This is a genomic window from Streptomyces sp. NPDC058092, assembly GCF_042884935.1.
Lineage (GTDB): Bacteria > Actinomycetota > Actinomycetes > Streptomycetales > Streptomycetaceae > Streptomyces.
In genome coordinates this window covers 1-57,671 of record NZ_JBHVSY010000035.1, presented here as the reverse complement: position 1 = coordinate 57,671, position 57,671 = coordinate 1, and the positions used below count along the sequence as shown (strand labels likewise).

Sequence of the window (57,671 nt, the reverse complement as noted above, 5' to 3'; positions counted from 1 at the left end):
CGCCTCAGACCACCGCGCACGGGCGGTCCTGCTCGGCGGCACGCCGTTCGGGGAAGAGATCGTCATGTGGTGGAACTTCATCGGCCGCAGCCACCAGGACATCGTCGAGGCGCGGGAGGAATGGGAGCGGGCCTCCGACCGTTTCGGCAGCGTCGACGGCTACCCCGGCGACCGGCTGCCCGCCCCCGCCCTGCCGAACGCCGTCATCACACCCCGCAAGAACGCCTCCCACCAATGACCCCCACCGAAAGGACCGTCATGAGCGAGCAGACCACTACCCCCCTCGTCCGTCGCGTCGACGCCCGCCACCGCTACGAGATCCTCGTCGACGACAAGCGCGCCGGCCTGACCGCCTACCGCGACCGCGACGACCGGAGGGTCTTCTTCCACACCGAGATCGACGACGCCTACGCCGGCCAGGGACTCGCCGCGATCCTCGTCGAGCAGGCCCTGACCGACGTCCGCGCATCCGGGATGCGGATCGTCCCCGTCTGCCCGTACGTGGCCAAGTTCCTCAAGAAGCACCAGGAGTTCACGGACATCACCGACCCCGTGACCCCCGAGGTCCTCACGTGGCTCGACGCCCAGCTGGGACACTGACGCCATCGAACAAACAGCTTAAGCTGACCGGGCAAGGCGCAAAGTGTGGACGGGGGCGGTGTGATCACGAGGAGTATGTGCGACCGCGGTCAGCCTTGAGCACACCAACATGCCCGCCGACACCGGCGAGGTGACCCTTGTGATGGCCCGCCGGGTGGAGCCCGGTTACGAAGCCGCCTTCGAGCCGTGGGCGAAGGGCATCCTCGACAACGTGGCCACCTCCGCCGGCCGCCTGGGATACGGACTCTTCCGCTCCTTCGGCGACGACACCCCTGGTTCCTCGTCCACCGTTTCCGGGATGCGGAGGCCTGCCGGGCCTGGCAGCTCGTTCCACAGCGACAGCGCCGGACGGATGGGCTATCACATCGTGAACGCCTGGGGTCCGTACCCCATGACCTCCTTCCAGACGGCGCAGTTCCTCCAACAGGGCACCGCACGCGACGACTACATGCTGGCCCTTCCCGGCCTCAAGTACTCGGCGGCCGTCTTCTCCCGCACCGCCGACGCGATGCAGATGGGCAAATCGCTGCGCGGCTACCGGCCCGGAACCTCGGTCAAGGCGGACTGGTTCGCGCCCGTGCAGCATCCGTCGGTCGTTCCTCTCTCCGCCTGCCCGTTCTGCCGCTCCGACGTGGGCGTGACGTTCCAGCCGGCGCTCGGCGGTGACAGCGACCCGACGCACTCGCTGGCGTTCGGTCTGCGCCGGACCTGGGCGTTCTACCGCAACGGTGAACAGATCACCGACAACACCAAGGTGTTCGTGCCGGAGAGGGCCGACTACACCCTGGTCTCCACAGACACCCGGGCCGCCGATCACGGGGGCGTGAAGCTCGGCGGAAAGGTCGTCACCGAGTACGGCTTCACCTCCGCGGCACCGAAGTCGATGGAGGCGCCCGGCTGCACGTCGGCGATCCCCAAGGCGACCGTCTGCGAGGCGCTGCCCGTCATCCAGCCCCACTACCGGATGAACGCCTCCCTGCTCAACGAGGTGGCCGCGGGCACCCGTTCCACGGTCACCGTGGACGCCTCCCGTGCCCATGGCTTCACCGGCGGCAGCCGGATGGCCGGCGCGAAGTTCTCCGTCAGCTACGACGACGGCGCCACCTGGAAGATCGCCGACGTCGACCGGGTCGACGAGAACTCCTTCTCGGCGCGGTTCACCAACGCGGAGCTGTCCGGCTCCAACGGGTTCGTCAGCATCAAGGCCGAGGCCTGGGACGAGCCGGGCAACCGCACGGTGCAGACCGTCACCCGGGCGTATGTGCTGAAGTAGCGCGGAACATCCCCAGTGGGGCGCCGCACGGGAACTCCCGTGCGGCGCCCCTTCTTTTCCTGCCGACGGACGCTAGCGCACCGCGTACGCCCTGATCAGGGTCTGCTCCACCGCGTTGCCCCGGTCGTCCTGGGCCTTGACACGCAGCGAGACATGACCTGAGTCCGGGTTGCGCACGGCGACCTGTTGACTTCCGCCACCAAACCGCTCGTGGCCTGGGACTGACAAGTGGGACCCAGGTGGCGCGGACCCTCTTCCCCTTCCCCGCCGCCCGCGTCCCACCGATCCATGTCCCCGAGGCGACATTGACAGGGACCGCACCGTTCCTCTCCACCCGCGTCGTTCGCCGTCGCCCCCGGCGGTGCCCAGACCAATGACGTGGGCGCGTGGACCCCCGCCGTCGAGCCGGACAGCGAGATCCGCGACGGCGCCTGGGTCGCCGAACTCGACGGCGACTGCCTCAAAGCTGACCCAAGGGGATGCGGCTGATCGTCCACAAGGAACGGCCCCACCCCGGCGCCCAGTTGCGTTTCACCGACGCGGACGGGATGCGGATCACCCGCTTCGCCACCAACACCGAGAACGCCCAGATCGCACAGCTGGAGCTGCGACACCGCCAGCGCTCGAGAGCTGAGGACCGCATCCAGGCTGCCCGTGACACCGGCCTGCGCAATCTCCCTCTTCACGCCGCCGCGCGGAACCAGCTCTGGCTGGAGATCGTCCAGATCGCACTCGACCTGCTGGCCTGGGTACCCATGCTCGCGCTGACCGGCCAGGCTCGGCGGTGGGAGCCCAAACGCTGCGGCATTTCTCCGCCGCCGCCCAGCTGGTCACCACCGGCCGCCGCTGCTGCCTACGGCTCGCCCGTCACTGGCCCTGGCCGACATGACCCACCAGCGCGTTCGAGCGACTGCGAGCCCTGCCGAACCCTGGATGATCAGCGGAGAGGCCGGCAGGGTTCGACGTGCGCCGCCCCGCTTGATGGGCGAGCCTTGACCCAAGGAGCCTTTCCCGCCACGCCCGTGCCCGGGTAAGGAGGCACATGGTGTCCGACACTCTCGCCCGGCTCCCCGCGTCCGGGGTGTCGATCTGGTTGGACGACCTGAGCCGACAGCGACTGGTAGACGGCAGGCTCGTCGCGCACCGGAGCGTCGTCGGCGTTACCACCCACCCGACGATCTTCGCAAGGGTCATCGAAACCAGCGACTGCTACGGCGACCAGATCGCCGACCTTCCGTTGCGCCAGGTCGGGGTGGAGAAGTTGCTGCGCGCGCTGACCACGTTCGATGTGCGCTGGGCCTGTGATGTGCTGCGACCGGTGTACGAGGCCAACGGGGGCGTGGACGGGCGGGTCTCGATCGGCGTCGACCCGCGGCTGGCACATGACACCGCGCGCACCAACGCCGAGGCCCGGGCGCTGTGGTGGCTGGTGGACCGGCCCAATCTGTTCGTCAAGATCCCCGCGGTCAAGCAGGGCCTGGAAGCGATATGCGGATGTCTGGCCGAAGGCCTCAGCATCAACGTCACGCTGCTGTTCTCCCTGGACCGCTACGACGCGGTGGCGGAGGCGTTCCTGACCGGGATCAAACGCGCACGGGACGCCGGGCGCGACCTGTCCAGGACCGCGTCGGTGGCGTCGTTCTTCGTCTCGCGGGTGGATACCGAGATCGACCGGCGGCTTGACCGGTTGGGCCGCGTCCGGCCCGCCGCGCTGCACGGGCGCGCGGCCATCGCCAACGCCCGTATCGCGTACGAGCACTACGAACGCATGCTCGCCACCGAGCGGTGGAAGCGGCTGGAGCGGGCCGGCGCCAGGCCGCAGCGGCTGTTGTGGGCGTCCACGGGTGAAGGACCCGGCATACGACGCCACGCGGTACGTCGTGGACCTGGTCGCCCCGGGCGTGGTCAGCACCATGCCGGAGGCGACACTGAACGCTGCCGCCGAGCACCGCGCGGTTCCGGTTGGCAGTATCCGCGACACCTATGGCGAAGCGCACAAAAGCTGGAGGAACTCGCCACCCTCGGCGTCGATTACGCCGACGTCGTGCAGGTACTGGAGGACGAAGACGTGGAGAAGTTCGACGCCGGCTGGAATGAGTTGGTCGAGAAACTCGCGGTCAGCCCGCACGAATCCGACAGCGGCCAGCCCCACGGCACGGACCGCAGCAGGGAGAAGGTGTGATGGCGCAATCCACGTTCGTGATCGTCGGAGCAAGTCTGGCCGGAGCCAAGGCCGCTGAAGCGCTACGCGGGAACGGCTTCGACGGCCGGATCCTGCTCATCGGGGACGAGCCGGACCCACCGTATGAGCGTCCGCCGCTGTCCAAGGGCTACCTCATGGGCAAGCAGGACCGCGAAACGATCTTCGTCCACCCGTCGCAGTGGTATGCCGATCAGGGCATCGATCTGCGGCTGAACACCATTGTCACCGGCATCGAACGCGATCGGAAGGCGGTCACCGTCTCCGGTGGCAAGACGATCGGCTACGACAAGCTGCTGCTGGTCACCGGCGCCGCCCCGCACCGCCTGGCCGTACCGGGTGCGGACCTCGACAGCGTGCTTTACCTGCGCCGCGTCGGCGACTGCGAGCGCATCCAGCGCACCTTCCGCTCCGCGTCCCGCATCGTCCTCGTCGGCGGGGGCTGGATCGGCCTGGAGGTGGCCGCCGCCGCACGGGAGGCAGGCGTCGAGGCCACCGTACTGGTGGCAGGCGAACTGCCACTGCTGCGCGTCCTGGGCCCGCAGATCGCGCCCGTCTTCGCCGACCTCCACCGTGAGCACGGCGTGGACCTGCGGCTCGATGCGCGGGTCACCGAGATCGTCGGCGAGAGCGAGAAGGCCGCGGGCGTTCGGTTGGCCGACGGCACCCGCATTGACGCGGACGCGGTCGTGGTCGGCATCGGCGCCACTCCCAACACCCAACTGGCCGCCGAATCCGGTCTGCAGGTCAACAACGGCGTCGTGGTCGACGCCTCCCTGCGGACCTCCGACCCGGACATCTACGCGGCCGGCGATGTGGCCAACGCCCTTCACCCGATGCTGGGCAAGCACATCCGCGTGGAGCACTGGGCCAATGCCCTTCACCAGCCTGGGACGGCCGCGCGGTCGATGCTGGGCGAGCCCGCGTTCTACGACCGCGTCCCGTACTTCTTCACCGACCAGTACGACCTGGGCATGGAGTACGCGGGCTACGCCGAGCCCGGTAGTTACGAGGACGTGGTGGTGCGCGGTGATCTCGCAAGCCGGGAGTTCATCGCCTTCTGGCTGGCCGACGGTCGCGTCCTGGCCGGCATGAACGTCAACATCTGGGACGTCAACGACGCGATCCAGCACCTGGTCCGCTCCGGCGAGAAGATCAACCGGGACCGGCTCGCCGACCCTGATTTGCCGCTGGAACAGTTGACTGCCGGGTGACGTACGGCCGCGGGCCGCTTCACGGGCGCGTCGGGCGCCCGCAGGGATGGGCAAGCCGGCGATGCCCCAGCGAGGCCGAGTCCCCTGTTTCATGCCCGCTCCCTCCGGCCGGTCGCGGCGCTTCAGCCAGCTCCGCATCGGTCAGGTCCAACGGATACCGGCGTTGCCGATACGGACGGTTGCCCGCGTTCCCATACACATGCGCGAGGCAATCACGCGATCGGGCAGCCGAGTTGAACTCCACCCGCACCGGCACGGAGGACTGCGACACCAGGGCCTCCTGGAACCTCGAACGGCTTCGACAACCTCGAGCTGCCAAGAGGCCCTTCCTCTATGCGCCGGTCGTCCCACGACCACCCGATCAGGACCGCCGTTCGATCCGCAGCCTCCTCGATCGACACAACCACGGCTTCCTACCGCATCCATGCCTAAATCGACCAAAAGGCGTGAGCATGCCGAACCGCGTGGCACCCTCCACCCGTGAAAGTAGACGAGCGTTGGTATCCACGAGATCTCCTCCACCCCTCCCCACTCCTCCCCTCCCCACCCGCAAGGACCGAGCTGACATGACCCAGCTACTCCCGACAGACGGCCGCGGCGTCCGCGACGCTCGTCTCCTCGCCACATGCCGAAGCGCCCGGCGGACCACGGTCATCAGCCTCCGGCGACAACGTCGCAGCCGCGACCCGCACTCTTCGCCGCTCCCCTCGCCCTGCGTTCCGCCCCCAGGTTCGCCCTGCCGCCTCCGCGCCTCCAAAGAAGAGCAGAAGCCCATGTCTGCGACCACCTCAACCATCACGAGTCCGCTGCCCCCGCGAGGCTGCCGCCGCGAGGCACTGCTCACCCTGCCGGCGCAGGAAGCACATGTCTCCGCCGCCCGTCACTTCACGGCGGACCTGTTGGAGAACTGGAGCGTCCCCCAGAACGAGCGGGACTCCGCCGTCCTCATCGTCGACGAACTCGCCGCCGATGCCGCCCGGTACGGCCACGAGTACATGACGGTGCAGCTGGCCGTCGACCACCACACGCTGCACATCGTGGTCGTCGACTCCGGAACTGCCACAGAACGCCCCCACCATGACGTCGCCCCGGACGAACACGGCCGCGGCAACGGCATCGTCGAGTGCCTCGCACAATCGACCGTGGTTCATCAAGCTCAGGACGGCCGCGAAGTCCACGCCTGCCTTCAGTGCTCGGCATGACCGAACCCAGTGAGGCTTCGGTTACAGGCGCTCCGGGTGCCGTTGCTGGAGCTGGCGACGGCGGGCGGCACCGCGCTGCTGGTGTGGATCGGCGGATCGGGGGTGCTGAATCACTGGTGGAGCGTCGGCCAGCTGGTGGTGGCGGTCAGCTACCTCAACAGCATGGTCTCGCCAATCAAGTCGCTCTCCCGTCTCTCCGTCACCTTCGCCCAGGGCCAGGCCTCCGGCGAGCGCATCCTGGGCATCCTCGACGAGCCGCGCAGCCCGGCGCGGAGCGAGGCCGGGCTGCCCGTTCGAGCGGCCGGCCGGATCGACTTCCGGTGCGTCTCGATGGCCTACGGGTCCCGGCCCGCGCTCGGCGGCCTGGACCTGACCGTCCTGCCCGGCGAACGGGTCGCGCTGACCGGCCCCAACGGCGCCGGCAAGTCCACCTCACTCGCTCTGATCGCGGGCCTGTATCCGCCCACCCTCGGTTCGGCGGCGATCGACGGCCGTGCGACCACCGAGCTCCCGGAGCCCTGGCTGCACCGGCAGGTCTCGGTCGTACTCCAGGACACCTACCTGTTCCCCGGCACCCTGGCCGAGAACGTCCGCTACGCGCGACCGGACGCCGACGACGCCGATGTGGCCGTGGCGGCCCGGGCCGCGCTCGTCACCGACTTCGCGCAGCACCTTCCGGACGGTCTCGCCACCCGGGTCGGTGACCGCGGGACCGGCCTGTCGGGTGGCCAGCGCCAGCGGGTGGGCATCGCCCGCGCGCTGCTCGCCGACGCGCCCATCGTCCTGCTGGACGAACCGACGTCCGGCCTGGACGCCGACGCCGAACTGCTGGTGATCGGCGCTCTGCGGCGGCTGGTCGCAAGCCGGACGGTGGTCATGACCACGCACCGCCCAGCACTGCTGGCCATGGCGACCCGCACGGTCCGGCTCACTGCGACGCCGCCCGCGTCAGGAGGCCGGACCGAGGTCCCGTGCCGGACGGCCGTCCGCGTCGTCGGCCAGGGTCGCGGCATCGGCGGCACCGCCTCCACCAGTCGCTCCACCAACGACCTCCCCAAGCCGCGGAGACCGGCCGGGGAGCCCCCGTAGCCCCGCTCGGCAGCCGCGTCCTGCACACCCAACAGCCGGGAGGGTGGCACTCCGCGGCTTCCTCGGCGTCGCGGTCGATCGACGCGGTGGATTCGAGTTCGATCGCGTAGCTACGCGCTACTGGTTCGATCAGCAGCACCACCCGGTCCCCTACCCGATGTGAGCCACCGGGTCCCTGGATCACATGACCGGGGGTGCGTCGGACCGACAGGCGATCGCGGCTCCGGCGCGCATGACGCCACCGGTGCGGGCGTCGGTTGACGGTGCAGCAGGTCTTCGGTCGGGTCGAAGTGCAGTGTTTGTCCGCCTTCGCCTGCGGTCCATTACGGACACCGCAGAAACTCTCCTGGCTCCAGGCGTACTGCTACCCGCCGTCACAGTGAAACAACGAAGACTTCGCCGTGGAATTCGTTTAGCTGAATGGAATTACTGTCCGCCCACCTAAAGTAACCCACCGGGTTACACCCCTTCAAATACCCCCCCGGGGGGGCTTAACCCGGTCGCCTGTCTGCCTGAAACTGGCCGATCCCGGATTGGTCCTGGATCACACCCGCCCGTGCGGCGGGGAATGCGTAGAAGGAACGATGATCATGAATGCGAACTCCTCTGTGCTGGTCCGGCGGGCGCGCACGGGCGTGGCCGCTGTCGCCGTTGCCGGAGCACTGGGACTCCTCAGTGCGTGCGGCGGATCGTCACACCCCAAACCATCGGGCGCACTGAGTCCCGGCACTGGCCAGACCCTGCCTGGAACGCCCGGTGTCTCCGGAACGGGCGGTACGGTCACCCCACCACCAAGCACGCCCTCGACCTCACCTACCGCCGGCCAATTGTCCGCTCCGGCGGCCGCCAACGCGGTGACGATCAAGAACTTTGCGTTCTCCCCGGCCAAACTGACGGTCAAGACGGGCACGAAGGTGACCTGGACCAACACCGACCCCGACACTCACACCGTCACCAGCAAACAAGGATCGGGCGGGCCGCTGAAGTCGGCAGGCCTGGCCACCAACGCCACCTACAGCTACACCTTCACCAAACCCGGCACCTACGCCTACTACTGCTCCATCCACCCGTTCATGACCGCCACCGTGGAGGTGACCCCATGACCGAACCGACACACGACTCGAACGGCGACGGCGAGCACGGCATGACTCGCCGTCAGCTCATGCGGCACTCCGCCTGGTTCGGTGGCGCCGTGGTCCTGACAGTCACCGGGGGAGGAGTGATCAGCCATATCGCCGGTTCGCCGGACCCCACCCCGGCAGGCAGCGCAGACCTGCGATTCGTGCAGGTCTCCGACAGCCACATCGGCTTCCATGGCCCGCCCAACATGAATGTCACCGGAACGTTCACAGCAGCGCTCAACCAGGTCAACTCACTCGGATTCCGCCCCGACTTCGTCATGCACAGCGGCGACCTGACACACCTTTCCACCCCCGCCCAGTTCGACCAGGTCAAGCAGATGCTGTCGCAGCTGCGCACGGACCGGATCTTCACCGTGCCGGGCGAGCACGACTCGATCGGAGACAACGGACGCGCATACCGACAGACTTTCGCCAAAAACACCCTCGGCGACGGCTGGTACAGCTTCGACACCCATGGTGTGCACTTCATCGCGCTGGTCAACACTCTGCACCTTGAGCAACTCGGCCACCTGGGCAGCGATCAGATCGACTTCGTCCGCAAGGACATCGCCGGCCTGTCATCGGACACCCCGATCGTCGTCTTCAGTCACATCCCGTTGTTCGCGATGTACCCGAAGTGGGGCTGGGGCACCGACGATGCGGTACAGGTGCTGTCGATGCTGCGCCGTTTCTCCTCAGTCACGTGCCTCAACGGGCACGTCCACCAGCTGTTCACCAAGACCGAGGGCAACATCACCTTCCACTCGGCCGCCCCCACCTGCTACCCGTTTCCCAAACCCGGCCACGGCCCCGGCCCCATTCCGCAGGTGCTGCCCGCCGGACGCCTCAAGGACGCACTTGGTATCCGCACCGTCAACTACCGGCAGGGCAGCCACGCACTGGCGGTCAAGGACGAGAAACTCACATGAACACCCGGAGCCTGCCCGCCCTCGCACTGCGCTTGGTGCTCGCCGCCACACTCGCGGCAAGCGGATACATCCACGCCCAGCTCTACATCGACGGATACCGCTTCATCCACGTCATCGGCCCGTTGTTCCTGCTGCAGGCCGGCGCCGCCTTCGCAGTTGCCGCACTTCTCCTGTTGGCGGCACCCCTGCTACTCCGAATCGCCGCCGCTGCAATCGCCATTGGCGCGCTCGCCGGGTTCGCCACATCCCGCACCATCGGATTGTTCGGGTTCACCGAACGCGGCCTGCAGCCTGCCCCGCAGGCGCTGCTCAGCCTCATCGCCGAGACGCTCACCCTGCTCACTGTCGTGGCCTGGCAGGCATTCGAGGTCCGGCGACACCGTCGCACCCGGCCGCACCACGACAAGACCAGCCGAGTGCGGCCCGACCTCCGCACCACGGCACCGGACTGATGAATCAGACACCGACGCGCCTCCCACGCAGCGGACACCACCCGGCGCGGCGGCCCACCCGCCGGCCGACAAGTGGCAGGCTGGCTATCGAAGAGGGATGATGAACAGGAATCGTGCGCTTTATGCGCTGGCCGCGTGTCCGCGTGAACGGTAAAATTTTTTAGGAAAGCGCACCTGACTGAATTACTGGGCTCGAATTTCTTGCACGGGCCACGGGATGCGCGCAGTCTTGGGCTGACGTGATTTTGTTACCGCGAGACGCGCCCCGACGGTTCGCGACGTCGGCACAATAGGTGGTCACGAGCAGGACCGATGGGCAACGCGACCGTGCGTGTCGTTCTAAAACCAGAGCGGTTATCGAGTGTTTTGTTTTCGAGCGACGGGCTGACACGTCGGTCCCGGGGCACCCCTCGAGGGTTGAGTGCCGTCTGCCGCACTTCGCCACTCCACCTGTAGGGATATCCCGAACCTTCGATCAGAAACGGGGCCTGCGCATGGGATGGCTCACCTTCGGTTACTTCATATCGTATGTTCCGTACGCCATGCTGGTGAAGGCACTGGCCAGCGGAGTGACTCCGCTGTCGGGGAAGCCGGTCAACGGCTTTGAGTTGCTGCCCGCAGCCGTCCTCGGACAGCTCGTGGTGATGCCTGTGTTCGTAGCCCTGTCGGGTTGGTGGCGGCATATGCGGCGGGGTGGGATCGGGGGGCGTCGGATTCCAGTGGCGGGTCGGGAAACGTTGGCATCCGGCCTCTTCGCTTCACTTATAATCGGCACCACCACGATGAACTACACCTTTTCCGGCGTCTCGATCCTCTTCATGCTGTTGTTGATGCGCGGGGGAGTTCTGGTTGTTTCCCCGTTGGTCGACAAGGCGCGCAAACGGCGGGTGACGACATCTTCCTGGGTGGGGTTGTGCCTCAGCCTGATCGCGGTTTCAGTGGCACTCGGTGATGTGAACAGCTACCACCTCACGCTGGCTGCCGTGCTGAGCGTCCTGATCTATCTCGTCGGCTACATGGGCCGGTTCGAAATCATGAGCCGGGTGGCCAAGTCCGGGGTCCTCGCAACAGACCGCCGCTTCTTCGTGGAGGAGCATGTCGCCGCACCGGTTTGGCTGGCTCTGCTGCTGGCGGCAGGGGCACTGGCCGGGCAAGGGCAGTTGCGTGCGGGCTTCACCACATTCCTCGGTACCCCTGTCGCGTTGGCGGCGGCGGGCATAGGCGTGGCGTACGAGGTGCTGTTCGTCTTCGCTTCGCTGATCTACCTCGACCGGCGCGTGTACACCTGGGGCGTGCCGGCCTGGGCGTTCGCCAGCCTGATGTCCGGTCTGGCCGCCTCCTTCTCGCTGGCGTGGGCGGCCGGGCTCCAAGCTCCGGGGAACGCTCAGCTCCTCGCGCTCGTCTTCGGCGTCGGCGCGGCGGCGGCGCTGTCCTACCCGTCGGCCGTCACCTGGTGGCGGGTACGCGCCACCAGGGCGGTGTGCCGCGTGCTCTTCGTCTGCGGCGGGAACACCTCCCGTTCGCCCATGGCCGAGGTCATCGCGTGGGCCCAGGCCGCGGAGGCGGGAGTCGCGTACGCCTTCCGGTTCTCCAGCGCGGGTGTTGCGACGACGCGGCCCGGGGCCCCGATGGCTCCCGACGCCAGGTCCGCGCTCGCTGAGCTCGGACTGGACCGAGTGCCGGGCCGGGGGAATCCCCGGCTTCACCGAGCACGCCCGGTCACCCCTGAGCTCTGCCGGGACAGCTCCGTCATCTACTGCATGACCCGGGCCCATCGCCATGGGGTGATCGCCATGGCACCCGAGGCCGAGGGCCGCACCCTGTGCCTGGATCCGCGCTGTGACATTCCCAATCCGGAGGGGCAGTCCCCGGAGGTGTACGGCCGGTGCGCCCGGCACATCCAGCGGTCCGTCCGCGTCCGCCTGGGCGAACTCCTTCGCTCCGACCTCCTTGCGGCGCACCGTCGAGCCGCAACACCCGGATGTGGCAGGTGATCGCGGTGATCGGCAGCATCTCGGAGGCGTTGGTGGACGTCCTGTGCGAGGCGTTCGACCGCGGTGATCGGCCCACGCCTGATCACGCCAACCGGCCGCCGTCGCTGGACGACGTCGTCGAACACCGTGCCCGCGCCGCCAGGTCGGGAGCGCTGCCGGCCAAGGGGGACGCCGCCGCGGACGCCGCCGCACGGGCCCACTTCCGCGACAACCTGCGCTTCTACGGGCCGCCGACCGCCGGCTACACGGATGTCCTGCGCCTGCGGCTGGGCATCGGCTCTGACCGTTCCATCGTGTGCATCCCGGCTGTCAATCGGTTCGTCCTGCCGCGGGCCCCTCTGGAGGAGTACGTCCAATGGAGCGGTTGACGAATGGCTGCGACGCCGCCGTCACGCGGCGGGCTCACATAGTCGCAGTGGTCGCCCAACCTGAGGATCTCACCGCCCCTCGCCTGCACGGCCTCGCAGGGGTGGCCGACGCGCTGGAGGTGCGTGCCGACCTGGTCGGCGACCCCGATCCGCACCGGCTGCGCCGACACTTCACCGGGCCAGTGACCTACAGCCTGCGCTCCCCGCGCCACGGCGGTCGCTCGGCTGCCGGCCCGGTCGAACGCCGCACCCGGCTCCTCCGCGCGGCGGACCACTATGACGTGGTCGATCTGGAGGCCGTGGACGACCTGGTCCCAGAACTGCTGGCGGGCATCCCCGCCCGGCAGCGGCGCGTCTCCTGGCACCAGCCCGAACCCGCACGCCCCGAGCGGAGCGCCGACCGCGGGACCGGCGTGCTGGAGGCATCCGCGGAGCTGCGGGAGCGGTTCGCCGCGATGGCCACCACACCTGCGCTGCTGTACCTCCTCGTGCCGCAGTCGGGAACCCAGTACGGTTCGGCCTCGCCGCTGCTGCTCACCGGGCTCGGGCGCTCCGACGTGACGGCGTTCGCGTCCGGTCCGGCCGGCACCTGGACCCGGGTGCTGGCGCCGTGGCTGGGCGCGCCCCTCGCCTTCGGCCGGGCCGGTGCCCCGGGGGCGGACGGAATGCCGAGCGTGGGCCAACTCCTGACTGACTACGGACTGCCCGCTCTGCCACCGCTCAGCGCCCTGCTCGGCATTGCCGGCCATGCCGCGGGACGCTCACTGTCACCCCGGCTGCACAATGCGGCATTGCGGAAGCTGCAGCTGCCCGCGCTCTACCTGCCCTTCCAGGTGGACACGTTCCCCCGCTTCTGGCACTGGGCCAACGGCTTCGGGGCGCTGGTCGGGCTGCCGCTACGCGGGCTGACCGTGACCGCTCCCCACAAGCAGAGCGCGGTCGAAGTAGCCGACATCGTCGGCCCGCAGGCGCTGCGGTGCGGCGCGGCCAACGTTCTGTGGCTCGACGCCGGGCGCTGGCGGGCGGCCACCACCGACACCGCCGCTGCCCTGCACATCCTTGCCCGGGCCGGGGTCGATCCCAGCGGCCGCAGGGCCGCCGTCATCGGTTGCGGCAGCACCGGGCAGGCCGTCGCGCTGGCCCTGCTCCAGGCCGGAGCCCGGGTGACCCTCGTCAACCGGGGGCATGCACGCGGCCGGGAAGCCTCCTCGCGCCTCGGGGCTCCCTACGTGCCGCTCTCCCGGTTCTCCCCGGCAGGACACGCTGTGCTCGTCCATGCCACGCCCCTGGCGGAAAGGCAACCGTTTCCGGTTGCCGCCGTCGACCCGGACGCGGCGGTGTTGGAAATGGTCTACCGCGATCCTCCGACCGCGCTCATGAGCGCCACCCGCGCCCGCGGACTGATCGGCATCGACGGCTGGGACGTCCTGCTCGTCGAAGTGAGCGAACAATTCCAGCTGTTGACAGGCCATCCGTTCCCTGATGCGCTACCACTGCGCTCCCTCCGCTTCAGCCAGGTCGAGCGCGCCGACATCCACGACCTCCCCGAGCCGGGGGAATCGCCCCCGGCGCAGTCCCCGATGCAACCCACGAGCGGAGAGGCACCATGACGACCCGTTCGGCCTCCCCCGCCGGACCGGCCGCACCGCGGCCGCCGGACACCCCCGACGTCTCGGCGCTGCTGGGCGACTGGGTCAACACCGACCAGGGCAGTTCGAAGGGCGCCCTACGGCTGAGCGTGACGTGGCACGAGAAGGGCCTGTTCGTCAGGGCTTTCGGCACCGGCAGCCCGCAGCCGCGCGACTGGGGTGAGGTGTCGGCGGTTGTGTACACCGCGCCAGGAACCCCATCGGCCGCCTGGTCATTCTCGGCGATCTACAACTTCGGCTCGCTGCGCACTGTCCTGTGCACCTACCACAAGACGGGCATCCTGGTGGCCACCACGAGCAGCATCTTCAGCGATGGCAGCGGGGGGGCCGACCACTGGGCCCGCTCGTTCTTCCACAGGGCGGATGGGCGGGCATGACGGCACGGACGGTCGATCCGGCGCCGCTGGCCGGTGGCTGGGTCAACTTCGACACCACCGCCACGGGTATCCACCTGGTCGATGCCACGGTCGACGGCAGCCGGCTCATGCTGCGGATCACCGAGCGCGGCAACCCGGACCCGTCACAAGAGGCGCTCGTACCGACCGCAACGCCCGTCACCGGCGCCACCCTGCCCGCCGTCCCTCTGGCCGATGACATGGACGCCCCCGAGGCCGTGGCCTTCCTCGCCGAAGGTCTGCTCGGCTCCCGCCAGGTCATCCTCTGCGGCTACCTCAACCGCGGCCTGCTGACCATCGATGTCCATACCGTCCATACCATCGATCCGCAGATACCGAACGTGATGTACCGCGCCCACTTCTACCGTTCGGAAGGAGCCGTCCTCCTATGACCGGTGACCTGGGCCACGGTCCGGCACGCGATCCGGTGGCCGGGGGCGACCGGATCGTTCTCGACGCCGTGGCGAAGCTGGCCGCAGACAACTTCGCCCCCCGCGCCGAGGAATACGACCGCAGGGCCGCCTTCCCCGCCGAGGACTTCGACGATCTGTTCTCCGGCGGGTTCCTGGCCGCCCCTGTGCCGCGGGAGCACGGCGGCCTGGGCTACGGGCCCCAGCAGCGCAACACCCTGCCCCTGTGGGAGATGACCACCACGCTGGCCAAGGCTGATCTGTCACTGGCCCGCTGCTGGGAGGGGCACGCCAACGCACTCGTCCTCATCGACGCCCTGGCCGGCCCGGAGCAGAAGCGACACTGGTTCACCGGCGTGGTCGAACACGGAGAGAAATGGGCCGCCTGGAGCGGCGAACCCCAGGCCCCCAAGCCGGGCGAGATCGGTCGCTTCGGCACCATGCTGACACCCGTCCGCAGCGGCTGGACCCTTCGCGGCAGCAAGGCGTTCGCCACCAGCGCCACCGGAGCCCAGTGGGCGATCCTGCTCGTCGATCCGGCCGGCCCCGGCGGAGCCCGGCACAGCCGAGAGGCCCACGGAAGGCTCCTGCTGCTCGCCTGCGACCTGTCCGACCCGACTGTGACTGTGGACGGTTCGTGGTGGGACCCGATCGGCATGCGCGCGACGGTCAGCCATGTGGTGCGGTTCCACGACACCTTCGTACCGCACGAGCATCTCATCGGCCGCCCCGGCGGCTACTTCGAAGGGCACTGGCAGACCGCTTTCATCCCGCACTACGCAGCCAGCTTCCTCGGCGGCGCCCTGGCCGCGCACGAATACGGGCTCGGGTATCTGATGCGGCAGGGCAAGGGCGGTGATCCCCATGTGCAGCGGCGGGTGGGCAGCATGGCGGTCAACATCGACACCGCCCGCCTCTGGTTGCGCTACGTCGCCGGTCTGTGGGACGAAGGCAGGGTCGAGGAGGCACGGATCGCCGGCAGCAGGGCCTGGCATGTGATCGAGCATTTGGCGGAAGAGACAGTGCACCACGTCATCCGCGCGTGCGGTGCCCGCAGCCTGATCCGCCCGAGCCCCGTGGAGCGGATCCTGCGCGACCTGACCTTCTACGAGCTCCATGACAACGACGACCACGTCCTGGCGACCATCGGGCAGGCCGTACTCGGCGAGCAGCACGACCCGTCGTTCCACAGACCATGACTCCGAACCCTCGAGCCAGGTAAGGGAACACATCATCGCAGGGAATCCATCGGCGACGATGCATGGACATGCGAGACCAGCGACCTACGAGTGCTTGGGCGCGCAGCCGTCGCGGCTGAGGCCGGGTCGGCGCGCGGGGCAGGTATGGCTCGCGACGGCCTGCGCGCCGGTCACCAGGCTGCGGGCGACGAGCATGGCCACGTCGGCAGGGGCGTCCGGCGGCGCACCTGAAGGTGCCCGATCGTCCGCGCCGAGGGCCCGCCTCGAAGGCGGCTGCCTCCCCACCCTGTCAAAACTGGGCACGTCCCAGTTTCCAGGTGACGACACATGAAAGATGTCACTCAACGCAGATCCGCCTGGTCGCCATATAGCGAAATCTCACCTCAATTCATGTTTCTTGCAGCCTTGATGACTGCGCATCGCCACGCGCGAGGGCCATCTCCACTGCGGGCTCCAGCCCGCACAACGCGCTCCGATCGCCGTCGTGCACCTGCGAAGGAGCCGCACTTCGGCAATGTCCGCACGCTCGCCCTCGTCGTCCCAACCGATGCCGTAGGCGGTCCGAAGACCCGGGCACCTATGACTCTACGAACACGGCCCCTCCTTCACCTGGGTCGGCGTGTCGCTCTCATCGGCCGTCCGGCCCAACCGCTCTCCTCCATTCGCGTACCTGCTGGCGCGCCGACTGGGCCCGGCAGGAACTCTTCGGACGTACTGGCGAGATCGGCCCGCAACGCCTGGAGAACCCGTTGAGAAACCCTCGCCTCGCGACCGCCTCGGTCGCCGCTGACGCCATGCGTGCCACGGTGCACAACGGTTGCTCCGGCGGCAAAAGGACGACGATCGGCGTGAGCCCGCAGCCCGCACCGGCGGCGGTCGCATCCGCCCGCACCGATCCTCGCTTTGTCTCCGGGCCGTCGGTCCGCACCACCGGCACTCCCAGGGCCGCGCTCGGCACCACGTGGTCTGCCGTCCAGCTCCAGGGCGGCAAAATCGAGAGCGGGGGCGGCTGATCACGTGGACGGCCTCGCTCACCCTGCCAACCACCGACGGCTCTACGGCGTCCTGTGGATGCTCCTGCCCGTGGCGGTCACGGTCGGCCTGTACTGGTACGGCCGGGTACACACCCCCGCCTACGAGAACAGCCTCTTCGGACAGCGCGGCGACGACGCCAGACTACTCAAAGCCCAACTCGGCTCCGCACTGCTGGGCCTGGCGCTGATTCAGCTACTTCTCGCCCTCTGGATGTACGGCCGCCTGCCCGCACTGCGAACCGCACCACACCGGGTCAACACGACGCACCGCCTCATCGGTCTGACCGCCTTCCTCCTCTCCCTCCCCATCGCTCGGCACTGCATCACCACCTACGGCGTCCAGCTGACCGACACCCGCCTGGCGCTGCACTCGCTCACCGGCTGCTTCCTCTACGGGGCCTTCGTCGCCAAGGTCATCGTGGTCCGCCACCGCCACTGGCCCGGCTGGGCACTCCCTCTGGCTGGAGGCACCCTCGTCACCGCGATCGCCCTGATCTGGTACGCCGCCGCCTTCTGGTTCCTGAACGGCTTCCAGGCCCCCGGCCTGTGAGCAGCGCGCGAGACGCCTCTCCCGACGGCCTACGGCAGCCCCGACCGGACCGACAACATCGCGGTGAGCGACACGCTGCCCAGTGACACCCTGTACTTGGGCGGTGGCCGCCGGTTCGGGCGAGGTCAGGCAAGCCTGGGGACATGAAGTCCAGAAGCCCTGCCCGTTGTTCTCGTGGCAGCCGGGCCCTCGGAAGCTACCGGCGGTCAGCTTCACTTTTAGCGCTTCACGTCTAACCTCAATACCGGTAACTTAGGCACTGTTTCTCGGATCATGTTCGGAGCCAGATGGCGAGGGCTGCGAGTGTGACGGTGCCGAGGTAGATGTAGGCGCGCTTCTCATAGCGGGTAGCGACGGCGCGGAAGCCTTTGAGGCGGTTGATGGTGCGCTCGACCGTGTTGCGTTTCTTGTAGCGCTCGCTGTCGAAACCGGTGGGCCGGCCGCCTCGGGACCCTCGGTTCTTGCGGTGTTTCTGCTGGTCGAGGCGTTCAGGGATGGTGTGTGGGATTCCGCGTCGTCGCAGGTAGCGGCGGTTCCTCCGGGATGTGTAGGCCTTGTCCGCCAGGACACGGTCGGGCCGGGTACGAGGTCGGCCGACTCCGGTGCGAGGCACGGAAACCTGCTTCAGCACCCGCTCGAACTGGGGGCCGTCACCGTAGTGTCCGGGTGTCAGGACGAAGGCGAGAGGCCGGCATCGCCCTTCGGCGGCGAGATGGATCTTGGTGGTGAAGCCGCCGCGGGAACGTCCCAGACACTCGCCGATCTGACCACCTCCTCCAGCCGGACGGCCAGTTTCCGAAGTACCGGATTGACCTGATTCGTCCCCCGGGCGGCCCCCTTTTGAGGAACCGCGGCCGGGGGCGCTTTCCTCGCGCCGGCGGCATGCTGGTGAGCCCGCACCGCTGTTGAGTCCACCGACACGTCCCAGTCGATCCGGCCCGCGGCGTCCTCGGCGGCCTGGACCTTCGACAGCAGCATCTCCCACGTCCCATCCGCTGACCAGCGGCGATGACGTTTATAGACCGTCTCCCACGGCCCGAACCGCTCCGGCAGATCCCGCCACTGCACACCCGTCCGCACCCGGTACAGCACCCCGTTGATCACTCGCCGGTGATCACTCCACCGCCCCACGTGCACCACCACGAGGTAAGAACGGCTCCAGCCGATCCCACTCCGCATTCGTCAGATCCCCACGGCCCATACAGCCAGCCTGCCCCAACACCCCACTCACGTCAGGAGATCCGAGAAACAGTGCCTAGGGGCATTGCGGTCGTTGTTGTTGGTATGCCAAGAGCGGGACAGCTGAAGTCATCTGGTGAGCGTCTGTCGGACCGGGTCGCGGTCGGGGTGTTGACACAGGCTTTTCCTCCGGAGCTTGTGGACGAGGTGTTGGCGGATACGGGCCGGATACAGCAGCGGAACCGGCTGTTGCCGGCCCGGCTGGTGGTCTACTTCGTGTTGGCGATGTGCCTGTTCTCGGGGCAGAGCTATGAGGAGGTCGCCCGGCTGCTGACCACGGGTTTGCGGGGTGCGCGGTGTTGGCGTGCGTCGTGGGCGGTGCCGAGCACGGCTGCGATCTGGAAAGCCAGGTCCCGGTTGGGTGTGGCGCCGCTGCGGCAGCTGTTCGCGCGGGTGTGCCGTCCGGTCGCCACACCGGACACTCAGGGTGCTTTCTACCGGGACTGGCGGCTGACCGCGATCGACGGCACCACATTCGACCTGCCTGACACGAAGGCGAACGTGGAGGTGTTCGGCCGTCCGCCGCGCTCCGGTCGGGGTGAACAGAACGTCGGCTGCCCGCAGTTGCGCATGGTCGGTCTGGTGGAGTGCGGCACCCATGCCGTCTTCGACGCTGCGATCGGTGCTCTGCGCACCGGAGAGCAGACTCTGGCCCGTGCGGTCCTGCCGTCCCTGCGGCCGGGGATGATGCTGCTGGCCGACCGTGGCTTCTACGGCGTGGACCTGTGGCGTACAGCCGCCGCCACTGGGGCGGACCTGCTGTGGCGAGTCCGCAAAGACCTGGTGCTGCCCGTGGTCGAGCAACTGCCGGACGGCTCCTACCTCACGGAGATCTTCGACCGGAGCGACATCCACCACACCCGTCGCGGGGTGCCGGTACGCGCGGTGGAGTACACCATCGCCGGCCACGAGGGTGTCTATCGCCTCCTCACCACGATCCTCGACCCGGGCAAGGCCCCAGCCGCGGAACTGGCCGCCCTCTACGCCCAGCGATGGGAGTTCGAGTCCACCCTCGACGAAATCAAGACCCACCTTGGTGGGCCACGCCTGGTGCTGCGTTCACAGCACCCTGATGGAGCCGAGCAGGAACTCTTCGGCTTCCTGCTCGTCCACCACGCCATCCGACACCTGATGCACCAGGCCGCACGACAAGGCGATCACGATCCCGACCGGATCTCCTTCACCCGCTCACTGCGCGTCGTGCGCCGCCAGGTCACCGACCAGGCGGCGTTTTCCCCCCGGCAGACTTACCCGCGCAATCAAAGCCACCCACGCTGAACTCCTCGAACGCCTCCTGCCACCACGACGCCGCCGATCCAACCCCCGCGTCATCAAACGCAAAATCGCCAGCTGGCCCCTCAAACGCGCAGCCCACCACGTTGCAGACCGCCCACGCGCCCCAGTCATCACCATCGTCAATGCCACCAAACCCAAACGGGTCAAGCGGACAACAACGCCCTAAGTTACCGGTATTGCGTCTAACCTCGCCGTTTCGGTCGGGATGAGGCCGGAAGCGGGGCGGAAGCACGAAGGGCCTTCTGAGCTGGAACGATAAACCTTGGCGGGGTATCCGTGGTGATGCTCCAGTCCGAGCGGTGACTCGACCAGCGACCTCGCGGTTCACGAGCTCGGGAACAGGGGCCCGCCCGCCATGAGGCCGCCGTCGACAAGGAGGATGTGCCCGGTGACGTAGCTCGCCTTGTCCGAACCCAGGAACTGGACGGCCTCGGCGATCTCCTCCGGGGTGCCCGCCCGGTGCATGGGCAGCACCGAATCGACCGCGGCACGAGCCGTGTCGTCGCCGGTGAACCGCTCGTACATAGCGGTCCGGGTGTAGCCGGGCGCGACCGCGTTGACCCGGATACCGTGAGCGGTGCCTTCGAGAGCGGCCGCCTTGGTGATGCCGACGACGGCATGCTTGCTCCCGACGTACAAGGCTGCCCCGGGATAACCCATCAGGCCGAAGTTGGAGCTGACGTTGACGATGCTGCCGCCGCCCTGTTCCCTCATGACCCGGAACTCATGCTTCAGGCACAGCAGTGTTCCCTTGACGTTGGTATCGAAGGTGGCCTGGTAAGCCTCATCGGTCACCTCGGCGACCGGGCCGGGGGTTCCCTCGGTGCCGGCGTTGTTGAAGGCGACATCGATCCGCCCGAACCGCGCCACCGCACGATCGACGAGGTCCTTCACATCAGCGTCGAAGCGGACATCGGCACGCACGAACTCGGCCGGGGCGCCGAGGTCGGCCAGCTCCCTGGCAAACTGCCCACCCACGTCCTCCTGGCGGCCGGAGACCACAAGGCTCGCGCCTTGACGGGCGTAAGCCAAGGCGGTGGCGCGGCCGATACCGGTAAGCGCGCCCGTGATGAGGACGACGGGATCAGGCACGTCGAGAGTCCTTCCTTCAACCACTCGGGTGAACAACGGGCAAGCGGTCCGGAACCCGCACAACACCGGGTTCCTCCTCGGGCCGGGGCGTATCCCCCGGTACGCCCCCAAGGAAGGTGTCCCAGTCGGACAACAGCCGCATCGGACCCGACCGCTGCATACGTCGAACGGCGGCACTCGATTACCCGTATGGCCCTCGGACGCCAACCGGGACAGACGACCCGCAGGCGGTCGCGCGGTGGGAGGCGAACCATGGTTTCAGACGGGAGCCGCCATGGGGCAGAGACATGGGGCACAGATCGGGGAACGGTCCGCACGCTGGAGCCCACTCGCGGGGCAATCCTCCGTCTCTCTCGCTCCTCGACGCCGCGCGATCCGCTGACGTCCTGGGGAGCACCGGTCCCAGTCGGTGGAGTCCGGCAGGAGCGAGTGCGGGTGGTGCGGGTCTCGCGCGGCAGGGCGAGCTTGCGCGAGGCGGGCGGTGATCAGCCAGGCCGCCAAGGGCGCGACGGCGGCCAGGGCGCTACACAGGCCGAAGCCGGTGGTCGCGGCCAGCACGGCGGGGCGCAGCCCGACACCGTCCACCCACCGTCCGACGGGCAACAGCCGGGCACCGACGGCAGTTGGTGGCCCAGCACGACCCACTGAGCGGTCGCGGCGGACACGTGCAGGCCGTCGGCGATGTTTGCCAGGGCCACGTTGACGATGTTCATGTCGAGCATCGCCACGAAGACAGTACGCCCGCCACGGCCACCAGCAGCCAGCGGTCCTCGTCGGCGGAGCCGACGGGTACGTGGCCGGGCTGTTCGAACCGGCACTGCGGTGTGTCACGCTGCCGCCCCTCACCGTCGCGGTGGGGCTGCCGGACAGCAGCCCCGTCCCACAAGTCGGGAAGAAACCGAGCACATCCATCAAGCTGACAACACGCCTGCTGCGAGCGGAAGTTGCGGCATCGATGGGTTCCGTTGGGGACTCGTACGATAACGCCCTCGCGGAGAACCTGTGGATGCTGATCAAGACCGAGTGCGTGCGCGGCCGCGTTTTCGCGACGCGGGCCGAGGCGAACCTCGCACTCCTCGAGTACATCGACGGCTTCTACAACTCCCGGCGCATCCAGAAACGCCTCGGCTTCCTCAGCCCGGTCGAGTTCGAAGAGAAGCACGACGCCGACCAGGCAACGACCGAACGAACCTGAACACCCGTCAACCCGCCCTGACCAGCTGATCAGCACCTCCCACACGCCGGGGAGAACCTCACGCGCACCCAGCGAGCGTTCGCAAAATTGCCGCTTTAGGGGACACAGCGTCGTGCGCAGGTGAGGGTTTCTCGCGTCAGTGCTGAGGTGTGACGAGGCCAACGGGTAGTCGTCCGGTGTATCTACGCTGACCTGCGGCGATGGCGTGAGTGTTCCCGAACCCCGTGGGAGGCGTTCCTGGGGTGAACTGAGATGAGCCCTGACCTGAGGGTTCTCAATTATCCGCAACGCCCACCGCGCGTCGGTCCAGGGCCGGTATCCCTGAGGAAGTGGGGCACCGGGAGAAGTGGCGGCTGGCCCTGGACCTGATCGACGAGGCGATCGACTGGGGCCTTGCCCCGCAGGTGATTGCCGCGGATGCCGGGTACGGCCAGAACAACGCATTCCGGCAGGCCCTGGCCGACCGCGGCCTGGACTTCGTCGTCGCGGTGCGGGCGGATGAATCCGCCCACCCGTAGGGTGCCAGCCGGATCCCGCCAGCACCTCCACCCACTACACTCCCTGCTCGACCAGATCACGAAAGATTCGAGGCCGAACCAAGGAGGCCCGCAGTGACCGGGGACGCGGTGATCCGGGCGCGCGAGAAGGCGACTCGCGGGGACTACGCCTCCATGGCCCGTCTGGCGGGAGCGATGTACGAGGCGGGGCTCGGTCCCCGCGAGGTGATCCGCGAGTGCTACGGAACGGAATTCCCCAAGGAATTCTTCCTCTTCGCCGAGACAGGGCCGTACACACTGGACCTGACGATGGACTTCACCAACCAGCCCTGGCAATTGACCATTCCCCTGTCCCAGGGCGGCCCTCCACCGGAACCGGACACCCTGGACCGGATCGAGCACAAGGTCTTCGTCCGCGAGCCCTGCCTCGTCCCTCTCGCTCTGCCCCTGGACCTCGACGCGGTCCACGGAGGCCGGGTCATCTGCTACCACCTGGACGAATTACGCGCGGGCCGCCCCACCACGTTCGGCATCCGCGTGGCCGTGGGCCCCGACGACGAGACCGAGCGCTGCGCCTCATCCCTCCTGGACGTCATCCACCAGCACCACGCCGACATCCTGCGCCTCCTCGCCCACCGGAACCACCTGCCGTCGAACCGCGGAACGGGCGCGGTGGACTCGGCGGACGTCGAGGAGGCCCGGGACATCTTGACCCAGATCGAGGATCTGCAACACCGGGTCATGGCCCGGACCCAGAAGTAGAGAACCGAAGTCTCGACACCCCAATCGCGCCTTGCACGCGGGCTGCGTCCCCTCACCACATTGGTCCCTGCTGATGGGCCGGATGCACAGCAGTTGGCGGATAGCGGCGCATGGGACCTCCTCGGCCATACCCGGGTGCGTCGACGACGCCGGTCGCTCTCGCGGTCCGCCCACGAGCGGCTACGGCACCTGGATATCACGTCCTGACCAGCAGGGTTGGCGAGACTCCAGGGCCACGCTGAGCGCTGATGTCTCGTGCGCTCCCTGCCCATCCTGCCCATCCTGCCCATCCTGCCGGATAGCGTCTCCCGTCACGGACCGGAGCTGTCGGCGCTGTGCTGTTCGCGTGCGCCGTCGGCCAACCTTCGTGCCACCCGGGCGACATGGGCATCCGGGGTGTTCATCGGAGGCTGGCCGTACCGGGGGCAGCGCGTTCGCACTGGAAGGGGGACGTTTCGACGGCGTCAACCACGGCGTCGTGCTTGCGCACCAGGCCCAGGAGCTGCTGGAAGGGCTCGCGAGAGCTGAGGCCGCCGCTGAGGCTGCTCGGAAAAATGCCAAAAACCACCTGGAACGTCCCCGCCAGATTCGACGTCACCCACTGGCCGATCAAAGTCGAGAAATACCTCGCACGGACAGAGAAGCCGATCCACCGAGCCATCCTTCCCCATGACATGCCCAACAAGCCGTCCCAGAAAGAGACATGGCTCCGCGCGAATCCTTCTGTTAGCTCCTCTGAGGCGAGAGCATCATCGATGTCGCCGAGCGCTGCGTCCTGTGGGGCTGTTGTCTTTTCGATCTCGGAGCTTGGCGGTCGAACGAGGGTTCAACAGGATTCGTGATCGTGGTTCTTACACTGACCGGCCTCGTGGTCGTCCTCTTCTTCGCCTCCACCTCCCGCTGCCTTCCTCTGAAGCGCAGCCCGCGACCGGACTGGCTCACGAATAGCCGCCGCGCCCCCGGAGGATCCGTGCCACCGACTCCTCGGGATCCCCCGTGGTCGCCCGCCCCAGATGGATCTCCAGCGTCTCGTACGGCACCCGGACCACATGCGCGGCGTGCAGCGCCCGCAGCCCCGCCACTGACGGCGCGTCGGGAGCCGCGACACCACGTCGCTCCAGTAGCGGCCGACATCCACCTTCGACATGCCCTGGACTCCAGTCAGCACCGGTGACTTCCAGCCAACTTCGGTTGGGTCAGCGGCGGATCGGTGCACTCGGCACCCACACACGGGCAGCGCCGGCGCCGAAGATTCCCGTCAACCCATTACCAAGCGTTTACTGAGCAGATACCTTTCTCCTTGCCGGTGGCAGGGGGCGGAGCGATCCGGCCGTCCCTGCTTGCCCCGGAGTTACCGCCGTACGTCGTTCGGCCCGTTTTCGGCCATTACTCCTATTTCTCATGGACCGCCGGAAGGAAGCGTTTTGAACGCTCGGAACCGCCGCACCACGGTAGCCGCCGTATCCGTCGCAGGGCTCATAGCGCCGCTGCTGCTGATCGGATCGGGCACCGCCTCCGCCCACAGCGACCCTGCCAAGGAGGCTGCCAAGCTCGCGAAGAAGCTCGTCAAGAAGAGCAACGCCGAGGATGCCTACGAGCATCTGAAGCAGTTCCAGCGGATCGCTGACAAGAACGGGAACACCCGGGTGGCCGGGTCGGAGGGGCACCGTCAGTCGGCCGAGTACGTCGAAGGCCTGCTGCGGAAGGCCGGGTACTCGGTGACCCGGAACGAGTTCGACTACCCGTTCACCCAGACGCTGGCGCAGAGCCTGCGGGTGGTGTCGCCGCAGCAGCAGGACGTCCCGGTGATCGCCATGACGTACTCCGCCAGCAGCCCGGTCGGCGGTATCACCGCCCCGGTCGCGGTGGTGCCGGTCGACGACACCACCGGCTGCGAGCCGGAGGACTACGCCCCCGGGACGCTCACCGGCAAGGTCGCGCTGATCAAGCGCGGCGGCTGCGCCTTTGCGCAGAAGCAGGAGACCGCCGCCGGTGCAGGCGCGGTCGGCGCGATCATCTACAACAACACCGAGGGCGCGCTCAACGGCACCCTGGGAGACCCGTCCGTCGCCAAGATCCCGGCCGGCGGCATCACCCAGGCGGACGGCGAGGCGCTCGCGGCCAAGGCCGCCGCCGGCGCAGTGACCGTCAACCTGGAGATCCGCACCTCCGCGGAGACCCGGCACACCTACAACGTGATCGCCGAGACCAAGGGCGGCGACGCCGACAACGTGGTGATGTTCGGCGCCCACCTGGACTCGGTGGCGGCCGGCCCGGGCATCAACGACAACGGCTCCGGCTCCGCCGGCATCCTCGACGTGGCCCTGAACCTCGCCCACGAGAACGTCAAGAACAAGGTGCGCTTCGCCTGGTGGTCGGCTGAGGAGTTCGGCCTGCTGGGCTCGGAGGCGTACGTCAACAGCCTCTCGGCGGCGGACCTTGCGAAGGTCAAGCTGTACCTGAACTTCGACATGATCGCCTCGCCGAACTACGCCCAGTTCGTCTACGACGGCGACGACTCCGACCAGGTCGGTGCCGGCCCCGGCCCGGAGGGCTCGGCGCAGCTGGAGCGGCAGATCACCGGCTACCTGGACAGCCGGGGCATCCCGCACGAGGGCACCGACTTCACCGGCCGGTCGGACTACGGGCCGTTCATCGAGGTCGGCATCCCCTCGGGCGGTACCTTCACCGGCGCCGAGGGCATCAAGACGGCCGAGCAGGCAAAGGTGTACGGCGGTAAGGCCGGTGTCGCGTACGACGCCTGCTACCACGCCGCTTGCGACACTCTGAAGAACATCAACATGAAGGCGTTCGACGTCAACGTCGACGTCATCGCCAACGCGGTGGGCCAGTACGCCTGGGACACCAGCCTTCTGAGCAAGCCGGTGGCGCCGCAGAACACCGAGGGTTCGGCGGGCAGCGGCGGTGGCCTGCACGAGGGCCACGACCACGAGGTCACCGAGTAACTCCCGGTACACACAGGGGGAGGGCTGGACTGTCCGGCCCTCCCCTTCGATGCAGCGGCGGCGGGAGGCGCAGTCGCTACGGTTCCTTGCGGAGGGAGACCCTGGCGGGTCAGCGCCCTGGCCGCCGTCAGCCCGGACCCCTCCCGGTCCCCGGACCAGCTCTCCGCCCGCTGGCTGCTGGCGCTGGGGGCCCGGCTGGTGCAGGAGGTCGGCGCTCTGCTGACCGGCGCCTCCCGGGTCCGGCAACGTGTCGCCGCCTTCGGTGTCGACGCGGAGGTACGGTTCGCCTCCGCAGCCGACCGGACGGCCTTCGCCGACGAGCCGGCCCAGGCCGTGACGGCCCTCGTCAACCGCTACCACGACAAGTCCGCCCCCGGGGGCCGCAGCCACCGGGTGATCGTCGGGCTCCACCAGATCCCCGCCGCGCCCTCCGGCGCTCCGGGGAGCCAGGCCGAACCACAGCAGAGAACCAGGGGGACACAAGGACACGAATCCGAAGCACGACAGGAGACTTCGCAATGACGCACCCCTTCGAGATCGAGCAGGAGACGACCCTGCCGGCCGACCCCGAACAGGTCTGGGAGGCAATCGCCACCGGACCGGGGATCGACTCCTGGTTCATGGGGCGCAACGAGGTGGAGCCGCGCGAGGGCGGCACAGCCGCCAGGGACACCGGGGGCAACCGGGAGGAGTCGGTGGTCACCGCCTACGAACCCGGCAAACGCTTCGCCACCCGCACGGCCACCGCCGAGGACGGCCGCTTCATGGCCTTCGAGTACCTGATCGAGGGGCGCGGCGGCGGCAGCACCGTGCTCCGCATCGTCCAGAGCGGCGTGCTCGGCGACGACTGGCAGGACGAGTACGACGCGCTGCGCCGCGGCTGGCCCTTCCACCTCCACACGCTCCGCGAGTACCTGGCCCACTTCCCGGGACGCACCGGCGTCCCCGTCTTCGCCCTGGCGCCCTCGGGCGAACAGCCCGCGCAACAGGTCGGAAGGCGCCGAGGCCGCCTGGCAGCAGTGGCTGACCGGCCTCCTCGCCTGACCCCGACTCACCCGGGAGCACGGCCGCACCGTCGGGCAGCCGGATCCGCATCGCCCCCGGAACCGCCGGCCCAGCCGCTCTCCGCTACGGACACCGGCACCTCACCCTCGGGGCACCTGTTCCGTGAACGCGGCCCCAGCGCGCACCTAGCATTCACACCACACATCCAAGACACCGACGCACATCCAAGAACCGAGGAAAACTGCTCATGCGCACTGTGATCAGCACGGCCTTCATCTCACTCGACGGCGTCGTGGAGGCGCCGGGCGGCGAACCCGGCTACCGCAACTCCGGATGGACCTTCAAGGAGGTCGAGTTCGTCCCCGAGGCGTTCGAGATCAAGGAGCGGGAACAGCAGGAGTCCACCGCGATCCTGATGGGCCGGGTCAGCTACGAGGCGTTCAGCCCGGTATGGCCGGACATGGTGGAGTTCGCGCACTACAAGACGATGCCGAAGTACGTCGTCTCCACCACCCTCACCGAGGACAAACTGGTCTCCAACTGGGGCGAGACCACCATCCTGCGCTCCCTCGACGAGGTCGCCGCCCTCAAGGTGACCGACGGCGGCCCGATCATCGTCCACGGCAGCGCCCTGCTGAACCACAGCCTCTCGGACGCGGGCCTGATCGACCGCTACCACCTGCTCGTCTACCCGCTGCTGCTCGGCGCCGGCAAGCGCCTGTTCAGCACCACGGACAAGGACACCCAGAAGCTGAAGCCGGTCGAGCACGAGGTCTACAGCAACGGCCTGCAGAAGCAGGTCTTCGACGTCGTCCACTGACGACGCTCCGGCCCAGGTGCTGATCGCACCGCTGGAGGTGGTGCGGCCGGTGCGGCGTCCGAGCGTGTCGTACTCGTAAGTCATGGTGCGGTCGTTGACGGTTTCGGATGCTCCCCGCCGACGCCCGCCGGCAGCACCGCCACGACTCCCCGGGCCACGCCCGCAACACATCCTGCCGACCCTCGCCGCCACACACGACACTGCCGGTCGTCGGCGGGCGGCTGGAGCCGGCTCGACCAGCGCCAACAGTTCAGGTCGCAGCCCCGTATCCGCCTCGGGGGCTTTCTTGCGCCCGCCGCTGGGGCGGCGGACCCGACCCAGCGGGTCCGCCCCCGCTTCCCACTCGTCGACGCCCTTGCGGACGGTGGTCTCGCCGGCTTCGGCCGCCTGCGCGACAGCCCGGCTCCCGCCCTGTCCCGGGATCCGGGCCCCGGCCCCCGTCAACAGACGGCGCCGGCCCTCGCCCAGGTGCGGAAACAACACCGCGAATCCCACAGGCGCGGTCTCGTCCGGAGCTTCCGTACCGTCGACCAGGGCTACGACCACGGCCTCGACACCCTTGCGCGCAGCTACGGAGTCGATGTGGCCGACCGAGGCCGTCGGGTCGGACGACGGACGGAAACGCCAGGCGACAGAATGAAACGTCAGACGGCGGACGGGGGCGTCATCCGACGGGGCTCGCTACCAGCCGGCCTTTACCCCGTTGTAGGCCTTACGGCAGTCGGCGTTGGTGGCCTCCACGGCGAGCTTCTGCATGGCGTTCTGCCAGACCTTCTTGGCCACCTTCTCCAACTCCCGTGTCTCGGCGGGGATGTTCGGGGCGTACTTCTTGATCGTCCCGATGGCGGAGGTGGTGAACTTGTTGCACGCGGGTCCGGCGGCGTTCCGGTAGCGGGTGTCCAGGTCCGTGGCCACCGCTTGGCCGTTCTTGGTGGCCCAGTTGTTCCAGGCCGCGCACCCCTTCTCGGTGAAGGCCTGCTGGTCGGCCTCGCTCAGGTTCCCGACCTCGTTCAGCATGGCGCTCTGGACCTTGTCGGGGACCGTGAAGTCCGCGACGGGGAACTTGTCGAGGGTTGTGAGCAGCGCCTCCTGACACGCGGGCGGCAGCGGAGCCGCCTGTGCGGAGGCGGGGAAGGCCAGGGCGGAGGCGGACAGGAGAGCCGCGGTGAGGACCGTGCTCCGGACGGTACGCGAAAGGGTCATGGGGATGGTGCTCCTTGCGTGAAGAATATGGTGGTCAGGCGACGAATCAACGCCCGGTTGCAGAACGATCTCCGGCTCCCGCAGGTCACGGCGGCTGTCAGACCAGTCGGCGTGGCCCGTCGGTCAGGTGGGTCGTACGCGCTGTGCGGCTGCGCCGGGCTCCTGCGTGTGCTCGGGCGCGCCCGCGTTCACGCCGGGCCCGGAGTGGTCCGGGGTGCGTCGCTTCCGTTCCGGTGGGAGTGCGTCGCGGGTACGGCGGCGGAAGACCATGAACCCGGCCAGCGCCGCCCCCAGGAGCCAGAGCAACTGGATCGCGAGGCCCTGGGCCACCGGCGCGGTGGAGAAGGCCGCGGACATGCTGGCCTGCACGGCTCCGTACGACGGCAGGAAGCGCACGACGGCGCTGTCCGACCCGGAGCTCGACAGGGGGTTCTGCAGGGCGACGTCGATGATGCTGATCATCAGGATGGCGAACATGCCCTCCACCTCACGGCGGAGCACCGAGCCGAAGACCACTCCGAGCGCGCCGTAGGTCAGGGCGGCGCAGAACAGCGCGGCAGCGAGCATGAGGGGCTGTCGGGGGGACCAGGCGAAGCCGGCGGCGGCCGTGGCGTATGCCGCGGCGGCGGCACAGACCAGGGTGAGCGCGGAGAGTTTGGCGAGGACCAGGTGGTGGCGCGGGTACCCCGCCATGGCCAGGCGCCGGTCGAAGGCACCGCCCGTGAAGGTGGCGGCGAACATCATGAACCCGGCGATCAGGGTGACCGCGTTCAGCGCGCCGGTGATCTGGGTGAGGTGATTGCCGGGCGGGGTCAGGATCTCGCCCGTGGCCCGCAGCCGGAACGGCGCCGGTCGGTCGGGAATGGTCACGTAGGCCAGGGCGATCCACACGGGGATGTACAGCACCACCAGCAGCATCGCGAACCGGTTGCGGGCGTGACCGATCAGCGCGTACCGGGAGGCCGTGGTGAACAGGGACCAGTGCCGCCTCATGCCGCCGCCTCCGAGCACCGGTCCTGGCGGTTCAGGCGCCCGTCCCCCAGGCGCCACAGCTGGTCCAGCCGCTCGATGTCGTACGCCAGGTGCGAGACGACCAGCACCGAGCGTCCGGCGTCGCGCAGCCTTGTCGCCAACTCCCAGAAGCGCAGGTACGTCTCCCAGTCGAAGCCCTGGTAGGGCTCGTCAAGCAGCAGCACGTCCGGGTCGTGCATGAGCGCGAGGGTCAGGTTCAGCTTCTGCCGTGAGCCCCCGCTGAGCAGACCCGCGCGCTGGTCGAGGTACTCGGTGAAGGCCAGGGTCTCCATCACTTCCTCGGCTCGCCGCAGGTCCGCCAGCCCGAAGGCGTGCCGGAAGAAGTCCAGGTGCTGGCGGACGGTGAAGGAGTCGTCCAGGACCACGGACTGCGGGCAGTAGCCGAACCTGCCGCTGTGGTGCACCGAGCCCCGGTCCGGCCTGAGTTCACCGGCGAGGATCCGCAGCAGCGTCGTCTTGCCGGCGCCGTTCTCCCCGACGATCCCGGCGAGGATCCCGGGCCGCAGCCGGAGGTCGACGCCCCGTAGAACGGCGTGCTGCCGGTAGGAGTGGTGCACATCTGTGACGTCCATCGCGCTGCTCCGTCGTGCCAGGTCTTCCGGATGGCCACGGAAGCGGTACGCGTCTTCCGATGGGCGGCGGAACGGGTCCGCCCGTGTCCAACGAGCAGGCAGCGCAACGGAAACGGCGCCAGGAGCGGTTCCGTTCCACGGCGTCAATCCGGCGCACACCGCGTCACACGTGCGGCGGCTTTGCCGGCGGAAACAGGTTTCGGGGCGACCGGGGCGGCTAGCGTGGCCAGGACTGGGAGGGCGGCAGGTCCGCCCGGATTCCGCCCCGGTCCGCGGGTCAGGTACCGGGCCCGGGCGTCCAGGTCCGCCCGTCCTGACACCGTCGCCGTGCCCCTCTGGCGGTCCCGTTCACGTGGATGCCGGAGACGTCACGCACACACGAGGAAGGATCGGTCAGTCATGCGGAGAACATGCGTGATCGGCGCCGGCCCGTCCGGCCTGGCCGCGAGCAAGGTTCTTGCCTCGCGGAACGTTCCGTTCGACTGCTTCGAGGCCGGGTCGGGCATCGGCGGACTCTGGCAGTACGGCAACGACAACGGCATGTCGGGCGTGTACGCGTCCCTGCACGCGAACATCTCGAAGGAGAGCATGTCCTTCTCCTCCCTGGCCATGCCGGAGACCTACCCGGTCTTTCCGCACCACAGCATGGTCCTGGCCTATCTGGAGGACTACGCCGCGTCGTTCGGCCTGCACCGCCACATCGTGTTCGGCACGAGGGTCACCTCGGTGCGGCCCCTGGACGACGGCGGCTGGGAGGTGGTCTGCCGGCGCCGTGGCGGCGTGGCCGAGGAGACGCGGCGCTACACCGAGGTGGTGGTGGCCAACGGGCACCACTGGGATCCGCGCCTCCCGGCCCCCGCCGTGCCCGGCGCCGAGGAATTCGGGGGGACCGCGATCCACTCGCACGACTACCGCACTCCTGACCCGTACGCCGGTCGGCGGGTGCTGGTGATCGGCATGGGCAACTCCGCGTGCGAAATCGCGGCGGAGATCTCGCGTACGGCGGCGCGGACGTTCCTCTCGGCGCGCGACGCGGCCCATCTGTTCCCCAAGACGCTGCTCGGCCGTCCGGCGGACCATCTGGCGTGGAGCCCGCTGTCCGATCTCCCGCGGTTCCTCAAGGATCCGGCATTGCGGCTCCTCCTGCGGCTCACCCGTGGTGCCCCGGCTCGTTACGGGCTCCCCGAACCGGTCCGCGGACCGCTCGCCGGCCACCCCTCCACCTCCGACGAACTCCTCGCCCAGCTGGCCCGGGGCGCGGTCACACCGAAGCCCGGCGTCAGTTCCTTCGACCGGGACACAGCGGTCTTCAGGGACGGCAGCCGTGAATCGGTGGACGCCGTGGTGTACGCCACGGGCTACAGGATCTCCTTCCCCTTTCTGGAACCCTCCGTGTTCGCCGCATCGGACGGCCGCACGGAGCTCTATCTGCGCACGGTCCCGCCCCGCATCCCCGGGCTCTACTTCATGGGGCTCGCGCAGCCCTCCGGTGCGGCGTTCCCGCTGCTCGAACCGCAGGCGGAATGGATCGCCGAGCTGATCGAGGGCGCGGTCGCCCTGCCCTCGCCGACGGACATGACGCGGGCGATCGCGCGCGAGTGGCGCCGCCATCGCAAGACGTACGTGTCCACCTACCGCCACGGGATCGAAATTGACTTCCGCTCCTACCGAAGAGCCCTCCGTCGGGAACGCCGAGCAGGCAGGCGTCGCGCACGCGGCGCCGTCCCGACCCTTTCCGCCGTTGCCGGCCCCGCCCCGGCGGCCGACGCCTTGTGATCCGCTCAGCCAGGTGTTCCACCGGATGTCCGGCACGCACCAGTTGGCCGTGGGGTGGGCGGTGCGCTTCCGTGGGGAGCCGCCCGCACCGGACGCCCTGCGTCGGCACGTACGGGCCAGGCTCGCGGACCTTCCGACGCTGACCCACCGTGTCGAGGAGGGGCTGGGGCCTCGTCCCTGCTTCGTGCCCATCCCGGACCTCGACCTGCGTCAGCATGTACACGATCTGCTCATGACGGATCCCCGGGAGCAGTGGCAGAACTGTCTCCAGGAAGTGCTGATGCGGCCGCTGCCGGCCGCACCCCGCCCGCCCTGGGACCTCTGGCTGATTCACGGGTACACCGGTACCACCGGCCTGCCCGAGTACGTGCTGGTGTTCCGCATCCACCACGCTCTGGAAGACGGCGCGGGGCACCACTACGTACTGCGGACGCTGTTCACCCCGCGCGTCGCACCGCAAAGGCCGCCCGGCGTCCAGGACACGCCTCCGCCCGCCGACAGCGGGGGGCGGGTCTCCTCCCGTGCCGTGCTGGGCATCATGAGCGACGTCGCCCGGAGCCTGCGGGGCAGCGGCACCTGGTCCGTGTTGCGTCGGCCGCCGACGGGAAGGCTCGCCACGGCCGTCGGGACGGTGCAGACCCGGCGGCTGCTCGCTGTCTCCCGGGCCCTCGGTACCGACGTCAGCGCGGTCTTCCTGACCGCGCTGACCGGGGCGATGCGGGCTGTCGCCCTGGCCGAGGAAGAACGTCCGGCTCCTCTCACACTCCTCTGGCCCCTGTCGGTCCGGACCGGTGGCGAACGGGGCGCGGTGGGCAACTTCCTCACCATGGTGCGTCTCCGGCTGCCCTGTGAGGAGCCCCTTCCTCTGCGCCGTCTCGCCTCGTTCTCACGTCAATTGGAGCCCGGGCGCGTCGAGCGCAGGATGCACACCTCCCGCGCTCTCATGCGGCGCGCGCCGCGTCCGGTGAGCCTCGGCACGCTGCGGCTGCTCATGCGTCCGCGCCACGCCTCCCTCACCGGCACCTACTTCCCCGCGGCCGTGCCACAGCCGGTCCTCGGTGAGGCACGGTTGGACGGCGCGCTCGGGCTGGGCGCTCCCCTGCCCGGTCAGCTCTGCCATCTGACGCTGCTCAGGTACCGGGCCGAGTGCACGCTCTCCGTCGTCCACGACACGGCCTTCGCCCGCGGCGCGGACCTCCCGGGGCTGTGGCTGACGGCCCTGGCAGAACTCGAAGCGGTGCTCTGACACAGGCTGCTTGGCCCGGGGCCGCACCCGAGCGATCGGTACGGCCCCCGGCGCCTGCGCGTTCACACCGGCGCAGAGGTTCCCTCCAGTTCACCCACGGCCTGCTCCCACAGTTCCGGAAGCAGCTCCCCGAGCGGAAGAGCTCGGTCAGCCACGAAGGACGACTCGGCCCAGTTGCCGAAGAACGACAGGCCCACTCCGAAGAGGTGCCCGGGCACGAGCAGGGGGAGCAGGGCGACGCCCGTCACCCGGCTGTCCCCCAGACTTCCCTTGTCGGCGACCGGCATGGACGTGGCCATGACGTCGGTGACGCGCGGGGAGAGCATCCTTCGCAGGTACCACTCGGTCGGGCGGTCCGGCATGTAGTGGACCAGGTCCTGAATGGCCTGCCGCCACGCCTCGCCCCGCAGTCTCCGGGTCGTGGCCATGACGTGCTCCAGTCGCCGCAGGGGCGAGTCGCCGTCCCGGGATCCGGTCCCGCGTTCCGGGGCGGTCCGCACGGGCAGCTCCAGCGGCAGGGCGAAGCAGCGGTTGCCCCAGGTCTGTTCCTCGTCCGGGCGGCGTGCGTCAACGGGCAGCAGCGCCGTCACCCGAGGAAGCGGTACGCCGGACCGGTCCGACCAGGCCGACAACGCCCCGGCGAACGCGGCCAGATGGACGTCGTGGGCCGATCCGCCATGTGCCGCAGCGATCCGGCGGAGGGCGTCCGCCGGTACGCGGCCCCGCCACAGCCGCCGCTCTCCCGTGGGGACGAAGGGGACGGCCGGACGGTGGCCGCGAACGGCGAGGGAGCCGGCCAGGAACATCGTGGTCAGCCCGACTGCCGTGCCCACCCGTCGGGGCAGACCGGCCAGGCGGCCCTTCCTCGGCACCGGGCGGGCCGAGGGCTCCCCCTCGCCCAGCATGGCCCGGAAGGTCATCGCGGCGGCCGAACCGTCCTGGCAGGCGTGGTGGAAGCGGTAGCACACGGCGTACTCGTCAGGCACATGGCCGTGGACCAGCCAGATCCCCCAGTAGGCGGCGGGCGCGAACGGCGCGTCGAGCGCGGTGTGCAGGGCGGCGTCCCACCCTGCGGGGCCCTTTGCGACCACCTCGTGGACGTGCCGGTCGACGGTGAAGTCCGCGTCCGGCCGCCACCGGGGGCGCCGTGAGCCGCCCTCGACCCGGCTCATGAGCAGCGGCAGCCGGCCCAGGCGTGAGCCCACGTACGCGCGGAAGTCCGCCAGGCTCGGGGGCGGACCGCTCAGGTACGCGACACCGCCGGCGTCCCAGCGGACGTCGGGGTGGCGGCGCTCCATGCTGAGGAACGCTCGGTCGACCGAGTGGGCGGGGTGGCTGGGGAAGGGAACGGACCGGGCTGACGGATCGGACACGGGCATCGGGGAACTCCAGTTCGTGCCAAGAGACAGGCAGGCGGGGCGAGGCCGGGCGCTCGGCCACCCCGACCGACCGGGACGGACCACCGATCGGAAGGGCCGCCGACCAGTGCGCGTCCGCAGCGACGCCGAACGCGTCACCTCGGCCTGAATAAGTACGGTTTATATCCGGCCGCGGTGAACAGCCGTACTCGCCTGCAGCCCCCGAAGTAAGCGCTCCCCTCCTGCCCCACCGGGCTCGACGCCCGTCACCGCCCGCCGACGGGAACGCGGAGCCGCCCGGGACCGCCTGCCGGCCACCGCCCGCGAGATCACCCGAAAGGGGGATGGCCCTCCGGGCGGCCCGCTCGGTCCCGACTGCTCCCGTTGCGTCCGTACGGCCGGGCGCCCCGGCTCGCGGCGGGAGCTCCGACGAGCCGTCCGGGACACACACGGACCGTGGCGTGGGTACTTCATTCGGGTGAGCCGGTGGGATCGGGTGCTCCATCACCGTCCGCCGTCTGACACTGTGTGCCGTGCGCCAGTGGTCATCAAGCCCGGGAGAGGGCCTGAGCGGCCTCCGGCGGGGCCGGAGGAACCGGAGGGCCGGCGGATGCCCGTTGCACCGGGTCGGCCGGACGAGTTCAGGCCGCGCACGGCGCGACCGCCGGTGTCATGCCACGCCGTGGGACGGCCGGATACATCTCGCTTCCCCAGCCGCCGCAACGGCCCCGGCGTTCACCGCCCTCGCACGCGGTAAGTGGTCCTGTCCCTTTCGGAGCCCTTGGAGCCAAGGTCATGCACGTCGCCCTCACCGGCGCCACCGGATTCCTCGGACTGCGCCTGCTGCGCCGTCTGCTCGACACGCACCGGTCGGTGACGGTCCTGGTCCACGCGGGGTCGGGTGACGCGCTGCACCGCATCACCCGGTTCTTCGCACTGACCGGCGTGCCCGAGCCGTTCGTCGCCGAACTCCCCGACCGGCTGCGGGTGGTGGAGACCGAGTTGGAGCAACCCGGGCTGGGGCTGTCCAGGCGCGCGTTCCAGGAGTTGGCCGACGGTCTCGGCACGGTCTGGCACAGCGCGGGCAGCATCAACCTGGAGGGAGACCTTCCCGAGCTGCGCCGGACCAACGTCGAAGGAACCCGGCATGTACTGGAGTTGGCCGCCGCCGGACGCGAGAGACCCGTGGTCCACCACGTGAGTACCGCTTTCGTCGCCGGGAGCCGGCGTGAGGGGGTGGCGTACGAGGACGAGCTGGACGACGCGTACGGCTTCGAGAACGCCTACGAACGCTCCAAGTACGAGGCGGAGGTGTTGATCCACGCGTGGTCGCGGGAGCACCGCCGCCCGGTCGTGGTGCTGCGGCCGAGCATCCTCGTCACGGACCTGCCGCCGCACCCGGAACTGCCCTCGCATCCGCTTCAGGTCATCGAGCGGATCCTGCGCGACGCGCGACGCACCGCCGGCCCCGGAAGCCCGGGCCACGACGGCGACGGACCCGACGCCCCCCACGGCACCGACCCGGGCGGCCGTCCCCGCGTCCGGTTGGTGGGTCATCCGCACGGCCGGCTGAACCTGATGCAGGTGGAGCACGCGGCCGAGGTCATGGTGCGGCTGGCCGGCCGGACGCCCTCGGGCGGAGTCGACACGTACCACGTCGTCCATGACCGCGACGTGCCCGTGCTGACGATCGCAACCCTGCTGGAACGGCTGGTCGAGTTGTCGATCGACCTGGTCGCCACGGAGCCGGACGACCCGTCGGCGCTGGAGGCGCTGGTGGACTTCTACCCGGGTCTGACGGCCTACCTGACCCACCGACGGCGCTTCGACGACACCCGGGTCCGGGCCCTGTTCGGGTCGTCGGCGGCCTCCGACCGGGTGGACCTCGACTACCTGTGGTCCGGCCTGGTCCCGAGGGACCGGGTTCCCGCCGGGCCGTCGCCCACCGCCGCCCTCCCGTCCGCCCGCTACGCCTGACCCGCACACCTCCTCTCCCGCTGGAGCCCCTCCGTGTCCGTCCTCTCCGCTCCCGTCGCCCCCGCCGCGTCCCCGCCGGTCTTCTCCCCCGAGGAGATCGCCGCCCGGGCCCGACGGATCCGGGAACCCGTACACATCGTCAGCGGGCCGAGCGGCCGTGAACTGGGGCTCGCGGCCGGTCCCGTACCCGACGGCCCGGTGCTCGGGACGCTGCCGCCGCTGTACCCCGAGTGGCTCGGCGGGCGCACCTTCTGCGAGGCGCACGGCGTCCGTTTCCCTTATGTGGCGGGCGAGATGGCGAACGGCATCGCGACCACCCGGATGGTGTCCGCGATGGCCCGGGCGGAGATGCTCGGGTTCTTCGGCGCCGGCGGCCTGGCGTATGCCGATGTGGAGCGGGCCGTGCACGCGCTGGCCGGGGAGCTGCGGTCCCGTTCGAACTGGGGCGTGAACCTCATCCACTCACCGGCCGAACCCGCGCTGGAGTTCCGCGTCGCCGAGCTGCTGCTGCGCTGCGGTGTGCCCCGGATCTCGGCGTCGGCGTTCATGGAGCTCACCCCGGCCGTCGTGCTGTGCTCGGCCCGGGGACTGCGCCGCGGCGCCGACGGCGAAATCGTCCGGCGCACGCGGATGCTCGCCAAGGTCTCCCGGCCCGAGGTGGCCGAGAGGTTCCTCTCGCCCGCCCCGGCCGCGCTGCTGGACCGGCTCGTCGTCCAGGGGAAGCTGACCCCGCAGGAGGCCGGCCTGGCGGCCCTGGTGCCGGTGGCCGAGGACATCACCGTGGAGGCCGACAGCGGAGGTCACACCGACAACCGGCCGTTGTCGGCCCTGCTGCCGAGGATCGCCCTGCTGCGCGACGCGCTGTGCCGACGATTCGGCTACCGCCGACCGGTCAGGATCGGCGCGGCCGGCGGGCTGGGCACGCCGGCCGCGGTGGCCGCCGCCTTCGCCCTCGGCGCGTCCTACGTGGTCGTCGGATCGGTGAACCAGACCGCCACCGAGGCGGGCCTGTCCGAAGAGGCCAAGGAGATGCTCTGCGAGGCGGATGTCGCCGATGTGACCATGGCACCGGCGGCGGACATGTTCGAGCTGGGTGTCACGCTGCAAGTACTGTCCCGCGGGACGATGTTCGCCCAGCGGGCCGGCAGGCTCCACGCGGCCTACCGGGCGCACGGTTCGCTGGAGGAGATCCCACCCGCGGTGCGCGCCGCGATCGAACGGGACGTGCTGCGCGCCTCGTTCGACGAGGTCTGGCAGCACACGCGCGCGTTCTGGGAGCGGCGCGATCCCTCGGAGATCACGCGTGCGGAGGCCGATCCGAAGCACCGTATGGCGCTGGTCTTCCGCTGGTACCTGGGCAGTTCCAGTCGGTGGGCGATCACCGGCGAGGCGGCCCGACGTACCGACTACCAGATCTGGTGCGGGCCGGCGACGGGCGCGTTCAACCGCTGGGTTGCGGGCACGTTCCTGGCCGAACCGGCGAACCGGTCCGTGGTGCAGATCGCGCTCAACCTGCTCGAAGGCGCTGCGGTGCTCACCCGCGCCCATCAACTGCGCACCTATGGAGTTCCGTTGCCGTCCGAGGCATTCGCCTACACCCCGCGCGGGCTGGCATGAGCGGCCCCGGCGCCCCGGAGGCGTCAGCGGCAGCCGTCCGGCCCCGAGGAGACAGCGTGTCCGCCCGCACCCGTGGGCAGGTGCCCATCGCCGTGGTCGGTGTCGGCGCCCTGGTGCCCGGCGCGACGGACGCGGCAGGCTACTGGCGGATCCTGACCGGCGGCCGGGACCTGATCACTGAAGTGCCTGCCTCCCGCTGGCTGGTGACGGACCACTACGACCCCGACCCGGCCGCCCCCGACAAAACGTATGCCCGCCGCGGCGCCTTCCTGCCGGAGGTGGACTTCGACCCGTTGGCGTACGGTGTGCCGCCCGCCAACCTGTCGGCGACGGACACCTCCCAACTGCTCGCCCTGATGGTCGCCGACCAAGTGCTGACCGACGCCGGCGGTCTGTCGGGCATGGACCGGGACCGGGTCGGCGTGGTCCTCGGCGCGGCCTCCCTGGAGCTGCTCCCCCACATGTACGGGCGCGCCCATCGCCCGGTGTGGCTGAAGGCACTGCGGGAGAGCGGTCTCGCCGAGGCCGAGGCGCAGGCCGTGTGCGACCGCATCTCGGCGCACTTCAGCCCGTGGCAGGAGTCGACCTTCCCCGGCCTGCTCGGCAATGTCGTCGCGGGCCGGATCGCCAACCGGTTCGACCTGCACGGCACCAACCACACCACCGACGCCGCCTGTGCCAGCTCCCTGGCGGCACTGTCCACGGCGGTCGGTGAGCTGACGCTCGGGCGGACCGACCTGGTGATCAGCGGCGGTGTGGACACCGGGAACGACATCGGCATGTTCCTGTGCTTCTCCAAGACGCCCGCACTCTCCCGCACCGGTGACTGCCGTCCGTTCTCGGATGCGGCGGATGGCACCATGCTCGGCGAGGCGGTCGTCATGTACGCACTGAAGCGGCTGTCCGACGCGGAGCGGGACGGCGACCGGATCCACGCGGTGATCCAGGGCATCGGCACCTCGTCCGACGGCAGGGGTACGGCGATCTACGCGCCGCTTCCCGAGGGTCAGGCACGGGCTCTGCGACGCGCCTACGAGGAGGCGGGCTACGGTCCGCAGACCGTGGAGCTGGTCGAGGCCCACGGGACCGGCACGAAGGCCGGGGACGCAGCCGAACTGACGGCGCTGCGCGAGGTGTTCGAGGCGTCGGGACGTACGGACGGGCAGTGGTGCGCGATCGGCTCGGTCAAGTCGCAGATCGGCCACACCAAGTGCGCGGCGGGCGCGGCGGGGCTGCTCAAGGCGGTCATGGCCCTGCACCACAAGGTGCTGCCGCCGACCATCAAGGTCGACCGGCCGATGCCGGCGGCCGCCGCCCCGGACGGCCCGTTCTACGTCAACACCGAGGCCCGGCCGTGGGTGCGGTCCGCCGGTCATCCGCGCCGGGCGTCGGTGTCGAGCTTCGGCTTCGGGGGCAGCAACTTCCACATCACGCTGGAGGAGTACGTGCCCTCGGGCACCCTGGCCCGGGTGCCGCCGCGCCATCGCTCCGTACCGAGCGAACTCGTTCTGTTCAGCAGCGCGTCGCCGTCCGACCTGGTGCCGCCGGAAACCTACGGCGACCGTCCGCTGGCCGCGCTCGCCCGGGAGAGCCACAGCGCGTTCTCGCCCACCGATCCGGTGCGGCTGGCCGTCGTCGCCACGGACACCGAGGACCTGAGGGAGAAGTACGCGCAGGCGCTCACGCTGATCCGGCAGCGGCCCGGCACGGCGTTCTCGACACCGAACGGTGTCCGGTACGCCTTCGGGGATCCCGTGCCCGGCCGTCTCGCTTTCCTGTTTCCCGGGCAGGGATCCCAGTACGTCGGTATGGGCGCCGGCCTCGCGATGCTGTCACCGGCCGCCCAGGCCGTGTGGGACCGGCTGGGCGGCACCAGGTTCGACGGGCGGCCCCTGCACCGGGTGGTGTTCCCGCCGCCCGCCTTCGCCGACGAGGAACGCGCGGCCCAGGCTGCGCGTCTGGCCGCCACCGAGTGGGCGCAGCCCGCGCTCGCGGTGCACGCACTCGCCTTGCTGGCCGTACTGCGGGGTCTGGGGCTGCAACCGGACTGCGTGGCGGGCCACAGTTTCGGTGAGCTGGTGGCGCTGCACTGCGCGGGTGCTCTGGACGCCGATGCGCTGGTCGGTCTGGCCCGCAGGCGCGGTGAGCTGATGCGGGACGCGGCCGGCGTACCGGGCGCGATGCTGGCCGTGGCGGCGGACCGCGAGCACGTGGTGGCGGTGCTGGCCGGTGACGAGTTCGGCGACATCTGGCCGGCCAACCTCAACTCCCCGCGTCAGGTGGTGCTTTCGGGTACGAGAGAGGCTGTCGCGCGCGCCGAGAAGGCGTTCGCGGCCGAGGGTGTCGGCACGCGCCGGCTGACCACTTCGACCGCTTTCCACAGCCCGCTGGTCGCCCCGGCCGGTGAGCCGCTCGCCGCGTTCCTGCGCACGGTACCGCTCACGAAGCCCCGGATCGAGGTGTACGGCAACGCGGACGCGGAACCGTACCCGTCGTCGCCCGACGGGGTACGCCGCCGGATCGCCGACCACCTGGCCTCACCTGTGCTCTTCCAGGACCAGATCGAGGCGATGTACGCGGCAGGGGTGCGGACCTTCGTCGAGGTCGGCGCGGGCACCGCGCTGACCGGCCTGGTCGGACAGATCCTGGGTGACCGCGAGCACGCGGCCGTCCCCCTGGACCGGGCGGACCGGTCCGGGGTCAGCACCCTGCACACCGCGCTCGGTGAACTCGCCGTACGCGGTATCTCTCTCGACTTCGATCCCCTCTGGACGCCGTACGCCTCGCCCGGAACCTCAGTGAAGGAGCGCAAGCCCCGGATGACCGTGAAGATCAGCGGAGCCAACTACGGTCAGCTCTACCCGCCCCGCACCGAAGCCGCCGAACCACAGCCGCCCGTGCCCGCGCCGGAACGCAGGCCGGAAGGCCACCCGCATCCCGCCCCCTCGTCCGACATCCTGGCGGTTCCCGTGTCCGCGTACGCACCCGCTCCCGCCCACACTCCGGAGCCGTCGGCCTACGGGACGGCACCCGCCCAGGAACCGGAGCCCGCGTACGGAGCCGAGCCGCCGCACGACCCCGTGTCCGCCTACGACCCCGTGTCCGCCTACGGGGCCGAGCCCGCGTACGGGGCCGAGCCCGATGCCGCCCTCGGCCCCGAGTGGTTCGCCGCGGTGGAGAGCGTCCAGCGGCAGACGGCACAGGCCCACGCGGCCTGCCAACGCATGCTGACCGAAAGCCATATGGCTTTTCTGCGGATGACCGAGACCACCCTGGCCGCGATGCTCGGGGCACAGGGCGCCGGCGCCGTACCCGACGCCCCGGCTCCCCCGGCACCCCTGCCGCTCCCCCGTCCTTCGGCACCCCGGCGGGCCCCGGCACCCGCGACACCGCCCCCGGCAGCGGTCGGCGTTCCCGGGACCGTGCCCGCCTTCGTACCCGCCGGGCCCGGCGAGGCGCCGTCGCCCGCACCGGTCGCCGCCGAGGAACGGGCCCCGGCCGCCGTCCCAGTGGACCCCTCGGCACCGGCCGCCGATGCCGCGCCTCTGTCGGCGCCGGAACTGGAGGAACTACTGCTCTCGGTGGTGGCCCGGCTCACCGGCTACCCGACGGAGATGCTCAACGTGGACATGGAGTTGGAGGCGGATCTGGGAGTCGACTCGATCAAGCGCGTCGAGATCCTGTCGGCCGTACGCCGGAGGGTGGGCGACGTGGCGACGGGAGACATCGGACAGCTCGGCAAACTCCGCACGCTGCGCGAGATCGTCGAGGCGCTCACCGCGGCCGGCCGGCCGGCGGGGGCCCCGGTGCCGGACTCCCCGGCCGTGACCGGGACCCCCGCCGTCCCGGAGATCCCCGCCATGCGCACCGGGTCCGGGCAAAGGACGGCGCTGACGAGGCTGGTGCCGCGCGCGGTGGAGTCACCGGCGTCCGGCCTGGCGACGGCGGGGCTCCTGGACGGGCCGCTCGTGGTGGCGGGCGGGGGCGCCGACGGCGCCGCGATCACCGCCCTCGTCGCGCGGAAGCTGGCGGAGCGCGGCGTGGACGCCACCGCCGTGGCGGAGGTGCCCGAGGACGCGCGCGGAGTCGTGCACCTCGGCGGGCTGACCGGGGGCGGCACGCCGGACGATGCGCGGGAGGTTCACCGGTCGGTGTTCCGGGCGGCGCGCGTGGTGGCGGCACAGGCCGCCGAACGGGGCGGACTGTTCGTGACCGTGCAGGACACCGGAGGCGACTTCGGGCTCGACGGCCACACACCCGACCGCGCGTGGCTGGGCGGCGTCGCCGGTCTGACCAGGACCGTGGCGAAGGAGTGGCCGGGTGTCTCGGTCAAGGCCGTCGACTGCGAGCGGGGCGGTCGGAGCGACGAGGAGGTCGCCGAGGCGATCGTGCGGGAACTGCTGGAAGGCGGCCCTGACCCGGAGGCAGGTCTCCGCGCGGACGGCACCCGCACCACCCTGCGGACGGTACCCGCGCCGGTGATGCCCGGCAGCACCCGGCGGATCACCTCGGAGTCGGTGATCGTGGCCACCGGAGGGGCCCGCGGGGTGACCTCCGCCGCGCTGCTGGACCTGGCCAGGACGCACCGTCCGCGGATCGTGCTGCTCGGCAGGACGGCACCGGCTCCCGAGCCCGCAGGGCTCGCGTCGGCCGCCGACGAACCGGCGCTCACCCGTCTGCTCGCCGAGCGTTCGACCGAGGCCGCGGAGAACTCCTCGCCCGCCCGGATCGCGGCGCGGGCCCGGGAGATCCTGGCCGCGCGCGAGGTGCGGGCAACGCTGGCGGCGCTGGAGGCGGCGGGATCCCCCGTCCGGTACGTCCAGGTGGACGTCCGCGACGGCGACGCCGTCGCCGCCGCACTGCGCGACGTACGTGACGCGTGGGGGCCGGTCACCGGCATCGTGCACGGTGCGGGAGTACTGGCCGACAAGCGGATCGCCGACAAGACCGACGAGCAGGTCGAGCAGGTGATGTCCACCAAGGTGGACGGTCTGCGCGCACTGCTGGCCGCGACGGCGAACGATCCGCTGGACGTGATCTGCCTGTTCTCCTCGGTGGCCGCCGTGTTCGGCAACGCGGGGCAGAGCGACTACGCCATGGCCAACGAGATCCTGGGTCAGGTCGCGTCGGCGGAGCAGGCACGCCGCCCCGGCTGCCTGGTGCGGTGCGTAGCCTGGGGGCCGTGGCGCGGCGGCATGGTCACGCCCGCTCTGGCCGGGCATTTCGGCCGGTCCGGGGTTCCGCTGATCTCTCTGGAGCAGGGGGCGGCCGCTTTCACGGCCGAGCTGGACGGCACAGCCGGTGAGGCCCGCGTCGTCCTGGTGGCCGGGGACGATCCGGCGGCCCTGTCCCCAACCAACAATCCGCGTCCGGCGCAGCTGCTGGTCCGGGCGGACAACCTGCCGCAGCTGGCCGACCACGCGCTCACCGGGGTTCCCGTACTTCCCGTGGCGATGGTCCTGAACTGGTTCGCGGGGGCGGCCACCGCCTGGCTGCCGGGTGCTGGCCCACTCGTCCTGCGCGACCTGCGGGTGTACCAGAAGTGCACCCTGCCCGAACTGGCCGGCACAGGCCACCGGCTCACCGTGCACGGCAGCCGGCGCGCGGCCGGTTCGTCGACAGGGCTGGAGGCGGAACTGCGCGGGGAAAGCGGGGTGGCGCACTTCCGGGCCGTGCTGGACACCGGGGCCGAAGAGCCGGATCCGGCCACGTGGGGCAGCCCGGACGGCCTCAAGCCGCTGGATCGCACCGAGTTGTACGACGGGGAGATCCTCTTCCATGGCCCCCGCTTCCACTCCGTCCGCTCGCTGCACGGTGTTTCGGAGCACGGAGCCGAGGCGATCGTCGCGGGCGTGCGCGTCTTGGAATGGTCCGGTGAGCGCTGGCCGCTCGACCCGGCCGCCATGGACGGCGCGCTCCAACTCGCCCTGCTCTGGGCGCAGGAGGTACTCGATGCGGCGACGCTGCCGATGGCCGTCGCGGAGTGCAGGGTGTACCGGCGCGGCCCGGTGGACAGCACGGTGCGGTGTGTGCTGCGAGCCCGGAAGGTTCACGGCACGGGGGCGCGCTGCGATGCGGCGCTGATCGACGCCGATGGAGCCGTCCGTCTGGAACTGCTCGGCGTGGAACTCGTCCGCCGCCCCTCCTGAGCCCCGGCCCCTTTGAACCAGCCCCGCCCTGCCGTGAAGTGAGACCTGCATGGAATTCGAACCGATCGCCGTCGTCGGCCGGGGCTGTGTGCTGCCCGACGCACTCGATCCGGACACGTTCTGGGACAACATCGCCGCGGGCCGCACCAGCCTGTCGGCCATCCCGGAGGGCCGGTGGCGGCTGCCGCGCCACTGGGCCATGGGCTCGGTGGACGACCACCTCGACCGCACCTGGACCGATGTCGGCGGGTACGTACGGGGGTTCGAGTCCGTCTTCGACCCCAGTGGTTTCCGCATCGCCCCGGAGCGGATCCTGTCGCTGGACCCGCTCTTCCACTGGGTCATGTACGGCGTCCGGCAGGCGCTCACGGAGGCGGGCCGCGAGGGCCCTCTGCCGCGCGCGGGGCTGGTACTGGGAAACCTGTCCTATCCCACGCCCGCAGGGGCGGCTCTTGCCGAGCACGTCTGGCTGTCCGCCCAGCGGCCCCCGCTCCGTGACGCCCTGCTGACGGGAGAGCGCCGGCGGCGGCCCGACGCCCGGAATCGCTTCTCGTCCGGGCTGCCCGCCCACCTCGCGGCCCGAGCCCTCGGGCTGGGCGCGGGCGCGTGGTCCCTCGACGCCGCCTGCGCGTCGTCGCTGTATGCCATCAAGCTGGCGTGCGACCGGCTGCACGACGGCACGGCGGACCTGATGGTGGCCGGTGCGGTCAGCCGGGCGGACCCCCTCTATCTGCACGTCGGCTTCTGCGGGCTGTCCGCGACGAGCCGCACGGGGCGCAGCCGGCCCTTCCACCGGGACGCGGACGGGCTGGTGCACGGCGAGGGCGCCGGGTTCGTCGCCCTGATGCGGCTGTCCGAGGCCCGCACCGCCCATCTGCCCGTGCTCGGTGTGATCCGCGGTGTCGGGTTGTCCAACGACGGGCGCGGCGCCGGGCTGATCAGCCCGGCGGAGGAGGGCCAGGTCCGTGCCATGCGTTTGGCGTACGACGCGGCGGGCGTCGCGCCCGAGACCGTGTCACTCGTCGAGTGCCATGCGACGGGGACGCCGGTCGGGGACGCGGTGGAGGCGCGCGGCATGGCCCGGGTCTTCGGGACCGGTGCCGACGTGCCCATCGGTTCGGTGAAGTCGAACGTCGGGCACCTGCTGGCCTCGGCGGGCGTGGCCGGGCTGCTGAAGGTGCTCGGCGCGCTGCGTGCGGGGATCCGTCCGGCGACGCTCGGCGCAAAACGGCCGCTGGAGGCACTGGAGGGCACGCCGTTGCGGGTGCTGACCGCGCCGGAACCGTGGTCCGGGCCTCGCCGGGCGGCGGTGAGCGCGTTCGGGTTCGGCGGGACCAACGCCCATCTGGTGGTGGACCTGCCGGACGGCGACCCGGTGTCCGCCGTACCGCGGCCGATCCGCCCGGCCGCCGCCGTGCCCGCCCCGGCCCGGGTGCGGGAATCGCCGGGCGGCCGTACACCGGTGGCGATTGTCGCCCTCGGCGCCCGAGTCGGCGACGGGACCTGTACGGAGGACTTCCGGCGGGCGGTGCTGGGCGGTGAGCGACGTGGCCCCGCCCCCGGGATCGCCGTGGAATTGAGGGACCTGTGCTTCCCGCCACTGGCCCTGGAGCGAACGGTGCGCCATCAGCTCCTGGTGCTGGAGGCCGCCCGGGAGGCCGTCCGGTCGGTGTCCCTGCCCCGGGAGCGGACCATGGTGGTCATCGGCATGGGGGTGGACCCCGAGGTGGCCCGGGCGGGCGCCCGCTGGAGGGTTCCCCACTGGCTGGAGCAGGCCGGGCTTGCCGTCACACCCGAGTCGGCGGATCTCGCCCGGGACGCGTTCCTGCCGCCCGTGACCGCGGAGGGGGTGGTGGGCACCATGCCGAACCTGGTGGCGAACCGGATCAGTACCCAACTCGACCTGGCGGGACCGGGTTTCGCGGTCTCGGCGGAGGAGGCGTCCGGGCTGGTGGCGCTGGAACTCGGGGCCCGGGCCGTCCGGTCGGGGGAGGTCGACGCCGCGCTCGTGGGTGCCACCGACCTGTCCTGCGAGACGGTGCATCAGACCGCCCAGCGGGATCTCGGCCGCGAGGACGAACCGGGGGACGCCGCCGTCGTCCTGGTCCTCAAGTCCGTGGACACCGCGCGCAGGGACGGCGACACCGTCATCGCCCTGCTCGACGAGGACACCGCCGGCGCACCCGACGTGGTCATCGGGGACGGCCCTGACGCGGCGTTCGACCCGGCGTCGGCCTTCGGGCGTGCTCACGCCGCGTACGGGCTGGTCTCCGTCGCGGTCGCGGCGCTCTCGCTCCAGCACCGCGCGGTGCCGCGTCCGGGCGGTCCTGCGGATACCGCGACCGTCGCGCACACCGCGAAGGCCGCGGTGACACCGTTGGAAGGACCCACCGCGAGTGTCCGGCTGCGCGCGGGGGACGCCCGGCCGTGGCTGCGCGGCCCGGCTCCGCGCCTGCACGTCTTTTCCGGGGCCGACCGCCGGGAGGTGCTGGCCGCGCTGGAGTCCGGTGCGGAGTCCGACGCCGGACCGGCCCGGCTGGCACTCGTGGCCGACGACGACGCGTTGCCGGGCCGCAAGGAGGCCGCGCGCCGCTGGCTGGCCGAGGGCGGAGCCCGTCCGGCCGATGCGCTGTACCGGGACAGGCCGGTCACGGGGCAGACCGCGTTCGTGTACACCAACGGCTCGGCAGCGTACCCGGGTATGGGCCACGAGCTGATGCTCGCGCTGCCGTCGCTCGGCGCGGCCGTCCGTGCCAGGCACGGGACGATCGGTGCACGACTGCGGTCCCGGGCGGAGCGCGGAGTGCTCGACCAGATCTGGGGTGCCGCCGAACTCGCCGTCCACCACACGGTGTTCACCCAGGAGGTGCTCGGGCTCCGGCCGCAGGCCGCTCTCGGGTACTCCTCGGGCGAGTCGGCCGCCCTGGTGGCGCTGGGTGCCTGGCCGGACGCCGCGGGGCTGTACGACGCCACCCGGGACAGCGGTCTGTTCACGACCGAACTCACCGGCGAACTCCGGGCGGTGCGGCGCCACTGGGAGCGTCTGGGCATCGAGGGCTGCCGCTGGTCGAGCTATCTGGTCAGCGCGCCCCTGGAAGCGGTCCGTGCCGAGCTCTCCGCCGAGGTCGCAGTCCATCTGGTGGCGTTGAACGCCCCCGGAGTCTGCGTCATCGGCGGCGAGTCCCGCGCGTGCGCGGCCGTCGTGGCCAGGATCGGCGCCGCCCGCGCGATCGAGCTCGACTACGACATGGCCGCCCACGCACCGGAGTTGGCGGAGATCCGAGAGGTATGGCGTGCGGTCCACCATCGTCCGACCGTCGACGTGCCCGGTGTGCGGTTCTACAGCGGGGCCACCGGGCAGTCGTACCGGCCGACGGCCGAGCGGGCCGCCGAGGCGCTCACCGCGCAGGGACTGAACACGATCGACTTCGCGGCCACGGTCGAGCAGGCGTGGGCCGACGGTGTCCGGGTCTTCGTGGAGCACGGGCCGCGCAAGCTGTGCACCGGCTGGATCAAGCGGGTACTCGGCGACCGGGACCATGTGGCCATCGCACTCGATGCCCCGGGCGACACCCGGCTGCGGCAGCCCTGCCTGGCAGTGGCCGAACTCGTCGTCGCGGGCGTGCCGGTACACGCCGACGAGTTGTTCGCCCGGCTCGCGGAAGCCGCCACGGAGGTCCCGCGTCCCGGGCCCACCGTCACCGTGCCCGTACTCGCGCCTCCGTGTCTGCCGCCACTGGAGCCGGCCCTGGTAACCCTGCCCCGGGCCCCCGAGCTGGCGCCGGTACCGGACCAGGAGGCCGGCCGGTCCGACGCACCGGGCGGCGCTGCCGTGCCCTGCCCCGGTACCGCGGGGCCGCGCCCCCTGCCGGACGTCCGGCCGACAGGCTCGGACGGGCGCGATCCGCGGGCGGCGGGCGCCCGCGCCGCAGTCCTCCGGCAGAGCCTGCGGGTCGCCGCGCTGCACCAAGAGATCACCGCCGGGCACACCGAGGCCCATCAGCGGTTCCTGCAGATGTCCGCTCTCGCCGTCACCGCGCTGCGGAGCACCGTGCCCGTTCCCGTGCGGCCACCGGGCCCCCCTGCCCCGCGTCCGATCGCCGGGCCGCCGCCGGTCCCCGTACGGCCCACGCCCCGCTCGGCGTTCCTGCCCGCTCCCCCGCCAAAAGCGGCACCCGCACCACTCCTGAGGCCGGGGCCGAAGTTCGACCGCGCCCAGTTGGAGCACCTCGCCTCCCGGGAGATCTCCACGCTGTTCGGCCCGCGGTTCGCCGAGCAGGACGCGTACGCGGTGCAGACGCGGATGCCCGAGCCGCCGATGCTGTTCACGGACCGGGTCACCGGTATCGACGCCGTGCCGGCGGCGCTCGCCGCGCCCGGCCCGGTGCGCACCGACGGGACGATCTGGACGGAGACCGATGTCCGGCCCGACAGCTGGTACCTGGACTCCACCGGACGTATGCCGGCCGGGCTGCTGATCGAGGCGGGCCAGGCGGATCTGCTCCTGCTCAGCTGGCTGGGCGTGGACCTCCTCAACCGGGGGGAGCGCGCCTACCGGCTGCTGGGCTGCGAGGTGACGTACCACGGCAGCCCGCCGGAAGCGGGCGACACCCTGCGCTACGAGATCCACATCGACGGCCACGCGGAGCACGAAGGCGTCCGGCTGGCCTTCTTCCACTACGACTGCTACGTGGACGGCGAACTCCGGCTCAGCGTCAGCGAGGGCCAGGCCGGGTTCTTCACCCCCGAGGAACTGGCGGGCGGCGGAGGTGTGCGGTGGGATCCCGCCGAACGGCCGCCCGGCGACGACCTGCCGCTCGATCCGCCGGCCGTGCGTTGCGGACGGACCCGCTTCGACGCGGACCGGGTACGGGCCCTGGTCCAGGGGCGGCCGGTTGACTGCTTCGGCCCCGGCTGGGAGGCGACGGCGGCCCACGTCCGCTCACCTCGGCTCGACGACGGCAAACTGCGGCTGCTCCACGAGGTGACCGCGTTCGACCCGGCCGGAGGGCCGTGGGGCCGCGGCTATCTGCGGGCCGAGACCCCGCTGTCGCCGGACGACTGGTTCTTCGCGGGGCACTTCAAGAACGACCCCTGTATGCCGGGCACCCTGATGCTCCAGGGCGGTCTCCAGGCGATGGCGTTCTACCTGGCGGCCATGGGCTTCACCGTGAACCGGGACGGCTGGCGTTTCGAGCCCGTCGGCGGTCACCCCTGCAAGACGATGTGCCGCGGCCAGGCGACTCCGGCCGGCCGCCGGCTCGTCTACGAGGTGTTCGTGCGCGGTGTCTCGGCCGGGCCGGTGCCGACGCTGTACGCCGATGTGCTGGGCTCGGTGGACGGGGCGAGAGCATTCCTGGGCCGGGACGTGGCGCTGCGGCTCGTACCCGACTGGCCGCTGTCGCACTGGCGGCGCTCGGGCCCGCCCGTCGTGCAGGGCAGCGGTACACCGGTGCCGCTCCCCCTGCTCGGCGGACTGGCCGGGCACCGGGAGAAGAAGCCGGTGGCAACGGCGGCCGATGGATTCCCCTTCGACTACACCTCGTTGCTGGCGTGTGCCTGGGGCAGACCGAGTGAGGCGTTCGGTACCGCGTACGAGCCCTTCGACAGCACCCGTAAGGTCGCGCGGCTGCCCGGTCCCCCCTACCACTTCATGAGCCGGATCGTCTCGGTGGACGGTCCGCAGGGCGGTATGCAGGAGGGCAGCAGTGTCGTCGCGGAGTACGACGTGCCCGCGCGGGCCTGGTACTTCGAGCAGAGCGGCGGCCGTACGATGCCGTTCGCGGTCCTGATGGAGATCGCGCTGCAACCCTGCGGGTGGCTGGCCTCGTACGTGGGCAGCGCGTTGACCACCGACACGGATCTGCTGTTCCGCAACCTCGACGGGGCGGGAACGGTCACCGGTGAGGTCACTCCGGCGACGGGTACGGTCCGCACCCATGCTGAACTGACGCGTGTCTCCCGGAGCGGGGACATGATCATCGAGTCGTTCCGGGTGAGGTGCACGGCCGATGGCGTGCCGCTGTTCGAACTCTCCACGGTCTTCGGCTACTTCCCGCAGTCGGCCTTCGACCACCAGCAGGGCCTCATGGCGTCGGCCCAGGACCGGGCCCGTCTCGACGAGCCCTGCGACCGTGTGGTCGATCTGACCGCCCGGCCCGCTCGCTACTGCGCCGGGGAACCGCGGCTGCCTGGCCCCATGCTGCTGATGCTCGACCGGATCACCGGTTCCTGGCCGGACGGGGGCAGCATGAGGCTCGGGCGACTGCGGTCGGAGAAGGACGTGGTCCCGGACGAGTGGTTCTTCCGGGCCCATTTCTTCCAGGACCCGGTGCAGCCGGGGTCGTTGGGCGTCGAGGCCATGTGCCAGCTGCTCCAGTGCCACCTGCTTGAGCGCGGCGCGGCGGACGGCATTCCACGCCCCCGGTTCGAGCCGGTGCTGCCCGGCCGCGAGACGACCTGGACGTACCGCGGCCAGATCACCCCGGCCAACCGGCTGATCCGGGTGGACATGGACATCGTGGAGAGCGGCACGGACGCGCGGGGGCCCTACGCGACGGCGGACGCGTCGCTGTGGGGCGATGACACGTGCATCTACCGGGTGCGCGGGCTGGGCATGCGTGTGGTGTCCGACACGGCTCCCGGCCCCTCACCCGCTCCATGACGCGAGTGCCCGGTCGAGGGCTGGGCACTCACCCGTGGCGCCCGCACCGCACCTACTGCAACCGTGCTCGGCGATTCCGCCTACGACAGCGTCGACCTGCGGATGCGCCTTGAGGCCGACGGCCACACCCTGGTGATCAAACCGCCGCCGATACAGCAGGCCGTCCCCGGCGGCTTCACCATCGACGACTTCCGCATCGGCCCAGCGGCCGGCACCGCGACCTGCCCGGCCGGACACACTGCAAACCTCGGACAGGTCACAGCGGACGGCGCCCGCACCTCCCAGTTCAAGCGCGTCTGCACCGACTGCCCGCTGCGGGAACGCTGCACCACCTCCAAGTCCGGACGCACCCTCAACGTCCCCCGGACGACGACGGCCGCGGCGTCGACCTCCACCCCGTTCGAAGCGACGGCGCTCTCCCCTCTGTGAACCGCGTTCTACCCTCCGATAGGCAGCTGACCTGCAAAGAAGCGGCGCGGTTCGACCCTCAGGCGAAGAAGGCGGGGTTTTCGGTCACCCACCGCATCCAGGCGGCCGGCCCAGCGCGTCGGACGCCCGGCACCACCGAACGGGCAGGACCTTGACCTGCGTGTGAGAATGGGGTACTGGATCACAGTCCGGTGTCCGAGGCCCGCCCGTCGCTGCATGGGAAGGCGGGCGCACCACCTTACGTCCCCTCCCCCTGATCCCATCGACACGCTGGGAGGCTCTCTGTGAGCGAACGTCTCAATGCGTGGCCGACGCTGGTCCATGAGGACCTGGCGCCCATGGTTGACTACGTGAACAGAGTGGTACAGGTCGCAGGCAAGTACACCCTCGACGAGCCCTTCGAAGTCGGCTGGGGAAACATCGTCCTCGATGTCACCCCCCGGGGGCTCAGTACGCCAACCCTCCGGCAGCGAGGCGTGACCTTCGCGGTGCGCTACAGCCTGCTCGACGGTGGCGTGGTCATCGAGGCCGACAATGGCTCGCGGACGGTGCCATTGTCCAAGGGATCAGTAGCCACGTTCTACGCGTCCTTCTGCGATGCGGCGGACGAGCTCGGCATACACCGACCGCGCAGCTCGTTGATCTGCGAGATTCCGGATGCCCCGCCGCGCTTCGAGGACGATCACGTCGAACGCACCTGGGACGGCCACGCGGCCCGGCTGATCTGGACAGCGTTGAACCTCGCCGCTGACGGGCTCGAGGCATGGCAGGCCCCCTTCCTGGGACACCGCCCCCGGGTCGGTGTGATGTGGGGCGGCTTCGACCTGTCCGCCACGCGTTTCCGGGCGCAGCCCACCACGCCGCCGCCCCACCAGCCGCCGTTCATGCAGAACGCCCAGCTCGACGCGTACGTGTCGGTGGGATTCTCCTTCGGGGATGCCAAGGACCCGAACGTCGGCATGTACGCGTACATCTGGCCCCAGCCGGACGGTCTCGAGGGCCGGTCCTGGGGTGTTGAGGGCGCCACTTGGCATCCCGACGCTGGTCTGGTTCGTCTGCCCTGGGCCAAGCTCAGGCAGACAGCGGACCCGCACCAGGCCATTGTGGCGTTCGGTGACGCCGTCTACGATGCCGCCGTCGAGACGGCAGGCTGGCCGTCCGACCTCGTCGGACCTCGTGTCGAGGGTTGGTACATGAGCAGGACACCGCCCGCGCTCGTCCAGCACCAGCACGGCTGACTCAGGTCGAGATTCCTGACTCGGAAGTCAAGGAGCCTGTCTCAGTAACGGCCAACCCGTCCCCGTCTCGTGATCTTTCGCACGGGATGATCTCGGTATGTGTGGTGAGGAGAGGATGGGCTGTTCGTGGTAGAGCCGGTCGAGGCGAAACGGCGACAGGACCGTCCGGCGGCGGTGGACAAGACCTTCCGGGCGTTCGACCCTCATCAGGTCCTGCTGCTGCCACCATCGCTGGACGACCGGCTGCCCGAGGACCACCTCGCCCGGTTCGTCACGGACCTGGTCTACGAGGTTCTCGACCTCTCCCCAGTCCTTGCCGACTACACCGAAAAGCGCGGCTACCCGCCCTACGACCCCAGGCTGATGCTGCGACTGCTGATCCACGGCTGGACCACCGGCATCCGCTCCTCCCGGGCGATCGAGCGCAAATGCGTCGACGACGTCGCGTTCCGGTTCCTGGCCGCCGACCAAGCCCCGGACTTCCGCTCGATCACCCGCTTCCGCCGCCACCTTCACGCGCTCGCCGATCTGTTCACCGAGTCACTGCACCTCGCGCAGAAGCTGGGCATGGTCAAGATGGGCCGCGTTGCCCTGGACGGCACCAAACTGGAGGCCAACGCCTCCCAGCACAAGGCGATGAGCTACGGCCGTCTCGTCCACAGGGAGAAGCGGATCGAGGCCGAGATCGCCCGCTGGGAGGCGAAGGCCGCCGCCCTGCTCGTCGATGCCGAGGCCACCGATACCGACGAGGACGCCAGGTTCGGCGTCGACGGCAAGGACACCGACCTGCCCGCCGAACTCGACCGCCGCGAGAAGCGCCTGGCCAGGCTGCAAGCCGCACGCCTTCCCCGACGAGGCCCGGCTGGCGCGGCGCTGCGCCGGTGGGCACGATTGGAGGTGGACCAGCTGGGGCTTCACGCGCGTCGTTGTTCGGCCAGATGCAGGGCACTGCGCGCAGACCCGGCGTAAGTTCTCCGGACGCAGCGTCCTCACCCGACCAAGCTCCAGGGCGTTCCAGTTGCGCTGGACAGGCAGTGAGCCGAGCTCATTTTGTCGCCGAACTGCGGACTGTCCGGTCGGCCCTGGCAGTGGGGCCGTTCGCCTTTGTCGGCGGTGCTGGTGCCGGGGTGTGATGGACAGGTACCGGGGCGAGAGGCAGGACGTAGGGCTGCAGGTCGCCAGTCCGGAAGCGCAGAGGTGTGCCATGGATCATTCCGCCGGGACAGGACCGGTTCGCCGCTTGACAGCGGCCCTGTTCGCGGGACTCGAACCGGCGCTGCTGACCACTGCGGCAGCGGCCCTTGCGGCCGGTGGTATGGCCTGGGTCGTCGGCGCCGGCAGCCTGGCTGACCTGTTCTGGGGCCTCGGCACCGTGTCTGCGATCGTCCCAGCGGTGGGGTGGGTTCTGGCGGCGTTGCACCGCGGTCACGCGGGCGTGGACCTGATCGCCGTCCTGGCCCTCGGCGGCGCCCTGGCCGTGCGCGAATACCTGGCGGGTGCCCTGATCGCCCTGATGCTCACCACCGGGCGCACCCTCGAATCCGCCGCTCAGCGGCGGGCCTCCCACGACCTGCGGGCCTTGCTGGAGCACGCCCCCCGCACGGCCCGTCGACTCACCGACGCCGAGGTGCACACGGTGCTGTTGGCCGAGGTAGGCGTCGGTGACCTGCTCGTGGTGGGGCCGGGCGAAGTGGTTCCGGTCGACGGCCGCCTGGAGAGCGCCGCTGTCCTCGACGAGTCGGCCCTCACCGGTGAGCCCCTCCACATCGAGCGGGCGCCGGACGAAGCAGTGCGCAGCGGGGTGGTCAACGCAGGCGGTGCCTTCGAATTGCGGGCCACCGCTACCGAGCAGGACAGTACCTACGCCGAGATCGTGAGACTGGCACAGCAGGCCGGTGCGGAATCCGCCCCCGTGGTCCGCCTGGCCGACCGGTATGCGGCCTGGTTCCTTCCCCTGTCCCTCGCGGTGGCCGGGCTGGCCTGGCTCCTGAGCGGCTCCGCGGTCCGGGCGGTCGCAGTCCTGGTGGTCGCCACCCCATGCCCCCTGCTGCTGGCCGCACCGGTCGCGATCGTCTCCGGGCTGTCCCGCGCCTCCCGTCTCGGTGTGGTGATCCGCGACGGCGGCGCGCTGGAGAACCTCGGCCGCGCCCGCACTCTGCTGCTTGACAAGACCGGCACCCTCACAGGTGGCCGTCCGCGCGTTCTGGACATCGCCGCCGCACCGGGGTGGAAACCCGCGGAGGTACTGCGTCTGGCGGCCTCGGTCGACCAGTACTCGCCGCACGTGCTGGCCCACGCCATCGTCGACGCCGCCCGGGAACGCGGGCTGGGCCTGTCGGTGCCGTCGGACGTCACCGAGGAGCCGGGCCGAGGTGCCTCGGGCGCTGTGGACGGACACCGGCTGTCTGTCGGCCGTATCGACACCCCAGATGTTCCCTCGGCCTGGGCCCGGGCGGTGGACAATCGCGCGCTGCTCGATGGCGCGGCGGTCGCCTGGCTGACCGTCGACGAGCACCTGGCCGGCGCCATCCTCCTGCGTGATCCCATCCGCCCGGACGTGCCCAGAACCCTGCGACACCTACGCACAGCCGGCATCGAGCGGATCATGATGCTCACGGGCGACCGTGCCGAACCGGCCCACGAAGTGGCAACCGTCCTCGGCCTCGACGGCGTTCGGGCCGAACTCGACCCCGCGGACAAGGTCGCCGCGGTCCGCGCCGAACGCGGCCGGGCCATCACCGTCATGGTCGGCGACGGGGTCAACGACGCCCCCGCGCTCGCCGCAGCGGACATCGGGGTCGCCATGGGCGCCCGCGGCTCCACCGCCTCCTCCGAGGCCGCCGACATCGTCTTGACCACCGACCGCGTGGACCGCCTCGCCGACGCCGTCGCCATCGCCGGACGCGCCCGGCGCATCGCCGTACAGAGCGCGCTGGGCGGCATGCTGATGTCGATGGCCGCCATGGCCGCAGCCGCCGCCGGCCTGCTCCCGCCCGCCGCCGGCGCCCTGCTCCAAGAGGGCATCGATGCCGCGGTAATCCTCAACGCCTTGCGCGCCCTGCGCGTTGACCAGGCAACGCGACCGACCCTCACCCCTGCTGCTGAAGCCCTCGTTCACCGCTTCGCAGCCGAACACGACGACTTGCAGGATGTCCTCGACGCCGTACGCGACGCCGCCGACGGCCTCTGTGACAGCCCCGGCCCCAAGACCCTGGCGGCCGTCGAAGAGACGCACCGGCTGCTCACCGAACGGCTCCTTCCGCACGAGTACGCCGAAGAACACCAGCTCTACCCCGCACTCGCCCCAACGCTCGGCGGCCCCGAGGCCACCGCCACCATGAGCCGCGCCCACACCGAGATCGAACGCCTCGCCCGACGCGTCGCCACCCACCTGCGACTGGCCCACGCCCGCGGTGGCCTGGCACCCGATCAACTCGACGACCTGCGCTCCTGCCTCTACGGACTGCACACCGTCCTGCGACTGCACTTCACCCAGGAAGAGGAGAACTACTTTTCACTGGCCCCGTGACACGCAGACAGGCACGGGCACCCGACGGATCGCCCCTGTTCATTGGGGTCATCTTCCGTCCGTCCGGCACCGCGAACCGCCACGCCGGTGCCACAAACTCCGCAGGTGCTCCCACCGTCCATGGGATGCCGGTAAGAACCGTCTAGCGGCAATACCGGTGACTTTGAGGGTGTCGGTTCGTTGTGTTGAGTGTGCCAAGGCCGGGACAGGTGAAGTCGGTCGGGGGCGAGCGGTTTTCGGATCGCATCGCTCTCGGAGTGTTAACGCGTGCGTTTACGCCTGATCTGGTGGACGAGGTGGTGGCGGGGTGCGGGCGTGTTGAGCAGCGCC

The 57,671-nt window shown here is 70.3% G+C and carries 38 protein-coding genes and 7 pseudogenes (1 of these 45 running past the window's edge); 37 read left to right on the top strand and 8 right to left on the bottom strand.

Annotated elements, in window-relative coordinates; genetic code table 11:
* The 19 genes and pseudogenes from ACFVV1_RS36870 to ACFVV1_RS36780 all read left to right on the top strand — a co-directional run.
* Window positions 1–238: the end of a pirin family protein gene (locus ACFVV1_RS36870; RefSeq protein ID WP_389998845.1), read on the top strand. 686 nt of this gene lie to the left of the window's left edge; the window shows 238 of its 924 coding nt (coding positions 687–924); its start codon lies beyond the left edge, outside the window; it ends in the stop codon at window positions 236–238.
* A 20-nt stretch (window positions 239–258) separates the two neighbouring features.
* On the top strand, window positions 259–600 hold the full coding sequence (locus ACFVV1_RS36865; RefSeq protein ID WP_389998842.1) for a GNAT family N-acetyltransferase: 342 nt from the start codon (window positions 259–261) through the stop codon (window positions 598–600).
* Between the two features lie 109 nt (window positions 601–709).
* Window positions 710–1,873, top strand: a complete 1,164-nt coding sequence (locus ACFVV1_RS36860) for a hypothetical protein (protein ID WP_389998839.1) — start codon at window positions 710–712, stop codon at window positions 1,871–1,873.
* A gap of 384 nt (window positions 1,874–2,257) precedes the next feature.
* A pseudogene (locus tag ACFVV1_RS36855) lies at window positions 2,258–2,762 on the top strand (transposase); the annotation flags it as partial.
* A gap of 156 nt (window positions 2,763–2,918) precedes the next feature.
* Window positions 2,919–4,055, top strand: a pseudogene (tal, locus tag ACFVV1_RS36850) (transaldolase).
* On the top strand, window positions 4,052–5,287 hold the full coding sequence (locus tag ACFVV1_RS36845; RefSeq protein ID WP_389998837.1) for an NAD(P)/FAD-dependent oxidoreductase: 1,236 nt from the start codon (window positions 4,052–4,054) through the stop codon (window positions 5,285–5,287). Before tal ends, ACFVV1_RS36845 begins: the two are co-directional and overlap by 4 nt.
* Before the next feature lie 773 nt (window positions 5,288–6,060).
* Entirely contained in the window at window positions 6,061–6,489 is a 429-nt protein-coding gene (locus ACFVV1_RS36840) for an ATP-binding protein (protein WP_389998834.1), read from the top strand.
* A gap of 36 nt (window positions 6,490–6,525) precedes the next feature.
* On the top strand, window positions 6,526–7,578 hold the full coding sequence (locus ACFVV1_RS36835) for an ABC transporter ATP-binding protein (protein ID WP_389998831.1): 1,053 nt from the start codon (window positions 6,526–6,528) through the stop codon (window positions 7,576–7,578).
* Window positions 7,579–8,405: 827 nt separating this feature from the next.
* Window positions 8,406–8,681 (top strand): cupredoxin family copper-binding protein, encoded by a 276-nt coding sequence (locus ACFVV1_RS36830; protein WP_389998828.1) that lies wholly within the window; start codon window positions 8,406–8,408, stop codon window positions 8,679–8,681.
* Entirely contained in the window at window positions 8,678–9,628 is a 951-nt protein-coding gene (locus ACFVV1_RS36825) for a metallophosphoesterase family protein (protein ID WP_389998825.1), read from the top strand. The genes ACFVV1_RS36830 and ACFVV1_RS36825 overlap by 4 nt, the downstream gene beginning before the upstream one ends.
* Window positions 9,625–10,080 carry a hypothetical protein gene (locus tag ACFVV1_RS36820; protein WP_389998822.1) on the top strand — a complete coding sequence of 152 codons (456 nt, stop codon included), beginning with the start codon at window positions 9,625–9,627 and terminating at the stop codon, window positions 10,078–10,080. Before ACFVV1_RS36825 ends, ACFVV1_RS36820 begins: the two co-directional genes overlap by 4 nt.
* A gap of 782 nt (window positions 10,081–10,862) precedes the next feature.
* A complete protein-coding gene (locus tag ACFVV1_RS36815) occupies window positions 10,863–12,074 on the top strand; it encodes a hypothetical protein (RefSeq protein WP_389998819.1) in 1,212 nt (403 codons plus the stop codon).
* 5 nt (window positions 12,075–12,079) lie between these two features.
* Window positions 12,080–12,442 (top strand): hypothetical protein, encoded by a 363-nt coding sequence (locus ACFVV1_RS36810; protein WP_389998816.1) that lies wholly within the window; start codon window positions 12,080–12,082, stop codon window positions 12,440–12,442.
* A gap of 47 nt (window positions 12,443–12,489) precedes the next feature.
* Window positions 12,490–14,052 carry a hypothetical protein gene (locus ACFVV1_RS36805; protein ID WP_389998813.1) on the top strand — a complete coding sequence of 521 codons (1,563 nt, stop codon included), beginning with the start codon at window positions 12,490–12,492 and terminating at the stop codon, window positions 14,050–14,052.
* Window positions 14,049–14,468 carry a hypothetical protein gene (locus ACFVV1_RS36800; RefSeq protein ID WP_389998810.1) on the top strand — a complete coding sequence of 140 codons (420 nt, stop codon included), beginning with the start codon at window positions 14,049–14,051 and terminating at the stop codon, window positions 14,466–14,468. Before ACFVV1_RS36805 ends, ACFVV1_RS36800 begins: the two co-directional genes overlap by 4 nt.
* Window positions 14,465–14,878, top strand: coding sequence for a hypothetical protein (locus ACFVV1_RS36795; RefSeq protein ID WP_389998807.1), 414 nt, complete (start codon window positions 14,465–14,467; stop codon window positions 14,876–14,878). Before ACFVV1_RS36800 ends, ACFVV1_RS36795 begins: the two co-directional genes overlap by 4 nt.
* Entirely contained in the window at window positions 14,875–16,095 is a 1,221-nt protein-coding gene (locus ACFVV1_RS36790; RefSeq protein ID WP_389998804.1) for an acyl-CoA dehydrogenase family protein, read from the top strand. The genes ACFVV1_RS36795 and ACFVV1_RS36790 overlap by 4 nt, the downstream gene beginning before the upstream one ends.
* Window positions 16,096–16,844: 749 nt before the next feature.
* Complete coding sequence (locus tag ACFVV1_RS36785) at window positions 16,845–17,108, top strand: hypothetical protein (RefSeq protein WP_389998801.1); 264 nt, start codon at window positions 16,845–16,847, stop codon at window positions 17,106–17,108.
* A gap of 4 nt (window positions 17,109–17,112) precedes the next feature.
* Window positions 17,113–17,679, top strand: coding sequence for a DUF6529 family protein (locus ACFVV1_RS36780; protein ID WP_389998798.1), 567 nt, complete (start codon window positions 17,113–17,115; stop codon window positions 17,677–17,679).
* 274 nt (window positions 17,680–17,953) lie between these two features.
* On the opposite strand, the pseudogene ACFVV1_RS36775 reads toward ACFVV1_RS36780, so the two are convergent.
* Window positions 17,954–18,880, bottom strand: a pseudogene (locus ACFVV1_RS36775) (IS5 family transposase); the annotation flags it as partial.
* 83 nt (window positions 18,881–18,963) lie between these two features.
* On the opposite strand from ACFVV1_RS36775, the gene ACFVV1_RS36770 reads away from it, so the two are divergent.
* Window positions 18,964–20,196, top strand: coding sequence for an IS4 family transposase (locus ACFVV1_RS36770; RefSeq protein ID WP_389998796.1), 1,233 nt, complete (start codon window positions 18,964–18,966; stop codon window positions 20,194–20,196).
* A gap of 342 nt (window positions 20,197–20,538) precedes the next feature.
* Here ACFVV1_RS36770 and ACFVV1_RS36765 read toward each other — a convergent pair whose 3' ends face one another.
* Window positions 20,539–21,306, bottom strand: a complete 768-nt coding sequence (locus ACFVV1_RS36765; protein WP_389998793.1) for an SDR family NAD(P)-dependent oxidoreductase — start codon at window positions 21,304–21,306, stop codon at window positions 20,539–20,541.
* Between the two features lie 793 nt (window positions 21,307–22,099).
* On the opposite strand from ACFVV1_RS36765, the gene ACFVV1_RS36760 reads away from it, so the two are divergent.
* The 3 genes and pseudogenes from ACFVV1_RS36760 to ACFVV1_RS36750 all read left to right on the top strand — a co-directional run bounded on the left by ACFVV1_RS36760 (window position 22,100) and on the right by ACFVV1_RS36750 (window position 23,760).
* Window positions 22,100–22,501 carry a transposase gene (locus tag ACFVV1_RS36760; protein ID WP_389998790.1) on the top strand — a complete coding sequence of 134 codons (402 nt, stop codon included), beginning with the start codon at window positions 22,100–22,102 and terminating at the stop codon, window positions 22,499–22,501.
* A 299-nt stretch (window positions 22,502–22,800) separates the two neighbouring features.
* Window positions 22,801–23,016: pseudogene (locus tag ACFVV1_RS36755) on the top strand (transposase); the annotation flags it as partial.
* Between the two features lie 96 nt (window positions 23,017–23,112).
* On the top strand, window positions 23,113–23,760 hold the full coding sequence (locus ACFVV1_RS36750; protein WP_389998787.1) for a hypothetical protein: 648 nt from the start codon (window positions 23,113–23,115) through the stop codon (window positions 23,758–23,760).
* Window positions 23,761–24,698: 938 nt separating this feature from the next.
* Here ACFVV1_RS36750 and ACFVV1_RS36745 read toward each other — a convergent pair.
* Window positions 24,699–24,842: an arylamine N-acetyltransferase gene (locus tag ACFVV1_RS36745; protein ID WP_389998784.1), complete on the bottom strand. Its 144-nt coding sequence runs from the start codon at window positions 24,840–24,842 to the stop codon at window positions 24,699–24,701.
* Between the two features lie 342 nt (window positions 24,843–25,184).
* Between ACFVV1_RS36745 and ACFVV1_RS36740 the strand changes: the two genes are divergently transcribed.
* From ACFVV1_RS36740 to ACFVV1_RS36725, 4 genes and pseudogenes are all read left to right on the top strand, one after another.
* Window positions 25,185–26,726, top strand: a complete 1,542-nt coding sequence (locus ACFVV1_RS36740) for a M28 family metallopeptidase (protein WP_389998781.1) — start codon at window positions 25,185–25,187, stop codon at window positions 26,724–26,726.
* A 111-nt stretch (window positions 26,727–26,837) separates the two neighbouring features.
* Window positions 26,838–27,248 (top strand): annotated as a pseudogene (locus tag ACFVV1_RS36735) (ArsR family transcriptional regulator); the annotation flags it as partial.
* Window positions 27,245–27,991, top strand: coding sequence for an SRPBCC domain-containing protein (locus ACFVV1_RS36730; RefSeq protein ID WP_389998778.1), 747 nt, complete (start codon window positions 27,245–27,247; stop codon window positions 27,989–27,991). The pseudogene ACFVV1_RS36735 and the gene ACFVV1_RS36730, both read left to right, overlap by 4 nt.
* A complete protein-coding gene (locus tag ACFVV1_RS36725) occupies window positions 27,979–28,551 on the top strand; it encodes a dihydrofolate reductase family protein (protein WP_389998775.1) in 573 nt (190 codons plus the stop codon). The genes ACFVV1_RS36730 and ACFVV1_RS36725 overlap by 13 nt, the downstream gene beginning before the upstream one ends.
* A gap of 228 nt (window positions 28,552–28,779) precedes the next feature.
* On the opposite strand, the pseudogene ACFVV1_RS36720 reads toward ACFVV1_RS36725, so the two are convergent.
* The 4 genes and pseudogenes from ACFVV1_RS36720 to ACFVV1_RS36705 all read right to left on the bottom strand — a co-directional run.
* Window positions 28,780–29,046: pseudogene (locus ACFVV1_RS36720) on the bottom strand (ISAzo13 family transposase); the annotation flags it as partial.
* 186 nt (window positions 29,047–29,232) lie between these two features.
* On the bottom strand, window positions 29,233–29,754 hold the full coding sequence (locus tag ACFVV1_RS36715) for a hypothetical protein (RefSeq protein WP_389998772.1): 522 nt from the start codon (window positions 29,752–29,754) through the stop codon (window positions 29,233–29,235).
* 123 nt (window positions 29,755–29,877) lie between these two features.
* On the bottom strand, window positions 29,878–30,747 hold the full coding sequence (locus ACFVV1_RS36710) for an ABC transporter permease (RefSeq protein ID WP_389998769.1): 870 nt from the start codon (window positions 30,745–30,747) through the stop codon (window positions 29,878–29,880).
* Entirely contained in the window at window positions 30,744–31,358 is a 615-nt protein-coding gene (locus ACFVV1_RS36705) for an ABC transporter ATP-binding protein (RefSeq protein ID WP_389998767.1), read from the bottom strand. Before ACFVV1_RS36705 ends, ACFVV1_RS36710 begins: the two co-directional genes overlap by 4 nt.
* A 399-nt stretch (window positions 31,359–31,757) precedes the next feature.
* Here ACFVV1_RS36705 and ACFVV1_RS36700 point away from each other — a divergent pair, with 399 nt between their 5' ends.
* Together ACFVV1_RS36700 and ACFVV1_RS36695 are read left to right on the top strand one after the other, a co-directional pair.
* A complete protein-coding gene (locus ACFVV1_RS36700) occupies window positions 31,758–33,134 on the top strand; it encodes a flavin-containing monooxygenase (RefSeq protein ID WP_389998764.1) in 1,377 nt (458 codons plus the stop codon).
* Between the two features lie 25 nt (window positions 33,135–33,159).
* The gene (locus tag ACFVV1_RS36695) at window positions 33,160–34,380 is read left to right on the top strand and encodes a wax ester/triacylglycerol synthase domain-containing protein (RefSeq protein ID WP_389998762.1); all 1,221 of its coding nucleotides are present in this window, start codon (window positions 33,160–33,162) and stop codon (window positions 34,378–34,380) included.
* A gap of 62 nt (window positions 34,381–34,442) precedes the next feature.
* On the opposite strand, the gene ACFVV1_RS36690 is transcribed toward ACFVV1_RS36695, so the two are convergent.
* Window positions 34,443–35,759, bottom strand: coding sequence for a wax ester/triacylglycerol synthase domain-containing protein (locus ACFVV1_RS36690; protein WP_389998760.1), 1,317 nt, complete (start codon window positions 35,757–35,759; stop codon window positions 34,443–34,445).
* A 774-nt stretch (window positions 35,760–36,533) separates the two neighbouring features.
* On the opposite strand from ACFVV1_RS36690, the gene ACFVV1_RS36685 reads away from it, so the two are divergent.
* The 8 genes and pseudogenes from ACFVV1_RS36685 (at window position 36,534) to ACFVV1_RS36650 (ending at window position 57,341) form a co-directional block, all read left to right on the top strand.
* The gene (locus tag ACFVV1_RS36685; RefSeq protein ID WP_389998758.1) at window positions 36,534–37,715 is read left to right on the top strand and encodes an SDR family oxidoreductase; all 1,182 of its coding nucleotides are present in this window, start codon (window positions 36,534–36,536) and stop codon (window positions 37,713–37,715) included.
* 33 nt (window positions 37,716–37,748) lie between these two features.
* Complete coding sequence (locus tag ACFVV1_RS36680; RefSeq protein WP_389998755.1) at window positions 37,749–39,332, top strand: PfaD family polyunsaturated fatty acid/polyketide biosynthesis protein; 1,584 nt, start codon at window positions 37,749–37,751, stop codon at window positions 39,330–39,332.
* The gene (locus tag ACFVV1_RS36675) at window positions 39,329–45,481 is read left to right on the top strand and encodes an SDR family oxidoreductase (RefSeq protein ID WP_389998752.1); all 6,153 of its coding nucleotides are present in this window, start codon (window positions 39,329–39,331) and stop codon (window positions 45,479–45,481) included. The genes ACFVV1_RS36680 and ACFVV1_RS36675 overlap by 4 nt, the downstream gene beginning before the upstream one ends.
* Before the next feature lie 49 nt (window positions 45,482–45,530).
* On the top strand, window positions 45,531–52,145 hold the full coding sequence (locus tag ACFVV1_RS36670; RefSeq protein WP_389998749.1) for a beta-ketoacyl synthase N-terminal-like domain-containing protein: 6,615 nt from the start codon (window positions 45,531–45,533) through the stop codon (window positions 52,143–52,145).
* 63 nt (window positions 52,146–52,208) lie between these two features.
* Complete coding sequence (locus ACFVV1_RS36665; protein ID WP_389998746.1) at window positions 52,209–52,574, top strand: transposase; 366 nt, start codon at window positions 52,209–52,211, stop codon at window positions 52,572–52,574.
* A gap of 284 nt (window positions 52,575–52,858) precedes the next feature.
* Window positions 52,859–53,812 (top strand): DUF5996 family protein, encoded by a 954-nt coding sequence (locus ACFVV1_RS36660; RefSeq protein WP_389998744.1) that lies wholly within the window; start codon window positions 52,859–52,861, stop codon window positions 53,810–53,812.
* A 120-nt stretch (window positions 53,813–53,932) separates the two neighbouring features.
* Window positions 53,933–54,703, top strand: a pseudogene (locus tag ACFVV1_RS36655) (transposase); the annotation flags it as partial.
* 313 nt (window positions 54,704–55,016) lie between these two features.
* Entirely contained in the window at window positions 55,017–57,341 is a 2,325-nt protein-coding gene (locus tag ACFVV1_RS36650) for a heavy metal translocating P-type ATPase (protein WP_389998742.1), read from the top strand.
* The last annotated feature ends 330 nt before the right edge of the window (window positions 57,342–57,671 follow it).

Coding starts and splice junctions, on each gene's coding strand:
- ACFVV1_RS36865 (WP_389998842.1), top strand. CDS start 259: ATGAGCGAGCAGACCACTACCCCCCTCGTCCGTCGCGTCGACGCCCGC.
- ACFVV1_RS36860 (WP_389998839.1), top strand. CDS start 710: ATGCCCGCCGACACCGGCGAGGTGACCCTTGTGATGGCCCGCCGGGTG.
- ACFVV1_RS36840 (WP_389998834.1), top strand. CDS start 6,061: ATGTCTGCGACCACCTCAACCATCACGAGTCCGCTGCCCCCGCGAGGC.
- ACFVV1_RS36825 (WP_389998825.1), top strand. CDS start 8,678: ATGACCGAACCGACACACGACTCGAACGGCGACGGCGAGCACGGCATG.
- ACFVV1_RS36820 (WP_389998822.1), top strand. CDS start 9,625: ATGAACACCCGGAGCCTGCCCGCCCTCGCACTGCGCTTGGTGCTCGCC.
- ACFVV1_RS36815 (WP_389998819.1), top strand. CDS start 10,863: ATGAACTACACCTTTTCCGGCGTCTCGATCCTCTTCATGCTGTTGTTG.
- ACFVV1_RS36800 (WP_389998810.1), top strand. CDS start 14,049: ATGACGACCCGTTCGGCCTCCCCCGCCGGACCGGCCGCACCGCGGCCG.
- ACFVV1_RS36795 (WP_389998807.1), top strand. CDS start 14,465: ATGACGGCACGGACGGTCGATCCGGCGCCGCTGGCCGGTGGCTGGGTC.
- ACFVV1_RS36790 (WP_389998804.1), top strand. CDS start 14,875: ATGACCGGTGACCTGGGCCACGGTCCGGCACGCGATCCGGTGGCCGGG.
- ACFVV1_RS36770 (WP_389998796.1), top strand. CDS start 18,964: ATGCCAAGAGCGGGACAGCTGAAGTCATCTGGTGAGCGTCTGTCGGAC.
- ACFVV1_RS36730 (WP_389998778.1), top strand. CDS start 27,245: ATGACGCACCCCTTCGAGATCGAGCAGGAGACGACCCTGCCGGCCGAC.
- ACFVV1_RS36725 (WP_389998775.1), top strand. CDS start 27,979: ATGCGCACTGTGATCAGCACGGCCTTCATCTCACTCGACGGCGTCGTG.
- ACFVV1_RS36715 (WP_389998772.1), bottom strand. CDS start 29,754: ATGACCCTTTCGCGTACCGTCCGGAGCACGGTCCTCACCGCGGCTCTC.
- ACFVV1_RS36710 (WP_389998769.1), bottom strand. CDS start 30,747: ATGAGGCGGCACTGGTCCCTGTTCACCACGGCCTCCCGGTACGCGCTG.
- ACFVV1_RS36705 (WP_389998767.1), bottom strand. CDS start 31,358: ATGGACGTCACAGATGTGCACCACTCCTACCGGCAGCACGCCGTTCTA.
- ACFVV1_RS36700 (WP_389998764.1), top strand. CDS start 31,758: ATGCGGAGAACATGCGTGATCGGCGCCGGCCCGTCCGGCCTGGCCGCG.
- ACFVV1_RS36695 (WP_389998762.1), top strand. CDS start 33,160: ATGTCCGGCACGCACCAGTTGGCCGTGGGGTGGGCGGTGCGCTTCCGT.
- ACFVV1_RS36690 (WP_389998760.1), bottom strand. CDS start 35,759: ATGCCCGTGTCCGATCCGTCAGCCCGGTCCGTTCCCTTCCCCAGCCAC.
- ACFVV1_RS36685 (WP_389998758.1), top strand. CDS start 36,534: ATGCACGTCGCCCTCACCGGCGCCACCGGATTCCTCGGACTGCGCCTG.
- ACFVV1_RS36675 (WP_389998752.1), top strand. CDS start 39,329: ATGAGCGGCCCCGGCGCCCCGGAGGCGTCAGCGGCAGCCGTCCGGCCC.
- ACFVV1_RS36670 (WP_389998749.1), top strand. CDS start 45,531: ATGGAATTCGAACCGATCGCCGTCGTCGGCCGGGGCTGTGTGCTGCCC.
- ACFVV1_RS36650 (WP_389998742.1), top strand. CDS start 55,017: ATGGATCATTCCGCCGGGACAGGACCGGTTCGCCGCTTGACAGCGGCC.